At 39.8% G+C, this 46,309-nt stretch carries 44 protein-coding genes and 1 rRNA gene (1 of these 45 running past the window's edge); 25 read left to right on the top strand and 20 right to left on the bottom strand.

Translation table 11 applies throughout. From position 1 onward, the window contains the following. A 16S ribosomal RNA gene (locus ACE1B6_RS05840) occupies positions 1–339 on the bottom strand; the annotation flags it as partial. Positions 340–1,604: 1,265 nt separating this feature from the next. Here ACE1B6_RS05840 and ACE1B6_RS05835 point away from each other — a divergent pair. Then, the gene (locus tag ACE1B6_RS05835) at positions 1,605–2,243 is read left to right on the top strand and encodes a PAP/fibrillin family protein (protein ID WP_413256305.1); all 639 of its coding nucleotides are present in this window, start codon (positions 1,605–1,607) and stop codon (positions 2,241–2,243) included. Between the two features lie 74 nt (positions 2,244–2,317). On the opposite strand, the gene ACE1B6_RS05830 is transcribed toward ACE1B6_RS05835, so the two are convergent. Beyond that, on the bottom strand, positions 2,318–3,154 hold the full coding sequence (locus ACE1B6_RS05830; RefSeq protein WP_413256304.1) for a TIGR01548 family HAD-type hydrolase: 837 nt from the start codon (positions 3,152–3,154) through the stop codon (positions 2,318–2,320). A gap of 87 nt (positions 3,155–3,241) precedes the next feature. Here ACE1B6_RS05830 and ACE1B6_RS05825 point away from each other — a divergent pair, with 87 nt between their 5' ends. After that, positions 3,242–3,556 carry a 30S ribosomal protein PSRP-3 gene (locus ACE1B6_RS05825; protein WP_413256309.1) on the top strand — a complete coding sequence of 105 codons (315 nt, stop codon included), beginning with the start codon at positions 3,242–3,244 and terminating at the stop codon, positions 3,554–3,556. 145 nt (positions 3,557–3,701) lie between these two features. On the opposite strand, the gene ACE1B6_RS05820 is transcribed toward ACE1B6_RS05825, so the two are convergent. Next, positions 3,702–4,118: a hypothetical protein gene (locus ACE1B6_RS05820; RefSeq protein WP_413256303.1), complete on the bottom strand. Its 417-nt coding sequence runs from the start codon at positions 4,116–4,118 to the stop codon at positions 3,702–3,704. A 182-nt stretch (positions 4,119–4,300) separates the two neighbouring features. On the opposite strand from ACE1B6_RS05820, the gene ACE1B6_RS05815 reads away from it, so the two are divergent. From ACE1B6_RS05815 to ACE1B6_RS05805, 3 genes are all read left to right on the top strand, one after another. Then, the gene (locus tag ACE1B6_RS05815) at positions 4,301–4,909 is read left to right on the top strand and encodes a molecular chaperone GrpE (RefSeq protein WP_413256302.1); all 609 of its coding nucleotides are present in this window, start codon (positions 4,301–4,303) and stop codon (positions 4,907–4,909) included. A 21-nt stretch (positions 4,910–4,930) separates the two neighbouring features. Then, positions 4,931–5,695 (top strand): HAD family hydrolase, encoded by a 765-nt coding sequence (locus ACE1B6_RS05810; RefSeq protein ID WP_413256301.1) that lies wholly within the window; start codon positions 4,931–4,933, stop codon positions 5,693–5,695. Positions 5,696–6,497: 802 nt separating this feature from the next. Next, positions 6,498–8,072: a YncE family protein gene (locus tag ACE1B6_RS05805; RefSeq protein ID WP_413256300.1), complete on the top strand. Its 1,575-nt coding sequence runs from the start codon at positions 6,498–6,500 to the stop codon at positions 8,070–8,072. Positions 8,073–8,653: 581 nt separating this feature from the next. Here the strand turns inward: ACE1B6_RS05805 and ACE1B6_RS05800 are convergent. After that, complete coding sequence (locus tag ACE1B6_RS05800) at positions 8,654–11,077, bottom strand: PhoD-like phosphatase (protein WP_413256299.1); 2,424 nt, start codon at positions 11,075–11,077, stop codon at positions 8,654–8,656. Between the two features lie 191 nt (positions 11,078–11,268). Between ACE1B6_RS05800 and ACE1B6_RS05795 the strand changes: the two genes are divergently transcribed. The 3 genes from ACE1B6_RS05795 (at position 11,269) to ACE1B6_RS05785 (ending at position 13,499) form a co-directional block, all read left to right on the top strand. After that, positions 11,269–11,472 (top strand): ChaB family protein, encoded by a 204-nt coding sequence (locus ACE1B6_RS05795; RefSeq protein WP_413256298.1) that lies wholly within the window; start codon positions 11,269–11,271, stop codon positions 11,470–11,472. A gap of 42 nt (positions 11,473–11,514) precedes the next feature. Next, the gene (locus ACE1B6_RS05790) at positions 11,515–12,834 is read left to right on the top strand and encodes an aromatic ring-hydroxylating dioxygenase subunit alpha (RefSeq protein ID WP_413256297.1); all 1,320 of its coding nucleotides are present in this window, start codon (positions 11,515–11,517) and stop codon (positions 12,832–12,834) included. A gap of 74 nt (positions 12,835–12,908) precedes the next feature. Then, positions 12,909–13,499, top strand: a complete 591-nt coding sequence (locus ACE1B6_RS05785) for a Uma2 family endonuclease (protein WP_413256296.1) — start codon at positions 12,909–12,911, stop codon at positions 13,497–13,499. On the opposite strand, the gene ACE1B6_RS05780 is transcribed toward ACE1B6_RS05785, so the two are convergent. Together ACE1B6_RS05780 and ACE1B6_RS05775 are read right to left on the bottom strand one after the other, a co-directional pair. Further along, on the bottom strand, positions 13,500–14,987 hold the full coding sequence (locus ACE1B6_RS05780) for a sensor histidine kinase (RefSeq protein WP_413256295.1): 1,488 nt from the start codon (positions 14,985–14,987) through the stop codon (positions 13,500–13,502). After that, positions 14,984–15,667, bottom strand: a complete 684-nt coding sequence (locus ACE1B6_RS05775; RefSeq protein WP_413256294.1) for a response regulator transcription factor — start codon at positions 15,665–15,667, stop codon at positions 14,984–14,986. Before ACE1B6_RS05775 ends, ACE1B6_RS05780 begins: the two co-directional genes overlap by 4 nt. Positions 15,668–15,799: 132 nt before the next feature. Here ACE1B6_RS05775 and ACE1B6_RS05770 point away from each other — a divergent pair, with 132 nt between their 5' ends. The 12 genes from ACE1B6_RS05770 to proC all read left to right on the top strand — a co-directional run bounded on the left by ACE1B6_RS05770 (position 15,800) and on the right by proC (position 28,404). Further along, positions 15,800–16,249: a Spy/CpxP family protein refolding chaperone gene (locus ACE1B6_RS05770; protein WP_413256293.1), complete on the top strand. Its 450-nt coding sequence runs from the start codon at positions 15,800–15,802 to the stop codon at positions 16,247–16,249. A 96-nt stretch (positions 16,250–16,345) separates the two neighbouring features. Continuing rightward, complete coding sequence (locus ACE1B6_RS05765; protein ID WP_413256292.1) at positions 16,346–16,591, top strand: PqqD family protein; 246 nt, start codon at positions 16,346–16,348, stop codon at positions 16,589–16,591. Continuing rightward, positions 16,591–17,628: an ATP-grasp domain-containing protein gene (locus ACE1B6_RS05760; protein WP_413256291.1), complete on the top strand. Its 1,038-nt coding sequence runs from the start codon at positions 16,591–16,593 to the stop codon at positions 17,626–17,628. The genes ACE1B6_RS05765 and ACE1B6_RS05760 overlap by 1 nt, the downstream gene beginning before the upstream one ends. Position 17,629: 1 nt before the next feature. Then, the gene (locus ACE1B6_RS05755) at positions 17,630–19,165 is read left to right on the top strand and encodes an alanine racemase (protein ID WP_413256290.1); all 1,536 of its coding nucleotides are present in this window, start codon (positions 17,630–17,632) and stop codon (positions 19,163–19,165) included. 191 nt (positions 19,166–19,356) lie between these two features. Further along, positions 19,357–21,507, top strand: a complete 2,151-nt coding sequence (locus ACE1B6_RS05750; RefSeq protein WP_413256289.1) for an urea transporter — start codon at positions 19,357–19,359, stop codon at positions 21,505–21,507. Between the two features lie 197 nt (positions 21,508–21,704). Then, positions 21,705–22,397, top strand: a complete 693-nt coding sequence (locus ACE1B6_RS05745) for a hypothetical protein (protein WP_413256288.1) — start codon at positions 21,705–21,707, stop codon at positions 22,395–22,397. 159 nt (positions 22,398–22,556) lie between these two features. Continuing rightward, on the top strand, positions 22,557–23,918 hold the full coding sequence (gene der / locus ACE1B6_RS05740) for a ribosome biogenesis GTPase Der (protein WP_413256287.1): 1,362 nt from the start codon (positions 22,557–22,559) through the stop codon (positions 23,916–23,918). Between the two features lie 331 nt (positions 23,919–24,249). After that, positions 24,250–25,194, top strand: a complete 945-nt coding sequence (locus ACE1B6_RS05735; protein WP_413256286.1) for an energy-coupling factor transporter transmembrane component T family protein — start codon at positions 24,250–24,252, stop codon at positions 25,192–25,194. A 303-nt stretch (positions 25,195–25,497) separates the two neighbouring features. Further along, a complete protein-coding gene (gene pipX / locus ACE1B6_RS05730) occupies positions 25,498–25,767 on the top strand; it encodes a transcriptional coactivator PipX (RefSeq protein WP_413256285.1) in 270 nt (89 codons plus the stop codon). Continuing rightward, the gene (locus tag ACE1B6_RS05725) at positions 25,764–26,447 is read left to right on the top strand and encodes a YggS family pyridoxal phosphate-dependent enzyme (protein WP_413256284.1); all 684 of its coding nucleotides are present in this window, start codon (positions 25,764–25,766) and stop codon (positions 26,445–26,447) included. Before pipX ends, ACE1B6_RS05725 begins: the two co-directional genes overlap by 4 nt. Positions 26,448–26,856: 409 nt before the next feature. Further along, positions 26,857–27,486, top strand: coding sequence for a cell division protein SepF (locus ACE1B6_RS05720; RefSeq protein ID WP_413256283.1), 630 nt, complete (start codon positions 26,857–26,859; stop codon positions 27,484–27,486). 117 nt (positions 27,487–27,603) lie between these two features. After that, the gene (proC, locus tag ACE1B6_RS05715) at positions 27,604–28,404 is read left to right on the top strand and encodes a pyrroline-5-carboxylate reductase (RefSeq protein ID WP_413256282.1); all 801 of its coding nucleotides are present in this window, start codon (positions 27,604–27,606) and stop codon (positions 28,402–28,404) included. Positions 28,405–28,474: 70 nt separating this feature from the next. Here proC and plsY read toward each other — a convergent pair whose 3' ends face one another. The 4 genes from plsY to ACE1B6_RS05695 all read right to left on the bottom strand — a co-directional run bounded on the left by plsY (position 28,475) and on the right by ACE1B6_RS05695 (position 31,774). Beyond that, the gene (gene plsY, locus ACE1B6_RS05710; RefSeq protein WP_413256281.1) at positions 28,475–29,131 is read right to left on the bottom strand and encodes a glycerol-3-phosphate 1-O-acyltransferase PlsY; all 657 of its coding nucleotides are present in this window, start codon (positions 29,129–29,131) and stop codon (positions 28,475–28,477) included. A gap of 106 nt (positions 29,132–29,237) precedes the next feature. Beyond that, entirely contained in the window at positions 29,238–30,383 is a 1,146-nt protein-coding gene (locus ACE1B6_RS05705; RefSeq protein ID WP_413256280.1) for a DUF3086 domain-containing protein, read from the bottom strand. Positions 30,384–30,405: 22 nt separating this feature from the next. Beyond that, a complete protein-coding gene (locus tag ACE1B6_RS05700) occupies positions 30,406–30,792 on the bottom strand; it encodes a DUF3119 family protein (RefSeq protein ID WP_413256279.1) in 387 nt (128 codons plus the stop codon). Between the two features lie 184 nt (positions 30,793–30,976). Continuing rightward, on the bottom strand, positions 30,977–31,774 hold the full coding sequence (locus ACE1B6_RS05695) for an MlaE family lipid ABC transporter permease subunit (RefSeq protein ID WP_413256278.1): 798 nt from the start codon (positions 31,772–31,774) through the stop codon (positions 30,977–30,979). 213 nt (positions 31,775–31,987) lie between these two features. Between ACE1B6_RS05695 and ACE1B6_RS05690 the strand changes: the two genes are divergently transcribed. Then, a complete protein-coding gene (locus tag ACE1B6_RS05690) occupies positions 31,988–32,278 on the top strand; it encodes a hypothetical protein (protein WP_413256277.1) in 291 nt (96 codons plus the stop codon). 135 nt (positions 32,279–32,413) lie between these two features. On the opposite strand, the gene ACE1B6_RS05685 is transcribed toward ACE1B6_RS05690, so the two are convergent. Further along, complete coding sequence (locus ACE1B6_RS05685) at positions 32,414–33,202, bottom strand: Rpn family recombination-promoting nuclease/putative transposase (RefSeq protein ID WP_413256276.1); 789 nt, start codon at positions 33,200–33,202, stop codon at positions 32,414–32,416. 92 nt (positions 33,203–33,294) lie between these two features. After that, positions 33,295–34,950, bottom strand: coding sequence for a Ppx/GppA phosphatase family protein (locus ACE1B6_RS05680; RefSeq protein ID WP_413256275.1), 1,656 nt, complete (start codon positions 34,948–34,950; stop codon positions 33,295–33,297). A 224-nt stretch (positions 34,951–35,174) separates the two neighbouring features. On the opposite strand from ACE1B6_RS05680, the gene ACE1B6_RS05675 reads away from it, so the two are divergent. Then, positions 35,175–36,056, top strand: coding sequence for a 4-hydroxybenzoate solanesyltransferase (locus ACE1B6_RS05675; RefSeq protein ID WP_413256274.1), 882 nt, complete (start codon positions 35,175–35,177; stop codon positions 36,054–36,056). Positions 36,057–36,071: 15 nt separating this feature from the next. On the opposite strand, the gene ACE1B6_RS05670 is transcribed toward ACE1B6_RS05675, so the two are convergent. Both ACE1B6_RS05670 and ACE1B6_RS05665 read right to left on the bottom strand, forming a co-directional pair. Beyond that, a complete protein-coding gene (locus tag ACE1B6_RS05670; protein WP_413256273.1) occupies positions 36,072–36,755 on the bottom strand; it encodes a hypothetical protein in 684 nt (227 codons plus the stop codon). Positions 36,756–37,155: 400 nt separating this feature from the next. Beyond that, positions 37,156–38,124, bottom strand: a complete 969-nt coding sequence (locus tag ACE1B6_RS05665) for a DUF389 domain-containing protein (protein WP_413256272.1) — start codon at positions 38,122–38,124, stop codon at positions 37,156–37,158. Positions 38,125–38,144: 20 nt separating this feature from the next. Between ACE1B6_RS05665 and ACE1B6_RS05660 the strand changes: the two genes are divergently transcribed. Further along, a complete protein-coding gene (locus tag ACE1B6_RS05660; protein ID WP_413256271.1) occupies positions 38,145–38,642 on the top strand; it encodes a TIGR00725 family protein in 498 nt (165 codons plus the stop codon). A 47-nt stretch (positions 38,643–38,689) separates the two neighbouring features. Here the strand turns inward: ACE1B6_RS05660 and ACE1B6_RS05655 are convergent, their stop codons facing one another. After that, positions 38,690–39,583 carry a hypothetical protein gene (locus tag ACE1B6_RS05655; RefSeq protein WP_413256270.1) on the bottom strand — a complete coding sequence of 298 codons (894 nt, stop codon included), beginning with the start codon at positions 39,581–39,583 and terminating at the stop codon, positions 38,690–38,692. A gap of 258 nt (positions 39,584–39,841) precedes the next feature. On the opposite strand from ACE1B6_RS05655, the gene ACE1B6_RS05650 reads away from it, so the two are divergent. Next, the gene (locus ACE1B6_RS05650) at positions 39,842–40,600 is read left to right on the top strand and encodes an OmpA family protein (protein WP_413256269.1); all 759 of its coding nucleotides are present in this window, start codon (positions 39,842–39,844) and stop codon (positions 40,598–40,600) included. A 63-nt stretch (positions 40,601–40,663) separates the two neighbouring features. Further along, positions 40,664–41,668 carry a methionyl-tRNA formyltransferase gene (fmt, locus tag ACE1B6_RS05645; protein WP_413256268.1) on the top strand — a complete coding sequence of 335 codons (1,005 nt, stop codon included), beginning with the start codon at positions 40,664–40,666 and terminating at the stop codon, positions 41,666–41,668. A 7-nt stretch (positions 41,669–41,675) separates the two neighbouring features. Here the strand turns inward: fmt and ACE1B6_RS05640 are convergent, their stop codons facing one another. The 5 genes from ACE1B6_RS05640 to ald form a co-directional block, all read right to left on the bottom strand. Then, positions 41,676–42,038 carry a DUF6464 family protein gene (locus ACE1B6_RS05640; protein ID WP_413256267.1) on the bottom strand — a complete coding sequence of 121 codons (363 nt, stop codon included), beginning with the start codon at positions 42,036–42,038 and terminating at the stop codon, positions 41,676–41,678. Positions 42,039–42,170: 132 nt separating this feature from the next. Then, positions 42,171–44,177 carry a sensor domain-containing diguanylate cyclase gene (locus tag ACE1B6_RS05635; RefSeq protein ID WP_413256266.1) on the bottom strand — a complete coding sequence of 669 codons (2,007 nt, stop codon included), beginning with the start codon at positions 44,175–44,177 and terminating at the stop codon, positions 42,171–42,173. Continuing rightward, positions 44,174–44,785 carry a chemotaxis protein CheC gene (locus tag ACE1B6_RS05630; protein ID WP_413256265.1) on the bottom strand — a complete coding sequence of 204 codons (612 nt, stop codon included), beginning with the start codon at positions 44,783–44,785 and terminating at the stop codon, positions 44,174–44,176. Before ACE1B6_RS05630 ends, ACE1B6_RS05635 begins: the two co-directional genes overlap by 4 nt. After that, positions 44,769–45,167 (bottom strand): response regulator, encoded by a 399-nt coding sequence (locus tag ACE1B6_RS05625; protein WP_413256264.1) that lies wholly within the window; start codon positions 45,165–45,167, stop codon positions 44,769–44,771. Before ACE1B6_RS05625 ends, ACE1B6_RS05630 begins: the two co-directional genes overlap by 17 nt. Before the next feature lie 208 nt (positions 45,168–45,375). Beyond that, on the bottom strand, positions 45,376–46,309 hold the 3' portion of the coding sequence (ald, locus tag ACE1B6_RS05620) for an alanine dehydrogenase (protein WP_413256263.1). The gene runs 152 nt beyond the window's last position; only the last 934 of its 1,086 coding nucleotides appear in the window; the start codon falls outside the window, past its right edge; the stop codon is at positions 45,376–45,378.

Below are 46,309 nucleotides of genomic sequence, written 5' to 3'. Positions count from 1 at the left end.
GGAAAATTCCCCACTGCTGCCTCCCGTAGGAGTCTGGGCCGTGTCTCAGTCCCAGTGTGGCTGGTCATCCTCTCAGACCAGCTACCGATCGTCGCCTTGGTAGGCTCTTACTCTACCAACTAGCTAATCGGACGCGAGCTCATCAAAAGGCGGGTTGCCCCTTTCACGTTGCGGCATATCTGGTATTAGCAGCAGTTTCCCGCTGTTGTCCCAGTCCTTTCGGTAGATTCTCACGTATTACTCACCCGTCCGCCACTAACTCCGAAGAGTTCGTTCGACTTGCATGTGTTAAGCAGACCGCCAGCGTTCATCCTGAGCCAGGATCAAACTCTCCATTTTGAAGATATTTGTTGGCTCCGAAAACTAACTCGAAAATATCTGATTAGTCTCGGATTCCTCGGCTTTTTCTGGGTCAATTAATGACCCAATTTTTAATAATTTGTTTGACGAGGATTGAATGCTTGTTTAGGCTTTCAAACTTTTGATTTTTCCAGGTTCGGTTGTGAATGCTGTTGCCTTCACACTTTTATAACTATAACAGCTTTGTCTGAGTTATGCAAGTAAATTCCGAACTTTTTTTGGGGAATCTTGCCGAACTTTTTTTGTCTGACTTTCCCCACTTGTGGCAATCAATCGCTCAAAAGCTTTGTTATTTTAGGCTTTCAAACTATTTTTTTGTTTTCCAGGTTCTGTCGGTTAAAGGTTTTTTGCCTCTCGCCTCTTTAAGTATAACAAAAAAACTTCTCTTTGGGAAACTTTATTCCTAATCCAGGGAAGTATTTTTACTACTTGATTCTGGAGATAATCTCCTTTAGACAAAGGGTTGCTCTCAGAATCAGAGGTTAAAGGTTATTCCTTAACTCTTTTCTAAGATAACAGATTTTGGCGCTAAAGGTGTAAAAGTTAAAAAAATATTTTTTTAACTTTTTTCGACCTTGGTGACAATATATATGTCAATTCTAGGCTTTTCTGTTGACGGAAAAGCCTAGTTTTTAGCATTTCTCAGCAAAGTATAGCTAAGAGAGTTTTATCTCCCAAAAGCTCATGAGTATTCTTAATCTAAAAAATTGAGTTCTACTCAAAAAGTAGATGCTGCAAACTTTTAGAGTTCTTGAAAGCTCTTTAGATGAGTAAATGCTATTTATTTAAATCCCACTTTCGCCCTATGTGTGTAGGTAGAACTAGTTCAGCTTTTTGCTCACTTTTCTCTCCGGTTTGGAGGGGTGTTTACCAAGCTGAATGGTGAGGATTTTTTTGGCGCTTTACTAGGGTAGCAAACTTTTTCAATTTTGGGGATAGCAATTTTTAGTTCGATCGCTACGGAAGTAAATCAAGGTGTCAGGACTTACGTAACTGGTATCATTTGGTGCGTCAGACACTCAAACCCTGATATGATCGATCGGATTTACTATCTGACACACCCTACAACTACTGAGTCAAGGTGTCATTTGCTGCGTCAGACACTCAAACCCTGATATGATCGATCGGATTTACTATCTGACACACCCTACACCTTATATACATAGATATAGTTAACTCCCGTTCCTCACCCAGAACGGTCAGAATGATAAAGATTGTAGGTTTCAACAGGTAGGTGTTAACTCTTGAATAATCAACTCTCTTTAAAGGAAAAATTACTTGCGGCGCTTGATTTGATTCCATCTCACAAAAATGGTTCTCCTGTAACCAATTTGCAAATAGACAAAAATATTGCCGCAGAAATTGAAGATTTGACTACTCAATTAGAAAGTTGCAACCCAAATCCTCATCCTTTGGTAAATGCTATTTCTTTATTAGAGGGAAGTTGGCAATTGCATTACTCGACTGCTAGAGAAATCCGTTCTTTAGTTTCCCTACCTTTGGGATTAAAGCTGGGTAAAGTGTATCAAGTAATTAATGTGAGCAACAAACAGTTTTTTAATCAGGCTTTTGTGAAACATTTTTTGGGTGTATTATCGGGATATGTGAAAGTGACAGCTAGTTTTGAACCTGCGATCGAAGATTCATCCCGATCACCGGATAAACGGATTAATGTTTATTTTGATAAACGTTACCTCTCGATCGAGAAAATTCTGGGAATTAACACTCCTCAATTCGACCCTTTTAAGGTGGTAGCAGCTAATAATCCTACTAATCGAGTTGCTACTCTTGATATTACTTACTTAGATGAAGATTTCCGCATTGGACGTGGGGGAGATGGTAGTTTGTTTGTTCTCAAAAAGTCCATTGAGGTAGTTGAGTAAAGGCGATCGCCTCTTGATATAAAATAAAATTTTCAGCAAGTCCTAAAGTAGGACTGCTGTAGTACTTTCGCGTTTTAAGCTGGGTTTTCTCCGGCAATTAATTCCTGAATTTTTGCAGCAGTTAAATCTTGGACATTTGGCAAAATTATCTTAGCACCAGCTTGTTTTAAATTCGCCGTATAAGCTTCTAGTTGTTGCGAGGTTTCTTGTAAAACATGAGGGGGTAAAATTCCTACTCCGATCCATAAACGATTCGGTTGTAACAACTTAGCTTTTTCTACAGTGTACATATCAGCAACGGTGTCTCCTACATAAATAACTGCTGTAGTTTCTGGGGCGGAAAATTGCTGTTCTAATAATTGCACAGTTGCCAAAAGTCCGGTAGGATCGGGTTTACCTGGGGCATCTTCCATTGCGATTAAAACAGGACTTTTTAAACCTAAACGTTTACATAAAACGTATTCTGCGGAACCTCTGGTTGCACCACTGAAAAAACCCCAAGGTATTCCTGCTAAAGTCAAAGTTTCTAAATAGTTTGAGGCTAAAAGTAATGGTTCTGTGCAAATGTAACCTGTCCAATTTTTGGGGTTAGGGCCACGATAACGAGATTGAAAGAAGGCGACTAGGTTCTGGTAATCTAAGGCAATTTCTGTGCGGTTTTTTCCCTGTTTTTCAAAGTAGCGATAAACTAATTCTTGGGATGCTTCCCAGTCATTATTCCAAACGCCTTCGGATTTTAGAGTATCAATGTCTACTTGGGAGGGACGATAAGCGCCGTTTGTGTATTGTTCTACGGTGTCAGCAAGTGCGCGACGATACGATCCGCCCACATCGCGCACGACCCCATCAATATCGAAAACTACGATCGCCAATGCCCGATTTGCACTCTTGTCTAGGTTAGATGCTGTCAATTTGATTTACCTCGAAAATTTAAGGAACAAAGGTTAGACAATTAGGTTATTATAGAAAGGTTGTAAAGTCGCGAAAAGTCTGGGTCGATCCCGGAGGTGGGTTTGTCGAAGTTTATTTTAAAGGTTCTCTGGTTAGAGAAGGATGTAGCGATCGCAGTTGATCAGGTGGTGGGCAAAGGTACCAGTCCTTTGACGAAATACTTTTTTTGGCCGCGCAATAATGCTTGGGAAGAGTTACAAAAAGAGCTAGAATCCAAGCATTGGATTTCTGAAATCGACCGAGTTGAGCTTCTCAATAAGGCTACAGAAGTGATTAACTACTGGCAAGAGGAAGGCAAGCGCCGTCCGATGTCAGAAGCGCAAGGTAAATTCCCGGAAGTTGCCTTTACTGGTAGCGCCTGATTGTTTCGAGTCGCCACAGGTTAATGTTGTAATCATTGCTTGAGTTAGTAATGATTTTTAAGCTTGCATTGAATGGCAACTAAGTAATTGAATTCTAAATTTTTCAGGAGGGTGGCAACTTTTTTATGCTTACCCTCCAAATTTTTTAACCATCCATGAGGAAGGAATAAACTAGTCGCAATAATTCTAATTCTACAGGTGGTAAGCTACGACCCTCGGTAATGGCAATAAATTTCCCTTCTAAATCTGCGATTTCTTGATGTGGGGCATCGGTAGTTGTAAATTGTGCTAGATAAACGTTAATTGGAGTTTCTGGTGAATCTACTTTTGCCCAAAATTCGGTTTCGATTTTCAGGCTACCAGTAGCCAAATTTAATTTTTGTTCAGCGTGAGCGATCGCCTCATCCAACCCTGTAACCACTTCACCTTCCAGGGAACTTTCCACAACTTGCGAGCTTTCAGGTAAGCCATCAAATTGGCAAACTGTACCATTGAGGCGTAAAAACAAAACTCGCGCACTAGTGGCTTGCTTATGATACAGGATGAAGCGGGTGTTTGGCATGGTGTTTTGGCAAATAGCGATAATTATTTGGTTTTTAATTATACAAACAACTGTGCTGCAAATATTGTTAACCAGGAACAGCCTTCGACCTTCTCTAAATTTAAGTTAAAAAGAATTTCTGTTGCTCCCTTCTAGCAATACAATCATTTAAAGCGGTTAAATCAAGGCTGGAGTGATTGGAAATGAGCCAAGATCCTAATTTATTTTGGTTTGGGTGCATTCTTTGGTTAGTTAGCGTTTTAGTTATTTTCAACTTAGTTTACTCTCATCCCCCAGCCAAGGCTAAAGTTACTCAGAAACGAGTAGATCCGATTAAATATGCTTATGTAGTGAATACAGACGAGGAAAAAGAAATCGCTCAATTGCGCCGAGAATGTACGCGACTTCGGCAGAAGTTGCAGCAACAATCACAAAAAATCAGGGAAGATTTTCAACATAATACTTTTTATCAGTTAGAAAGTTTATTAACTAATTATCCTACTGTTTGCAAAGTTGTTCAAGAGCACCCAGATTTACCTGCGAAAAATATCTTACCTTTGTTCAAACCTTTGGATAAAGTTTTAGCTCATTGGGGTTATGAAGCGATCGGATCGCCTTTAGCACAAGTTCCCTACAATCCGCAATTACATCAACCGGACGATCGAGATATTACCGTTGGTGAAATGGTTTATATTTGGTTTGTCGGATATCAGGATCGGAAGTTAGAATATATTATTTCTCCTGCTGTAGTTAGCCGCAATTTACCACAGATTCCTAAGTCAACTAAAAGTTATGCAGTAAACTTTTCTTAATTGATTGATTGATTTAAATCAATGAAACTTAGTTTTATTGCCAGTGTATTGGCGGCTATCCATACTGACCTTCTTGTTGGTTTTTCTGAGGGGAAAGACTTTAAAAAAATGCGATATCAAGCTTTAGCGACTGATTATGATGGAACTTTAGCAACTGATGGTAAGGTGGATGAAACAACCTTAGCTGCACTTTCTCGACTGCGGGATTCTGGTCGCAAATTAATCTTAGTTACAGGTAGACATTTAGAGGATTTATTACAAACTTTCCCACGAATTGAGTTGTTCGATCGCGCAATTTTAGAAAATGGTGCTTTGTTATATCGACCTGCAACTGGAGAAGAAAAAGCATTGGGCGATCGACCTCCAAAAAAATTCATTCAACTATTACAAGAAAGAGGCGTTGCACCCGCAGTGGGAAGAGTGATTGTCGCCACTTGGCATCCCCACGAAAACACAGTTTTACAAACAATTCGAGAATTAGGATTAGAACTGCAAATCATATTTAATAAAGGTGCGGTAATGATCTTACCTTCCGGGATTAATAAAGCTAGCGGATTGAATGCAGCTTTGTCAGAATTGGAAATAAAAACTAGTCAAACTGTAGCAGTTGGCGATGCTGAAAATGACCATGCTTTTATGGATGTTTGCGGGTGTGCAGTCGCCGTTGCGAATGCTTTACCAATGGTAAAAGAACGTGCAAATTTGGTAACTAAAAGTGCTCGTGGTGCGGGTGTAGTGGAATTAATTGACCAAATGATCGATAATGATTTATCAGAAATAGGATAAATGTGGGATACAAAAATGTAGAGACGTTGTATACAACGTCTCTACATTTTGATCTTCTGTAGGGGCGAAGCATTCGGGTCAAAATTTATGGCAAAAACCCTAAGTTTTTTGCCCGAATGCTTCGCCCCTACCTTGAACTGTTCCCTGTTCTCTAAAACAAAAAACAATAAGGTGGGTAAATCCCACCTTACTGTTTTTAAATCTTTCGGTATAGCGTTGGTTATAGGGGGCGATCGACTTGGCGATTCAAACAAAGCAGTCAATCAAATAATCACATCCTTTGGGTTGCCAACTGGGAGAAAGAAGCGTTTGTTTGCTGTTCTCTGCCCCAGTGCTTTGCTTCTGTATATTTATTCAACCTAGCCAACTGGGTTTCCTGAAAATTCCGAATCAATTTAATTAAGATTTCGGCTCTCTTGTACTTATAGTTATAAATAAACCTGATTAATTACTTAAATGTTCAATATATTACAAACCTCAGCGCCTCAAACTAGGATTTTCCATTACAGTACAAGAGACATTTTTTTGTGTTTTTTATTACAACCATTATTACGGATAAAAATATCTTATGCCAAATTTGAGGTGAGTGAATATGTAACTTTGAGTTTGGGAGTTTCTATTATAATTCCTAGTCACAATCTAGCACAAAAAAAATTGATTGCTACTGTGGCTAGAATCCGATACTTGCTATGAGTTACACAGATCCTCGACTTCTTGGAGAAGTCGAGGATCTCGTTGGAAATTGTAAAAAATGCCGCATTATAGAGATAATTATTTTTAAGGTAATGTGAGGTAGTGAATTGTGATCCAGCAAGTAGTAAGTCTGCAAGACATTTTATCTCAAGCACAACAAGGCGATAACCAAGCTATTGCTACCCTGATTAATCAAGCTTTATCCAGCGAACCAATCACAGCAATAGTCAATTCTGAAAATACTTGTCTAAGAATAACATTACTATCTCAGAAATCATTAGAGCAAAATTTATGGGTTGGTTTTATTAAAGAGGGAATGAACCGACTGGAATGTAAAACTTTTAAATCTGTGCGAGTAATTGGACAAGAAATTCATAAAGTTCTGCCGAACTGGATTCAGGAATTTGAATTATCTGCTACTCAAGCTCAAATAGTAACTTACCCAGAAAAACAATTTAAAATTCCTTTGCTGTGGTTAGTGAGTGGGGTTATTGGAATTCTGTTAATTGTTAGCGGATTTTTCCTCAAAAATCAACTAGACAGTCTCCAATTAACACCAGCAGAAAAGCCCACTCCTCAAGCGCAACCTACACCAATTGTCAGTGCTAAACCTACACCAAAAGCTAGCCCTAAACCAGTTGTTAAAGTAGTAAAAAAACCTGTCAAAAAAGCGCCACCAGCTAAACCACGCACTGCGCCAATGTATTTGAAAAGAACAATTACAGGTCGTATTACTCCGAAATCAATTGTACATTCGGGAAATGGGTTATTTTTTGCCCAAAATATGATGTATAGTCACACAATCACGGTTTATAACCGCGAGCATAAGTTAGTAAAAACTATTCCCGATCGCGTCAATTTAGCTAAGTTTGGTTATAGTAATTTTAAAGGCGATTACAATGGCGCACCTGTAGAAGCTAGTTTTTCTCATGATGGAAAATATGCTTGGGTTTCTAATTATCAGATGTATGGTGCGGGGTTTAATAATCCGGGAAGCGATCGCTGTCATCCCTCCCAAAGAACAGACAATAGTTTTTTATATCGCATTAATACGGAAACTTTGCAAATAGAAAAAGTGATACAAGTTGGTTCAGTTCCTAAGTTCGTCGCCACTTCTCCTGATAACCGTTTCGTATTAGTTAGTAATTGGTGTAGCTGGGATGTCAGTATTATTGATACGGAAAAAAATCAGGAAATTAAACGAGTAAAAATTGGTGCTTATCCTAGAGGAATTGTTGTCGATCGCCGATCTCAAAGAGCTTACGTTGCTGTGATGGGTTCCTCTGATGTTGCTCAAATAGACTTACAAGAATATTGGGTTAATTGGTTGCGAAATATTGGGCGATCGCCACGGCATTTAAATCTCGATCGAACAGGAAGATATCTCTACGTTTCTTTAAATAGTGAAGGTAGAATTGCCAAAATTGACTTAGCAAAACCCAGAGTGCTTTCTAAAGTTTACACAGGTGCAGCACCTCGCAGTATGGTTTTATCAGATGATGGGCAAATGCTTTATGTGGTTAATTACAACAACAATACTGTGAGTAAAGTTCGCACTCAAGATATGAAAGTTTTACAAACAGTACGAGTAGGCGCTAGTCCAATTGGTATTACTTACGACCCAAAAAACCGAGAAGTTTGGGTAGCTTGTTATTCAGGTCAAATCATGGTTTTTCAAGATTAGCTGACAATTATTGCTTGATTGTACCATTTAATACAAAAAGCGAAAAATGAAGAAAAGTTTGACAAAGTTTTTAACTTATTTTAATTTATTTTAACTAAATTCTTATTTTCGCCAGACTGCCCTAATAACTAGTACTTTCGGTTTTTCCTACCTAAGAATTAGTGAAAAGCCACCTTTATGGGTGATGTTATTTAGGTGTATTGCTTCTACAGTAGAAGTGTAATTCCTAAAGTATGAAGTAGTAAAAGGAGTATTGTTATGCTAGAGGTCGCTGCTTTATTGATTGGTTATGTCATAATTAGTGGAATTTTTATCTCTGTTGTCGAATAAGTCCAATGAGACAGTCTCAACAGAAAAAGATTACTGCTAATCAAATACAAGTTATAAGCTTCCTCTATTTGCCATGAGGAAGCTTATATTATATAAATTTTTCCATAATTTGTGACAATTGTTACATCTTTTTTAGCCTCCAGTAGCGGCTGCGGAAATGATGAAAGGTTAAGCATTTTTTACCTTAAACTCCAGTAGCTAAGAGCAAGCCAGATCCCCGACTTCTTGAAGAAGTCGGGGATCTGTGTATCTCACAATTTAGGAAGTACGTTTACTGGTAGAGGCAAGGTTTTTAGTTTTAAGGGAACGAAATATCTGCTATAAACTACGCTCTGATTGTTCCAATTTGGTCGCCAATAGATATCTTGAATTACAGCTTTAGCATCGTCATTTCCGGTTGACCAATTGAAAGAAACTAACCCAAAATTAGCTAATCCGACAACTTCTTCTCCTTCTTGAAACCAACGATTTTGCCAAAGCCAAGATCCAGAATTTGATGAGGTTTTTGGTGAAGATCTTTTGGCTTTTTCCCAAGCCGCTAGTTGGGCTTTTTGTCGTTTGATCCATTCGGTGCGGTACCACCAATCTGGGAGGAATTGGGGGTGTTTAACGGCGATCGCCCAAGAAACATCATGATTTTGCCAACTCCCTGACTTTATTTCCCGCAATAAGGGAAACTCCGGGGCATTTTTTAGCTGAGAAACTTTGATTTGTTCTTGAATTCTTTGTACTTCAAACAGTTGTGGTTGCTGATTCCAACCAGCCCAAACTTCAGGTTGTTGCAGTGCTAAAGAAGAAAGTTTTGTATGTACTAAACTTGTACTAAACTCTACATTTTTAAAGGCGCTAGCAGTTAACTGTGCAATAACTTTAGCAGAGGTTTGCGCGGAATTTCGCGCACAATAATTGAGTAACACTGCACCAGCATAATGAATGTCGCCTGTTAAAATTATGACGCGATCGCGCCGTTCCAACAAATAAGAAATTAACTTACCAAAACCCACTTTGTTAAAATTCCAAGAATCTCCCACATCGCTATTAAATATACGATCCATATCATCAACCTGATGGCGTTCCCAATCCCAATTTTGGAAACTATCCACAAATGACAAACTGACTAAATTGGTAGGAATCACCACTAAAGTAGCTTCAATTTGGGAATTATCTGTTTCTTGAAGTGGTTGTTGAATTTGCTTTTTAAATGCAGTTGGACTTAACAACATTGGCGGATCGGTTGTTTTACTTTCACCTTTGATATAACCGCGCCAAGTGCGTGTATCAAGGACAATTACTTCATGTTTAAAACTTCTGATAGTATAATACCAAATTAAAGTTGATTTACCATCAGGATGTTGACGATTTAAAATTAGGGTATTTTCATCTTCTTGGTAACGGGAATTTGGCGAAATATCGATAGGCATCCCTAAATGTTCAGCTATATTTTCCCAGGCAATTTGATTTTTACCTCCTGACATTGACCAGTCTTTGGCTGCTAGTAATAATTTTTCTCCTGGTTGTCCTGATTCAAATTGTTCAGGAGTATTTCCCCAAGCTTGAAATATGGCATAAGCTAACATGGCATTTTGAACAACGCGCTTGCCAAGGGGTTTACTTAAAACGCGATCGCACCATTCCCGATTTAAAAACCAATCATCGGTGACATCATGATCGTCACAAATCATGTAGGCGGAGATGTTGGCAAGCGATCGTCTAACTTTCCAAATATCATTAGCAAATTCTAAAACAACTGCCGCTTCCTCATCCCAAACTTTCGCTTTTTTTCGGTCTTTTTTCATTCTTTCACCTGTGGGAAAACGATTAGGCCAAACTACAGGCGACCAAGCAAACAAATACATCGCAAAGTATTCACCTAAACCAAAAAGATGACTCTTCGCCTTGTCTGGTTTATTCACCAACATAGCAGTAAAACCGCCGTAATCTCTAGCAATATCACTACGTTTTCCTGGTAAGAATTCACTGAGATTTACATATTCGATTTCTCCATTTTCTAATTTTTGGAAAGGTAGCTTTTCTGACCAACCTAACAGGGTATTACCCGCTTCTGTGATTGCCCAAAGTAAGGGATCTGCTACATCATCACCGTAAATTTGATCGCCTGTTAGAAATAGTTGTTGGGGACGATTTAAAGGTTGATTAGCAGAGTGACTAATTAAATCATCTAATATTGTTAAAGCATCTCGTCCCCCACCATGAGGTTTGCGACAAGAACCATGCACAATTTGTAAATCATTTAAATCATTAGGAGGCATGGCGAAAGTCGGTAATTGATGGGAGAAATAACTAATTGTTACTTCAGGAAAACCGCTTTCAAAATTTAAAGCCTCAACTAAATTGGTATTACCAAATTCTAAATCATAAGCATAAATTTCCCCTGGTTGAAGTTGATTTTCTGCAACTACGCTAGATTTAGCAGTAACAGCAACTACATGAAGAAATTGACCCAATGGCATAGTGTAACTTCTACCAACTAACAATAATCGATCGATAACTTCACCTTTACCATTAGCTGTAGAGTAAACTTTCAGCGTTACATTGCGAGGTTCTTTTAAAGCTACCCAAACAGTGACAGCATTTGGTTCTGTACGCCGCAAAATTGGGCCTGCGAGAATTAGGGGTAGGCGATCGATGCGATCGCACAAAGGTGTCCATGACATAATCTATCTCCCAACTTAATCGCCAAGCTACCTAATTTCTAAACCAACTTTAATATATTTACCTCTAGATCCCCGTTTTAACAGTATATTTTTATAAAGCAAATTAGTTTAGCTACAAAAATCAATCTTAAGACTCATGAACTTTCGCCGATCTCACGGCAATCTGAGATAAAGATTTTTGGTATAATTTTATGCCCTACCAACAAATTAATGATTTACCAGACTCAGTAAAACATCATTTACCTAAACAAGCCCAAGAGATTTTTTTAGCCGCATTTAATAGTGCTACCGAAGAATACGACGAAGAAGAAACCGCTTTTAAAGTTGCTTGGAGTGCCGTGAAACATAAGTATGAAAAAGGCGAAGATGGTAATTGGCATAAAAAATCGGAATAGTCAGGTTATACTGAAAAAACCGGGTTTATAGTTAGTTGCCAAATGACATCAGAATTCAACTTTTTTCAACACTGGTATCCGCTTTCACCAATTGAAGACCTCGACCCAACTCAACCAAAATCGGTAACTATTTTAGGATTACGTTTGGTAATTTGGAAACCTAAATTATCAGATAGTTACCGTGTCTTTTTAGACCAATGTCCCCATCGTTTAGCCCCATTAAGTGAGGGGAAAATAGACGAAAAAACAGGTAATTTAATGTGCAGTTATCACGGTTGGCAATTTGATTATAGCGGAATTTGTACCCGGATTCCTCAAGCAGAAAATCCTAATTTATTAACTGAAAAAGCCAAAAATCTCTGTGCAGTAGCCCTACCAACTCGACAGGAACAGGATTTATTATGGGTATGGCCTGATGTAAATTCGGCTGCATTAGCTGCATCAGTTCCCTTACCTTTATCGCCGCAAGTAGATGCAAGTAAAGGATTTTTTTGGTCTTCATTTGTACGGGATTTGGAGTATGATTGGCAGACACTAGTTGAGAATGTTTGCGACCCCAGTCACGTTCCTTTTGCCCATCATGGAATACAGGGAAATCGCGAGAAAGCTAGACCGATGCCGATTACAATTGGCGAGTCAACTCCTAACTTAATTACTGCTATAACTAGCATGGGTTCGATTACTTTTGAACCACCTTGTAGGTTAGAGTATGCACTTAAATTTGGTGAAACAAAGCAAGTTGGTTTAGTTACTTATTGTATCCCGACCACTCCTGGTAAATCGAGAATAGTTGCTCAGTTTCCCCGGAATTTTGCTAAAACTTTTTTTAAATTAACGCCTCGGTGGTGGGATCATATTAAAAACCGCAATGCTGTATTAGATGGAGATATGATTTTACTCCAACAGCAAGAGTATTTTTTGCAACAAAAACAACAAAAAGAAGCTTGGCAAACTGCTTATAAAATGCCGACAAGTGCCGATCGCTTAGTAATCGAATTTCGCAGATGGTTTGATAAGTATGCCGCAGGAAAATTACCTTGGGATGAAGTAGGAATTGCTGTTAAAGAAACATCGGAAATTTTTGGCGATCGGCAATTTGTGCTCGATCGATATAAACAGCATACACAGCATTGTCAAAGCTGTCGAACCGCACTTGCAAAAGTGAAACTTATGCAAAGTTTACTATTAGGATATGTAGCGGTTAGCGTTCCTGTAGTAGCGGTATTACCAGATGCAGTTAGAATCAAGTTTGGGTTGCCTTTGATAGTGCTAGTTTTATTGAGTTTAGGGATTTATAGTTGGCTAAAATTTTGGTTAGAACCGAAATTTTACTTTGTTGATTATGTACACGCAAAAAGGTAATGATGATTAATCAAATGGTATAATTGATGATATAAAATCAGATCGACTATACCAAAAATATAAGGAGGTTGACTATGGTAGCTACTCCTGAACCTAAATACATGACTCCCCAAGAATATTTAGATTGGGAAGAACAACAACCAATTAAATACGAATACATCAACGGCGAAGTGTATGCCATGACTGGGGGTACACTTGCTCATGCTACGATTGCCGCTAATCTATTTTACCAGTTGAAAAATCATCTGCGAGGAGGTTCTTGCCGTCCCTTCGTCTTTGAAGCCAAACTTGGTGTATCGGAAAATGGCCCTTTTCACTATCCTGATGTGATAGTAACTTGCGACGAAAGAGACAAAAATGCGAAGAAAGTTATCTATCATCCTTCGATAATTGTTGAAGTTCTTTCTCCGAGTACGGAAAGTTTTGACCGAGGTAAAAAATTCCAACAATATCGCCGCATTTCCACATTCAAAGAATACGTTTTAATCAGTGCAGAACAGATAACTGTGGAAGTTTTTCGCTTAAACGATCGAGGAATTTGGGAACTTTATACTTATGTGGAAGGAGAAGAGATTTATTTAAGTAGCGTTGATTTTCGTTGTGCGATCGAACTTTTGTATGAAGATGTTTTGTTAGAAACTGAGGAAGAAGAAACAGGTAAGTAGTTATTCAGCAAATGGCAAGGAAAATGATATTGTAGGTAAGATTAAGGTAAAGGCAGTTTGACCACTGAGAGTAGGATCTAATTTTAAATTACCTCGGTGAGCTAAAGCAATTTCTCGTGCTAAACTTAGTCCTAATCCTACTCCTTCAATTTTGCGATTATGAGTTAGATTACCGCGATGGAATCGGTTAAAAATTTGCTCTCGTTCCTTCTGAGAAATATCCTGGGAACTATTAGTAACGGTGACAAATAAATTATTAGCTTTGTATCCAGCTTCGAGTTTGATCCAACCAGATGGTAAATTGTATTTAATCGCATTACTAATGAGGTTTTGTAAGACTTGAATTAGTAAATCTCGATCGCCTTTTGTCCGCAAATCTGGCAGAATCTTTGTTTCTACTTGCAAATGCGGTGCTAGCATTTCGATATCTTCGGCTAAATCTGCTAATATTGGCGATAAATTCACTTCTACTAAATGCAAACGCATTTGTCCGGTATCAGCAAGGGAGAGTAACAAAAGTTTGCGGACGATCGCACTTAAATGATGAACTTCGGCAATTAAATTACTCAAAGTTTGTTGCATTTCCGAACCAGAATCTGCTTTTTGCAATGCTAATTCTAACTCTCCTTGCAAAATTGCTAATGGGGTTTTTAATTCGTGAGCAGCATCAGCACTAAAGCGGGATGCTTGATAGAAACTGCGTTCTAAACGTTCCATCATTTGATTAAAAACTTGTAGCATTTCGACAAATTCAACATCTACTTCTGCAACTGAAATCCGCCGATCTAAACCTTTAGCAGTAACACCACAAATAGTAGCAGTAACTTGGCGAATTGGTAATAAGGCGCTACCCGATAACCACCAAGCTGCTAATGCTACAAATATGAGTAATAATGGCACAGCAATTAAGAAAATATTCCGAATTGAATTCATTTCTCGATCGATTTCGTTAAAACTAACTGCGATCGCAACTCGGTGATAGGGTGCTGTGACCATTCCAACTCGCCACGCTCCTCGATCGGTGCTTTTGGTCTGAATTGGCGAAATTTTTAGCGGAGGGCGATTAAAACCGCTTTCCGGTGGCGGTGGAGGAGGAAAATCAGGGGGAAGGGGATATTCCAATGGTCTTGGTGGTGGGAATGGCGGAGAATTGATTGGTTGAATTTCGGGTAAGCGCAACTGTTTGATATTGAGTTTATTGGGCCAATTTTCAGATTGATATAAACTTTTTCCTTGGCGATCGAGAATTAAAACGGCACTGTTAGTTGAAAAAGTAATGTTTTGGGGATATTCGCGAGATTCCCGATTTCTAATTCTGGGGGGTTTAGCTGCTTCTTGTAATAATCGACTTTTAATTTCCGTATCTAAGCGATCGACTTTAGTTTTGTAAATTAGCAACCAAGAAGCAATTCCAAAACCAATCAATGTGCTACCTGCTAATAATGCAGATACCGCAGCAATGCGAAGGCGAAAAGAGCGCAATTTCACGATTCTGACTCCGATTTCCGAAAACAATAACCAACTCCTCGCACGCTTTCAATCCAATCAGCACCACCGACACGCTCAATCTTTTTTCGTAATCTTTGAATACAGACATCAACTAAGTTAGTATTCGGGTTGAAATCATAACCCCAAACGTGCTCTAAAATTTGGGTGCGGGTAAATACTCTACCAGGAGATCGCATCAAATATTCGAGTAAATTAAATTCGCGAGTGGTTAATTCTACTAATTGGCGATCGCAAGTTACTTGTCTGGTAATCCGATCGAGTTTTAACGACCCAACACTTAATATATTTTGCCGTTCGCCAGACACGCGACGAATTACAGCATGAATCCGAGCAATCAATTCTTCGACAAAAAATGGCTTGGTAATATAATCATCTGCACCCAAATTTAAACCTTCTAAGCGATCGTCTAATTCATTACGAGCAGTTAATAAAATAACTGGAATATTCCGACCTGCTTTTCGCAAACTTTTTAATATTGCCAATCCATCTTTACCGGGTAACATAATATCTAAAATCAGTACATCGTACTCATTTTCCATTGCTCGCAGATAACCATCATTGCCATTATCGCAATAATCCACCACAAAACCTTGTTCCTTCAATCCAGCACAAACAAAGTTAGCAATTTTAGCTTCATCTTCCACAAATAAAACGTGCATAATTCGATCTATCAACTAATTTTACTACCAACACAGCACAACAAAAATTACAAAACTGTAATTCTCCTGTACGTTACTTTGTAATTTTCAGTTTGCTTAATAGAAACATGAGTGATTTCCAGGGTTAAGCAGATGAAGTTATTTCTCCTAAGTACAACTTTAATATTATTACCAATCACAACTAGCATTGCTTTGAGTAAACCTCCGTTGGCATCGATCGCTCAAGTGCCACCAAATCCAGTTTCAGCGCCTCCTGCACCCCCTTGGACTCAGGCAGTCAATCTCAGCGCCGAGCAAAAAGAGCGAATCGCGGCGATTCACAAACAAGCGAAACAAGAGGTTGACAAATTGCACCAAGAACTTTTCGCCGCAGATAATCAAATGCGATCGCTTTTAGAAAGCAATGCTTCGATCGAACAGTTGCGCCAACAGTATCAACAAATCCAACAGTTGCGCCAACAGCTTGCTAACACACATTTTGAAGCGATGTTAGCAGAACGCCAAGTGTTAACAAATGAGCAACTGACGCAAGTTTTGCGAATTTTACGCCAACAGCGATCGACCAACAATTCTCAAAAATAAATTACAAAATTGTAATCCAAGATGTAGCCAAATTGTAATTTTTGTTGAAGTTAATCGAATCATAGACACTGTAGAAACAATTATGAGGAGCAATAAATGGCAACATTTCAATCGCTAACTATTAATAAAGATGGATTTGTTTTTAACGCTAATACTGGTGAAAGTTACACTTTGAATTCTTGTGGACGGCTAGTATTACAACTATTAAAGCAAGGTCAAAACCGCGAAGAAATTGCCTTATTTATTTCCAAAGAATTCGGAATTACCATCAGTCAAGCAGAACGAGATATGGCAGACTTTTTCGCACAATTAAATGCACTTGGATTGACAGGGGGTAAGTGATGAAATCAGCGATAATTGGTGTTACTGGTATCAATGCGATCGATAATCCTGGCCCCGGTACTGGCGTGGCGCGTAGCTTGCGAGAAGATAATTTTCCCATGCAAATTGCAGGTTTAGCTTATGATGCTTTGGAACCTGGATTATATATGGATTGGTTGTTCGATCGCCGCTACATTATGCCTTATCCTTCAGCAGAACCAGAGGTTTTAATTGAGCGATTATCCCAGATTAAAGAACAGTTTGGATTAGATTGTATCATTCCTAATTTTGATGTGGAATTACCGCTTTATATCCGCTGTTCTAAAACTCTAGAAAATTTGGGAATCCGCACTTATTTACCGACAAAAGCGCAATTTGCTTTAAGAAATAAAGCCAATCTTGTAGAAGCAGCTAAGAATTGGGGAGTGAGTACACCGCAGACAATTACTGTTACTTCATTATCAGAATTATCAGATGCGATCGCAGAAATTGGCTTACCTTTAATGATTAAAGGGCCATACTACAAAGCTTACCGAGTCTCAACTCGTAATGAAGCGATCCAACGTTTTCATCAGTTAGCAGCTGAATGGGGATATCCAATTATTTTGCAAAAAATTGTTAGCGGTATCGAGTTAAATTTAGTCGGAGTTGGTAACGGTAAAGGTAATCATTTAGGTATGGTAGCGATTAAAAAAATGAGTGTTACCGACTTGGGAAAAATTTGGAGTGGTGTCACTATTTACCATCCCAATTTAATTAAAGCAGCGGAAGCATTTTTGCGCCATACCCAATGGAAAGGAGCTTTTGAATTAGAATGTATTGCTGCTGATGATGGCAGGATTTATCTAATAGAAATTAATCCGCGTTTTCCCGCTTGGACTTACTTTGCAACTGGTGTAGGAATTAACTTACCTTCGCGTTTAGTAAAAGCAGCATTGGGATTAAATTTACCACCTTTAAAAACCTATGCCGCAGGTAAATTATTCATGCGCTACACCTACGAAATTGTCACCGATGCAACTCCTTTGCAAGCTTTAGTAACTGTAGGAGAAAGATAAAATGCTACTCGAAAATTTTGATAATTCACAAGTGACAAATACAGGCCAAAATTCTCAGTCAAAACCAGGGAAAAGTTCCTCGAAAAATGTCTACCAATCGGGTAAAAAAATGAACTTAACAGCAACTAATACAAAAACTTCTGATGTATCGTCACCAAATATCCCTAGTCGTTATGAAAAACCTGCTATCTATAAATTGCACAGTGGATTAATGAATAAATTTGCGGGTGCGACTCCGCCTCAGCGACGAGTTAAAACCGAAATTGATGGGGTAGAAATAGCAGATTTAGTTGATAAATTCGGTTCGCCATTATTTGTATATTCAGAACGATCGCTACGGCGCAAATTTCGCACTATTCGCAATGTATTTACTACTCGCTATCCCGATGTAGTATTTGGTTGGTCTTACAAAACCAATTATTTAAAAGCGATTTGTGCGATTTTACATCAAGAAGGTGCGATCGCAGAATTAGTTTCCCAAATGGAATATGAAAAAGCAAAAGCGTTAGGTATTCCCGGACGTAAAATGATTTTCAATGGCCCGCATAAACCCTTAGCGACATTAGAAGCAGCGGTAAAAGATGGAGTCACAATTAACATCGATCATTGGGATGAAATTGAGGATTTAGAAGCGATCGCAACTCGTTTAAATAAAACAATTTCCGTAGGATTGCGACTAAATTTAGATGTAGGAATTCAACCTCGTTGGTCGCGTTTTGGCTTTAATTTAGAATCCGGTCAAGCGATAGAAGCCGTCCGCAGAATTAAGCAAGGAGGTAAGTTGCGCCTGACAGGATTACACAGTCACATTGGCACATTTATTATGGACCCAAATGCCTACAGTCGCCAAGTAGAAAAAATGGTGAAATTCGGCTATGAAATCGAAGATAAATACGGTTGGCGAATGGATTATATTGACATCGGTGGCGGTTTTCCTTCACGCAGTCAATTGAAAGGAACTTATCACTCAGTCGAAGTAATGTTACCCTCAATTGATGAATATGCCGACGCGATTTGTGATGCTTTATGGCATAACTTAAAACCGGGACATCAACCAACATTAATTATCGAATCTGGTCGCGCCGTAGTTGACGAAGCCGGAACATTAATTTCCACAATTTGGGCCAGTAAACGCTTACCAGATGGAACACCCGCTTATGTTGCAGATGCCGGAATAAATCTCTTATTTACTAACTTTTGGTATCGCTTCAATATTGCACTCGATCGCCAAATTTCAGGAATTTCTCAACCCTCAGTAATTTACGGCCCATTGTGCATGAATATTGACGTAATAGATGAAGCAATTTCCTTACCACCTTTATCGCGTGGCGATCGTCTAATTATCTCCCCAGTTGGTGCTTACAATAACACCCAATGGTTGCAATTCATCGAATACCGACCCAACATAGTTTTAATAACAGAAAAAGGCAACATCGAACTAATCCGTGAAGCCGAAGATCTAAGTGATTTAGAACGTCGAGAACACCTACCATCTTGGCTAGAGACTGGGGACTGGGGACTGGGGACTGGGGACTAGGAAAAGAGTTTGTTTTCGCCTTTCTGTTAAGAATCTAGCGTTCTAAATCAACTCTAAAAACCTTCTCTTCTCTTCTTCCTAATCTTCGTGTCCTTCGTGTCTTACGTGCTACGCACACGCTACGCGAACGTGGTTCAAAAAAAGATAAACCTAATTCACACAATAATATGTTGGAATTTAATTACAAATCAATGCTAATTCGACCGAAGCAAAATAAACCAAACTTGCTCACTAAAAATAACCAATTTCACACCCAAGTCGCCATTCAACAACATCCAATAAAGTGGCAATTTATTCGCTACCTCTTAAAAGCAATACCTGCCGCAACTGCCGAAATCTTATTTTTACGAGGAGTGACTATTGGCACAATTCTCCTAGCAGCAATGCTACTGCAACCTGGTGTTTTACTAATGGGATTAATCGGAGTTTTAGCAGCAGTAATTTTTGCTAAAATCGCCCAACTAGGACACACTTACCTCGACCAATCAGCCTTTTTATTTAATCCTTTACTCGCAGGTTTAAGCGTTGGCTATTTATTTCAACCTGCATTACCAGCAATGTTTTTATCTGGAATGGCTGGAATTTTAGCTTTTATTTTAACTTGGTCGATCGCACATATTTGGCGAACCTTTTTCTACTTACCAGTATTAAGTTTACCCTTCATTGCCGTTAGCTGGATTGTCCATTTAGCAGCTTATCGCTATGCAGGATTGCAACAGGCGATCGTTCCAGCTTATGTTTATGCGATCGGTTTACCAATCCCGATCGAAGGTTTCCTAAGAACATTAGGTTTAATCTTTTTTCTGCCGAATATTTGGGTGGGAATAGTAGTAGCAATATTAGTATTTTATAACTCACGAATTCAATTCTTACTAGCGATATCCAGCTATTTTTTAGGTACTTCTATTCGCGGCATATTGACCGGAACATTTGCTTATGTATATTACGATCCTTCGGCATTGAATTTTATTTTAGTAGCATTAGCGATCGGCGGATTTTATTTAATACCTTCGCCGCGAAGTTATACCTTAGCTGCTTTAGGAGTGAGTCTCACAGCAATTTTAAGTGAAGCGATTAGCGTTTTTTGGGCAGCAGTAGCCTTGCCAGTACACGCTTTACCTTATAATTTAGTAACCATGCTATTTTTGTATGTATTAGGATTAGCTGGAAATCGTTGGTTAGCCAGAAACCCCCAAGCTTCGCCAGAAAAAACTTTAGACTTAGAATTAACCGCTAAATTGCGTTATCAAAGTATTGGCAGAACGATCGCATTACCCTTTACTGGTGTTTGGAAAGTTTGGCAAGGAATTGATGGACAATGGACACATCAAGGAATTTGGCGTTATGCTTATGACTTTTTAATTGTAGACGATCGCGGACAAAGTTTTAGCAACAGCGGCTTACATTTAACTGATTATTATACATTTCAAAAACCCGTTTTATCTCCCGTTCGAGGTTGGGTAGTTCAAGTAGTCCGAGATTTACCAGATGGCGAAATTGGTGTTGTAGAGACAAATAATAATTGGGGAAACTATGTAATGTTATATGACGATCGCGGTTTTTACGTGGAAATTTCCCATTTTGCCCAAAATAGTATTGTAGTCGATCGAGGCGATCGAATTGAGCGAGGTAGTTTATTAGGACGTTGTGGTAATTCCGGTTATTCACCGCAACCACATATTCACATTCAAGCACAATTAACTCCTGAAATTGGTGCAGCTACAGTTCCGTTTAGTTTTGCGAATTTAATCGTAGATGGTGAATTTCATCCTGAGTTTACACCTGCTACCGATAGTATTTTAGAACCTGTGAGTATCGATCGCAATTTATCCCAAGCTTTTACTTTTCCTCTTGATACTCAACTCCACTTTAATTACCTGCAAAAAAGTCGAATTTGTAGCGAGTTATCCGCAACTGTAAAAATGGCTGCTAGCGGATCGTTTTATTTAGATTCTGGTAAAGCTAAATTATTTTTTAGCCGCCATGATGACGGATTTATATTTCATTATTTAGAAGGAGAAGATCCCCGATTAGCATTACTATTTTTAGCCATTCCCAAATTACCTTTAGCCCGTCGTCAAAGCGGACAACAATGGCAAGATTATCTACCAATTGGAATGGTAACAACAGGATGGCATCGAGTATTTTATCAGTTTGCTAGTTCGTTTAATTCCCAATTGGCATCAGCACATTATCTTGGTGAATGGAAATCGCCCGAAATGCTAACTGGTGTTATTACAATACCAGGAATTACCACTAAAATTTTGACTTCAGCTACTTTTACAGAAGATGGGCAAATTGTTGGGGTTGTTGTGGGCGATCGATCTTTAATCCGACAATAAAAATTCAGATCTCCGACTTCTTCAAGAAGTCGGAGATCTGTGTAGAGACAATAATTTTTGTGAATTTTTTACTGATTTTCAGCAAACTAAGTATTTATCTCTATGTTTCTAGGTTAAAAAAGTATTGTGCTACAAAGATCGTCACCTACACTACGTAATGCCCAAACTGATTTTTTAGGCTGAAAATAGGAGAAAATATGTTAATTCGCCAAAAATTATTAATTGCTACTGCCACATTAACACTATTGGGAACAGTAGCCATCACACCTGCACAAGCTTTCACCTTAAGCTTTCAATCAACCGATGGAAAAGTTACAGGTAATATAATTAGTCCAGATAGCGGGATTTCTATGTCTACTATCGGGATTTCTATGTCTACTATGTCAATCTTAGGACAAGGGTGGAGTTCTTTCGGTGGCTTTTATTCGTTTCCAAAGGTTCAAGTGGGAAACCAATGGCTTTTTAAATCACTAGATGGAGGGGGGTGGGGAAATGTAAAACTACTAACAACAAACTTCCCTGACTTATCTCTTCCTAGTGTAGAACCTGTGAATAATATGCCATCCGATCTTCCTCGTATTTCTCCTATTTTAGAGCGTAGTAACACAAACCCAATTGTAAGCTTTTTATGTCACTCTGATTCTAATTGTTTAGGTGATTTCGGTAGTATAACGCTAAATATGTCTTTCTTTGATTCGGGAAGGCAGCGTTTGTACTCTTGGGTTGGATATAGTGGGGAGATTCAAGTAACTGCATGGAACCCCACGGGCACTTCGATTCCGATCGCACCTACTCTGCCAACAAATTCAGTTCCCGAACCTTCATCAGCATTGACGATGTTACTATTAGGTTGCGGTTGGTTACTAAGGCAAAAGTTAGCAGTTGATTAATAATTTTTGGCGCACAAGCGCAACTATGTATTAACAAATTCAGATATTTTTGATTTTTTAATGTTTTTGGCGCACCAGCGCAACTACATAGTGTTAAATAGTGGCTAGAATAGTAAGGTTGAGGCTTCAACACTTTTACTGCCTTTTTGCTTTTTAATCATGCCATTGCCTGTAGTCGCTATTATCGGTCGCCCAAATGTGGGCAAATCAACCATTGTCAATCGTTTGGCAGGGGGAAAAGATGCTATTGTTCACGATCAACCAGGAGTAACACGCGATCGCACTTATCGACGTGCTTACTGGTGCGATCGCGAATTTACGGTTGTTGATACTGGTGGTTTAGTTTTTGACGACGACACCGAATTTTTACCTTTGATCCGCGAACAAGCAATGGCAGCATTAGCAGAAGCAAGCGCAGCTATATTTGTAGTAGATGGACAAACAGGGCCAACCGCAGGAGATGAAGAAATTGCGGAATGGTTACGCACCCAAAAAGTACCAATTTTGTTAGCAGTTAATAAATGCGAATCTCCCGATCAAGGTATTACTCAAGCTGTGCAATTTTGGGAATTAGGATTAGGAGAACCTTACCCAGTTTCCGGGATTCATGGTAACGGTACTGGGGAATTACTCGATCGATTAATTACCTACTTGCCACCAATTGACGAAGTAGACGAAACTGAAGAAATAAAAGTAGCAATTGTTGGTCGTCCCAATGTAGGAAAATCGAGTTTATTAAACGCCTTTGTGGGGGAAAGTCGGGCAATTGTCAGCCCAATTTCGGGAACTACTAGAGATGCGATCGACACCGTTATTCAACACAAAGACAAACAATTTCGGTTAATTGACACCGCCGGAATTCGCAAAAAGAAAAACGTCGAATATGGCCCCGAATTCTTCGGTATTAACCGGGCTTTCAAAGCTATCCGTCGCGCCGATGTTGTCCTATTAGTAATTGATGCTTTAGATGGCGTTACCGAACAAGACCAAAAATTAGCCGGACGTATTGAAGAAGAAGGTCGTGCCTGTGTAATTGTTGTCAATAAATGGGATGCTGTAGAAAAAGATTCCTACACCATTTACGATCATCAAGAAGACCTAAAATCGCGGTTGAATTTTATCGATTGGGCAGAGGGAATTTTTGTTAGTGCTCAAACCGGACAAAGAGTAGAAAAAATCCTCGATTTAGTAGAAGTCGCCGCCGCCGAACATAAACGTAGAGTATCCACTGCGGTAATTAATGAAGTAATCGAAGAAGCCTTAAGATGGCATAGTCCACCTGTTAGCCGTCAAGGTAAACAAGGCAAACTTTATTATGGTACACAAGTTGCCAGCGAACCGCCAACAATTGTCCTTTTCGTCAATTCTCCTGAGCGTTTTAATGATAACTATCGCCGCTATATTCAAAGCCAATTCCGCAAACAATTAGGCTTTAAAGGTACACCATTGCGGTTACTTTGGCGCGGTAAGAAATCACGAGAAATCGAAAGCGGAAGTAAAAATCGCGCAACCAGGGTTTAAATTTGTTCATGACTCTTGGTAAATAGTATTATATCTATTTACCAAACCGCAGAGACGCAGAGGACACAGAGAAGGAGGAGTTAACAATTCAAACATCTGTATTCATCTCTAGTAAAAAAGAGAACTCCCGCAAAAACAGATAACCTCAATATACCATCTGCGTTTATCTGCGTTCATCTGCTTTCATCTGCGTACTAAAAAAAGACTCTAGCAAAAACAGATAACCTCAATATAGCATCTGTGTTTATCTGTGTTCATCTGTGGATATCTGTGGTAAAAAAAGATTTAGGGCTTTTGCAAGAACTCTATTAACCAATAACCAAAGACAAACATGGATTTATTGAAAACACTACCGTTAGGACTCTATTTAGAACAGCCAGTTACTTGGTTACATAAACTCGATCCGAGAGTGAAACTTGCTTGGTTAATGAGTTTTTTGTTTACCCCAATTTTGGCAAATTCTCTGTTGCGAATTGGGTTGGTTTTACTATTAATTTTAATTACATTAACAGCCAGAATTCCTTTGCGGGTGTGGAAACAACAAATGGGTTGGTTGCTAATTTTAAGTACTTTGGTTTTTATTTTAAGTGCGATCGCCCCCGACGGACTAACAGTTAACCATCAACCCAGACTCCCTGACAATAGCTTAACTCCTATTACTCCCACCACTCCCCAACCAACAAACACAAACAATCAAACACCGCAAATTACCCAAGCTTGGGATTTTTCCGAATATAATTATATCCTCTTCAAAAGTGGGCCTTTTACCGTTAGTCGCAGGTCTTTAGAGTTAGCAATTCGCGTTAGTACTTTACTGTTTACCTTAATATATAGTACCAATCTGTTCTTGTTAACAACTGCACCGGAAGAAATTACCACCGGAATTGAAAGTTTAATGCAACCGTTGCGAAGATTTAATTGGCCTGTCACCGAAATTGCGCTAACATTAACTTTATCTTTGCGGTTTATTCCTTTGGTGTTAGAAGAGATTCAAAACTTAGTGCGATCGATCTGGACAAGAGCAATAAACTGGAAAAAGCTCGGTATTCGCAAAAGCATTAAAGTTTGGTTGATGGTAGCGGAAACATTATTACAAAACCTCTTATTACGCGCCGAACAAATTTCTAGCGCCATGAAAGTGCGCGGTTTTACTAGCCCAAATCAACATCAAGTGAAATGGCACCAGTTACGCTTTTTAAGAGTTGATTGGTTAGCAATGGCAGCTTTAGCGGTATTCTGGGGAATGCGAGTAATTTGGGGTAACGGCACAATGTAACCAATAAGTTGTAGCAAAGGACACAAAAAAATTAACTTCCCTAATTCTGGAAAAACAGCAATCAATTACTGTCATCATCAGACCATAATTGCTATAGAGTAATTAATAGGTAATAGAAATTACTACTTTGGATAGTCAGGGTAAAGATCCAGATAGTTTGGTGACAGATGTCAGTAAAAAGTTTATACTCCTTGTCAACAAAGGGATTGTTAATTTCTCCAATAGCTGAACTCACCCGGATTATCCTGCTATGTGAATTTTTTTAGCTGAAGCCATTATTAATCATCTCACTTTGAAGAATTGATGAGTACCGAGACTTACCTAAATCATCCGACATTTGGCCTACTTTACCGAGTTTGTGTATTGGAGGAAAATAAAGAGTTGTATACCACACTCTATGCCCAACGCCTATTTTTTTTAGTAACTACTTCTCCATCAGGACTTTCTTGCGAACCAATTAGCCGTTCTGACTCGCGGTTATTGGTAGAAAATCGCCTTAGAATGTTAAGGCGTGCAGGTCAAACTGAAGAATACGATAAGCTGATTTTGATTCACCAGCGCACTTTTCAATGACATCCTCTCACTTGTCTAATAATATTACCGATCGCATTGCTACCATTCGCCAACAACTACCAGAAACCGTTCGCTTAATTGCTGTTAGCAAACAGGTATCAGCAGAAGCAATTCGGGAAGCATACACAGCTGGCATTCGTGACTTTGGTGAAAGTCGCGTGCAAGAAGCCGCAGCCAAACAATCTCAACTGCAAGATTTACCGGATATCACTTGGCACTTAATTGGGCATTTACAAACTAACAAGGCAAAAAAAGCCTTGGAACATTTTCCCTGGATTCACTCTTTAGACAGTTTGAAGTTAGCTCAAGCATTAAATCGTTTGGCAACCTCTTTGTCAACAAATCCTCAAGTTTTGCTCCAAGTAAAATTGCTACCCGACCCCAATAAGTATGGTTGGACAGTGGAGGAACTTTCCACCGATTTGCCAGCACTTAATGAGTGCCAAAACTTACAAATTAAAGGGTTAATGACGATCGCCCCCTTAGATTTAGGATCGGAAGAAATTTTGACGCTGTTTCAAAATACACGCTCCCTAGCGGCAAAAATTCAGCAGCAAAATTGGTCAAATATTACAATGGAACACTTGTCAATGGGAATGTCAGACGATTATCATTTAGCAGTCCAAGCAGGTGCAACAATGGTACGCTTAGGACGCACACTATTTGGCGAAAGGTCTTGAAGTTTTGCTGCCGGGGAAAGGGACAAAAATCCGGGGAACAAACACCAAATTGCTGTAAATGAAAGGAAAATTTTATTTTGGCAAATTCAGCATTGATTCTTCCCTTCCACCTGTAGAATTAAACCAAGCATTCGCTAATATATTTGCAGCGTCAAGACGTGATAAATAAAATAGGGTGCTTTTTCGGTTCAGTACCTTAGTTTAAATCGTCGAAGCGAACCTCAGCTAAATTGTCGGGTAGCCTTGACTAGCGCAGGTATACTCCCACCAGTGGAGTTGGGCGTAGCTTCACTATAAAACTCTTGCTCTCGAAGACAAATCTTCTCGAAGAGCAGTCAGCCTGAAATTGTGTAACAGTTGAAGTCTGGCATACGTCACTGAACTCTAGTTTCAATGGAGTAAAAAAACCGTGAATATCTTTGGCAAACTTAAGGATTTCGTAGGTCTGAATGAACCAGCAACTTACGAGTATGAAGAGTACGATGAGGTAGACGAAAGAGGTAATTACCAAAATACCTACCAAGAACAGAATGCTCAACCAACTACGGAGGAAGACCGTCGTCAACGTCGTCGGTTACGCGATCGCATGAGTGTAGTACCAGAAACCACAACCACAACCACAAACACAACTACAAATATTAGCTCAACAATGAATAACGTGATTGGAATGCCTGGAGTTACTAACGGTTTTTCCGAAGTATTAGTGATGGAACCTCGCACTTTTGAAGAAATGCCTCAAGCAATTCAAGCTTTGCGGGAACGGAAGTCAGTAGTATTAAACTTGACCATGATGGACCCCGACCAAGCACAAAGGGCGGTAGACTTTATTGCTGGCGGTACTTACGCGATCGATGGTCATCAAGAAAGAATTGGCGAAAGCATCTTCTTGTTTACTCCTAGCTGCGTCCAAGTTAGCACCCAATCTGGTGTAATTCATGAAGTACCATCTCAAAACCCACAAGCACGTTCTCCGCGGACAGGTACTCCTACACCAACTTGGACAAACACTACTGAACAACGTTTCATCCAGTCTCTTTAAGTAGATCGTAGGTAGTTAGTAGTGAGAAAGTTACCTTTTTGAGTTTCTTAAGGGAAAAATTAAAACTTGAACTCACTACTTACTACTTAATTGCAAATCATAGTTGACAAATAATAAATGACGATTAAATTTGGTGTAATTGGCGGCGGGGTAATGGGAGAAGCTCTCTTATCCCGCTTAATTAATCTGGGCATCTATCAAGGATCGCAGGTTTTGGTTAGCGATCCTTTACCTTCTCGGCGCAGTTTTTTAGCCGAAAAATACGGCGTTGGGGTAACAGGAGAAAACCGGGAAGTGGCAACTGCGGCTGAGGTTTTATTCTTGGCAATTAAACCCCAGGTGTTTGCAGAGGTGGCGATCGAATTATCCGATGTTTCTGCATCTTCTTTAGTAATTTCGATTTTAGCGGGAGTACCTTTAAGTAAGTTGGAAAAGGCGTTTCCTCAACATCCGGTAATTCGGGCTATGCCCAATACTCCAGCAACGGTAGGGGCGGGGATGAGTGCGATCGCATCCGGTAAACTAGTAAAACCAGAACACCTGGAACAAGCAAAACGCATCTTTCAAGCGGTGGGCGAAGTGGTGGAAGTTCCCGAAACTATGCTAGATGCGGTAACGGGACTTTCGGGTTCTGGGCCCGGTTATGTGGCAATCTTAATTGAAGCTCTCAGTGATGGTGGGGTAGCTGCGGGTTTACCAAGAGCGATCGCATTTCAATTAGCATTACAAACTGTCTTTGGTACAGCCCAACTTTTAAAAGAATCAGGAATGCACCCAGCTGATTTAAAAGATAGAGTAACTAGTCCTGGTGGTACGACAATTGCGGGAATTGCGGAGTTGGAAAAAGCAGGTTTTCGATCGGCAATTATTGAAGCAGTCAAAGCCGCTTATCGCCGATCTAAAGAATTAGGAAGTTAGCAAGGGCGCAGGGGGACACAGGTGAAGGAACGAGAAAAATAACCTGTTTTTCGTTTTTGATTTTTGATGTTTAACTACCTTCTAAACTTGGCTCGGTTTCTGTTACTAATTTTTGCCCAATTTTCGGTTCTGTTCCGGCAATTATTCGTTGAATATTGCTGCGATGTCGCCAAATTACATACACACCTGCGGCAATAGCAAATATTAAATAGGGTAGGGGTTGTTTAAACAAAATCATGAACAGGGAAACTGCGATTGCACCCGCGATCGAACTAATCGAAACAATTCGGGTAATTGCCACAACAACCGCAAAGACACCCAAAGTTGCTAACCCAACTTGCCAAGACATTGCTAACAGAATGCCCAAACTTGTCGCCACAGATTTTCCCCCTTTGAAATTCAACCAAACGGGTAAACTGTGACCAATAACAGCAAATAATCCGGCTAAAGTAACTAACCAAGGTAAAGGTAAACTTTCATTGTTAGTAAAAGGATAAATCCAATTGGCGAGAGCGATCGCCAAAGCACCCTTCAAAGCATCAACTAACAAAACCAAAATTGCTGGCCCTTTTCCCAAAGTTCGCAGTACATTTGTTGCCCCGATCGAACCAGAACCTTCATCACGAATATCAATACCTTTCAACAATTTAGCAGCTAAAAAACCAGTAGGAAAAGAACCAAACAAATAAGCCACTAACAACAGCCCAATACTAACAGTTATCCCCATCACAATCACCTTTTTTGTAATGAAAAATTTTCATAATTATTGGGTAAAGGTAACTTGATTCCCTTACCCAATCCCCAATCCCTAATCCCTAGTACCCAATCCCTAACTAATACCGATCGTAAGAATAACTAGGAGATTGCGGATCGGGAGCAAAAGCTAACCACAGGGGAAATTGCAACACAGAAAGACTGATTTGATCTTCTGTTTCATCAATAATAATAAACGGCAAATCCCCTTCTTTAACTATCCTTTCTGCTTTGGCTGCCAAGGCTTCAGGCGCTTCAAATAAAGCCAAACCTTGGTCGGGGCCAAAATCACCGCGAGAGATGCCTAAACAGTCTTGTAAACCGCGTCGCCATTCGCCCAAACGTTCGGGACTATTTGCCAAAATTAAAGTGCGAAGGCGATCGTCATACAACTCAGTTAAAACCGAGATAATTGAGGAAGCTACCAAGATATTTTGTAAGCGAGTTCCTAGCGATCGCAACGCCCCCTTTCCACCTTGCGTAAAAAACCATTGCGAAGCTCTTTCCGCATGAACTGGTTCAAAAGTGCGCCGCAATTGCCAAGGCGGGCCATAATAATCTGGGCGAGTGCGATATTGATCTAATAATTGGCGAATTATCTTAGCTTGTTCCTCAAAACCTTGTTCCGCAAATTGAGGAGTTCCAGAAGTATTTTTTGCAGGTTTCGCCTCTTTTACTTCCACCATTTCCGACTCTTCAACTTGGGGAATTAAATCTAATTGTTCCGCCGCTGTTGCTAAATCTTGTAAACTCCCAACTAAATAATCTTTAAAACCTTGAACGCGAATAGCCAAATCTTGAGAAACACCCGCAAAAGTCGTTTTCATTTCCTGGCGAATGCGTTCTTGGCGACGTTCTAATTGTTCGACTGCTAATTGTAAAGTTTGTCGCCGTTGTTCTAAATCTCGCAAACTTTCTTGCACTACCCGACTCATCGCAGTTTGCATATCTGCTATTTGTCGAGTATAGTCACCTTGTAAAGTAGCAATTTGTTGTTTAAGTGCTCGTTCTTGCTCCTGCAATTGAGCTACTCTTTCTTCCCACTTAGTTACTTCATTTTCCGCTGATGAATTGTTCAATATTGGCACAGGATTAACATCAGAAATTGAGGGTTCTGATAGTGCTTGAGTTTGCCCCAAAGTGACAGTTTCCGGCTCGGAATCTGCCCAAGGATCGACATTAGGTTCTGAGTCTGATTTTTGTAGAGGGGTTGAGTCTGAATTCATTTAAACTAATAACAGATAACAACTAGTTTCGGGGACAACGCTGTTCTAAACAGGTTTGTAGCATTTTGGGGTCGAAAATAATCGGCACAAAATGAATGCTTTTAACTTCTTTAAAGTAGAACAAAATTGGCACAGGAAGCCAAAATATCCGCCAATTTTGCCATTCGGAGTAAGGAAAGTTACGAATCAATTTTTCACTGCGATAAACTTCCAAAGCTGTTGGGGTAAATTTTAGCCGAATGGTGACAGTTTGGAACAACAGAAACAAACCAAAAGCGGCAATTATTAAACTTAGCCAAGGTAACACCAATAATAATGGTATTGCCCCCAAAACTAAAACTAAAGGTATGGTGTAGCTGGGAGCTAATTCAACAGTTTGTTGTGATTCGATCGGAGTAGCCGTAGTCACCGTCTTTCCTTCCTAACTTTAAGAACACCAAACAATACTATTTTAAAGGTTTAGTATCTCACAAACCTTGGTAGGACTGTAAAACTTATAGGACGAATGGTGCGTTACGATAGCACTAACGCACCCTACTAATTTAACTTTCCCAGTCCCCAGTCCCCAGTACCTAGTCCCCAGTACCCCCATCTCACAATCCTTGTAACACTGCACTGCCTGTTCCCTGGAACATTAACCAACTCAAAAAGAAGTTACTAATAAAGATCGCTAGCAAGGCAGTTACTACAGCAGTTGTAGTTGATTGTCCCACACCTTTGGCTCCCCCGGAAGTAGTTAAACCCCAACTACAACCGATAATCGCAATTAAAGCGCCAAAGCAAAAAGCTTTAATCTCGCCGCTACAAATATCCCAAACTGAGAGGAAGCTACGCACAGACTCTAAAAATACTGTCTGGGAGATCCCGTACATACTACTAGAGATGATTAATCCACCAAATAAGCCAGTTAGTAAACTCATCAGGGTTAAAATTGGCAGCATTAGGCAACAGGCGATCGCACGCGGAATCACCAAATAATCGATCGGATCTGTTTTCAACATATACAGAGCATCAATTTGTTCTGTGACTCTCATTGTGCCAATTTCCGCCGCAAAAGCTGAACCGATCCTTCCCGCTAATACTACCGCAGTCAAAATCGGCGCGAGTTCGCGGGCTAATGCTAAGGCTAAAACTCCCCCGACAGTGCTACCTGCACCTAAGCTAATAAACTCTCGCGCCACCTGCACTGTAAACACCATCCCCACAAAAGCAGCTGTGATTAAGGCAATTAACAATGATTCTGGCCCAACCGTTGCCATTTGCTCTAAGGTGTTGCGCCGATGAATTTTGCCCTTGAGTAAATGGACTATCACTTGTCCACCCAGGAAAACCGCCGCTACTAAGCGCCGCCCCCATTTCTCTAAATCAGAATTAGAACTTGTTTGACTCACTGCGGGAAAGTTTGTATTGCATCTGTTTCATTAAAGCCGATCCTGCTCCTTGTCTCTATTACAAACTTAGGACTTACTCTACGTTTTCTTAAGGAAGATTTAAGATTTTTAAACTTTGGCTCCGAATCTGGGGATTGCGCTTATTGTATTAGTGGTGAAGTTGATCGATCAACTTGCCGTGACCAAGTTCAGTCGCACTATATATTTGAGAGCATGAGTATTCTACCGAAGTTCTTTCGTTTGCTGCTAACCACTGCTTTCAGCTTCGTTGCTCCAGTAGTTCTGATTGGTGTAATCTTAGTTGGTCTATGTTTGGTGGGCTTTGTTCCCGGTTTAGAATTTCTTTGTCAGTCAGGGATTGAAGGATTGGCGAATTTTTTGGAAACGTTTGGTGATGGTTCCCCGATCGAAGGTATTTTAGCGATCGGGTTAACCTTTGCTGTAGTCGGAGCAATTTTTGATACTTATGCTTCCTACAGGTATCAAACACTACGGGGAAATTAATCACTGCTCAGTTTTACCCGAAAAAACTAAAGATTAGGTGATTTTTGGTGAAATCAACAGATCTGGAATTTGACGCGGAATTTTTGTATAACCATCAAAACTTAGCTAACACTAATTCCCCAGTCCCCAAAATAGCTATTCCAAACTCGTTGCTTGACTAGCTAATTCTTTCGCTGCTTCTTTCACAGCTTCCAGATCCAATTGTAATTCTTGAGCAATTCTCTCTACAGTCAATCCTAATTCTAATAACAGAGGTACGGTTTCTAATTTACCCTCTGTCTTCGCTTCTTGATAAAGTTTGCTTTGTTTTAAATCGTTTAATTCAAACATTTTTGTTAACTCCTTAATCCCCGATTCTGGGAATTTATAGGCTAAAATTGTGGTCAATAACTCCGCTAACTTTGGTTGTTCGTTGGTAGGGGTTAGTTGCTGAATTTGATGAATTAAATACTCGGCTCGTTGTTGGGCTTTAGGTTCATCTTCTACTAACAACTTTAACATTCCTAAACCCAGTGATTGATTAGCAATTAGTCCTAATTCATCTAAGTAAAAACGCTTAATATGGTCGCTTTCTACTAACCATTGATAAGGTCTAGGAATAACTGGTTCAATAATGCGACGGGGATAAATCGCCACAGCAAACCAATCTCTGTTAGACTTATTGTTACCTAAATAAAGGAAAATTTCGGTAAAAAATCGATAGTAAAAATCTTCATCAAATTGAGCTTGCACCTCAACAAAATAAATTGGTTGACGGGTGCGTTTAGCCGGAATAAATACACCATCAAGACGTTGATTTGTATCTTTAATTTCTACCGACTGAAACTCATAACCATTAGTTTCTGTTGGCGGGTGTCCAATAAGTTCAAAGAAGATACTGGGGAAATTTTGAAATAAGTGATAAAACAGGCTGTTTGTTTTCATGAATTTTCATTTTCGCAGATCGAGGAAGGATTCCCGAAGGGATCGCTTCGCGAATCGCGCAACCTAAATTCTGGTAAGTTAGTTGTACCTACCTATCTTAAACTAACATTAACAGCATTAGGCTCCAACTGAGCAACCAATTTCAAGTTATACTCAGCCTCAAAAGCATCTTTCTTATAATTCAAACTCCAAAGTTCTAAGGCGCAATCATCATCAGGGAAACTAGGAAAAAGTTTTAAGTGAAATTCTCCTACTTCAGAAAGATACTCACACTCCAAGCGATTAATAGCACCAATTTGTCGGCGATCTAATGCTACAGCTATTCGCAGGAAAGCACTCAAATGACAGACCATTTGGCGATATTCTTTGGTCGGCAAATTCCGATAGTTTTCATGTTTTTTCTTAGGGGTACTTTTTCGGTGATATCGAGCTAAATTAGCAATTAGTTCAATTTCACTTTCCGTGTAACCAAGTAATTCGCTATAGCGAATTAAATAGTAAGAATGTTTATGGTGTGCGGAATGACTAACATAATGTCCGCTATTGTGTAAAATCGCTCCAGCCCAAAGTAATTCTCTTTCTAAATCTCTCCAATTATGTAATTTACCTTGGGTTTGATCGAAGATACTAACCGCAAATTCTGCGACTCTTTGACTATGGGCTAAATCAACTCGATATTTTTGAGCAGTTTTGAAAACGCTACGTTCTCTAACTGAACCTTGATAACGCAACCGATCTTCAATTAAGCCATGAGTTAGCATCCAATCAACTATGACACCTTCTCGCAAGCTTCGCTCACAAATGGTAATAGTTTCTGTTCCTAATAAAGTCATTGCTTCTTGTAAAATTAAAGCACCTGCTAAAATAATTTCCGATCGCCGATCGGACATTCCCGGTATCGTAGCACGTTCCGAGTTATCCATTTTACGGAAACGATTTACCATTTCTCGTAAATCTTTTAAACTAAATTGATAGCCATTTAAAGGGTTAGGAATCATCCCCAATTTTTCCCTGGCGTTAATCATGGCTAAAGTTTCAATTGTTCCCGCAGTTCCGACTAAACGGGGAAATTCCCCAGGTTTTAAGTTAGCTTTTAACTCATCAACTGCTCTTTCTAACATTACCCGAATGTAAGCTTGCAGGTAATAAAATTCCGAGTTACTAATCGGATCGGTAGTGATAAATTCCGCACTAAGTCGAACTGCGCCAACTTTGGTGCTACTGAGCGATCGCGGTTCGTGACTATCTCCTAAAATTAACTCAGTAGAACCGCCCCCAATATCAATAATAATGTGGGGCTGGTTATTAAATTCCATCCCCGATAAAACGCCTAAATAAATCCTTCTCGCTTCCTCTTGTCCCGAAATTAAATCAACAACTACCCCAGTTTCCGCTTCAATTCTTTTGAGAAAATCTCGCCCATTTGGTGCTTCCCGTACTGCACTAGTCGCCACCGCAATAATTTGTTCTGCATTCAAAGTTTTGGCAACTTCTCGACAACGATGTAAAGTCGAAATTGCCCTTTCCATTGCTTCCGGTTTTAAGTTGTGGGTATCGGGATCGCGATCGCCTAACCTAACTGTATCTTTTTCCCGTTCAATAATTATAAAAGCTGGTAGTTCCGGCATAATTTGCACAACTACCATGTGAATCGAATTTGTCCCAATATCAACAGCAGCAATAATACGATTCTTCGACCCCGCAGCACTAGGAATATTTACCGCATTTTCCACAAGAGCATTTTCCATAAGAATTGTGTTGACGATAACAGCTTTTACCCCCTCCTTTCAGGAATAATATCAGTTTTTCCCCTTCTTTCCCGTTAAACTAATAGAGACTTATTATCATTCAGCAGTCTGTAAGGACGGTATTTTCTGCCAAATCTGGGCAAAAAGGAATTTTTTTGGCAAACAAAACCAAATAATGTAACGATATTTTTAGTCAAGGATGAAGATTGATATCGTACTCAACTATGCTCACTCAAGACACACAGCAAACCTTTCCCGGTGCTACCATCATTCGACTGCTGAGATGGGATAAACCAGCAGGACGTTTAATTTTAATGATACCCGCACTTTGGGCAGTGTTTTTAGCCGCTAGGGGTACTCCACCAGCGCCACTTGTCGGAGTAATTGTGTTGGGGAGTTTAGCTACAAGTGCTGCTGGTTGTGTGGTGAATGATTTGTGGGATCGAGATATCGATCCACAAGTGGAAAGAACCAAAGAACGTCCTTTAGCTTCTCGTGCTTTATCAATTCGTACTGGAATTGCGATCGCTTTTATCGCTTTATGTTGTGCGGGTGTATTAGCACTTTATCTCAATCCTTTAAGCTTTTTGTTATGCGTCGCCGCAATTCCGGTAATTATTTTTTACCCCTCAGCTAAACGAGTCTTTCCTATCCCCCAATTAGTATTATCAATTGCTTGGGGTTTCGCCGTATTAATTAGTTGGAGTGCAGCTGTAGGAAATTTAGAATTCGATACTTGGTTGCTTTGGGGTGCAACATTATTTTGGACGCTGGGATTTGATACCGTTTATGCCATGAGTGACAAAGAAGACGATCGACGAATTGGAATTAATTCTAGTGCCATATTTTTTGGTCAATTTGCACCGGAAGCAGTAGGAATTTTTTGGTTCGGAACAGCGGTTTTGTTAGCTTGGTTAGGTATAGATATGCAGCTACATTTCGGCTTTTGGCTAACTTTCGCCCTTGCCATCCTTAGCTGGGTTTGGCATTATTCCCAATTACGCAAAGCCGATTTACCAAACCCTGTTTATGGACAAATCTTCCGCCAAAATGTCTGGATTGGATTTGGATTACTTGGGGGAATGATTTGTGGATCGATCTTTTAAGTAGCCGAATCAACTTTAATTGTTGTACTGAAAAATATTGAAGGTTGTACTCACAGATCTGTTTTTATTGAATAGAAACAAATTGCTGGGGAGAGTTGGTTGCTCTAATTGAGTGACTATACTCAACCCGTTAATTGTAAAACCATAACCACCATTTTCCGGTACATATAAGGTAATTCTGCTAATATTAGCAGTCTCGCTCACTACGCCAATAAATGGTGTTGAGCTATTGCTCTTACCAGAAACAGAGAATTTGCCTAAGCTTTTACCACTGCGATCGAAGGCTTCGATTATTCCTGTAAAAGCACCAAAAAATGCTCTTTGAATTTGAGTCCCGATACCAAATATAGGAGTAGCAAAATCAATTGTAATAGCACTGTCAGCAAATTCTAAAAACAGTAATTCATCTCCTGATGTAAAGTTTCCTTTAATGCCGCTACCTTCAGTCAGGCGCAGAAAAGTTCCTAAAGAGCTTAATTTTAGTGACAATCCATTGGTAGATTTAACCGATAAAGGAGTAGGAAGAAAATCAAATTCTTTACCGCAATTTCCCCAATCTACTATATCATTCGCTCTGAGTTCGGCAGGGTTTGTAACTAAATTTATTCTAGGGTTTTTGCTTTGTAGTTGGCTATAATCATTTTTTTGATTATTCCAATTATTTTCTGATAAATTTTTTATGATATGAGTGATGGACATTGTATCTATACCCCTTTAGCTGTTTGATTGAATCAGTAGATGTTGTCAGAGTCAGATCGCTAACAGTTCCGATCGTGAAGAGCCAATCAGACGATTTGTAACTCGAACCGATCGGAGCGAACTGCGGTAACTACGTAAACAATCCGCTTTTATATCGTTGCTCATTTACTAACTTAAGTAAGTTTACCAGTAAACATCAAGCTTTTTTAGGTAATTTCACAGAAACTTCATAACTGTATAGTATTGTGTTTTTCACTTCTTTTCAGCCAAATACCTGAATTAACAGGGTTTTTCGGCAAAAGCGATCGCTCCAGAGGCTGTTTACAATTTATATAAATATACTAACCTCTACTTAAGGGTATACATAAAAAAGCACAGTAATAGTCACTAGATAAAAAAATTATTGTTTGGGTGATTCTGTGTAATCTTCTGCTGTAACTTCCTGAATTTGTTCCACTTGAAACAATAAAGTAAAAGGTCTACCGACTTCTTTAGCAATAAACTCCTCTACCAGGCGAACTTGCTTAGGAGTAATCTGATTGCTCGATCGGACTCTTAAGTAAACTGTAGGTGGATTGGTTGACCAGTTAACTTCGGTGTGCCTGAGTTCCACCATCTGACCCACCGTAATAGTACGGTTAAGGAGAATTGTCTTAATCGTGTGGTGAATTTGAGCTTGTCTGAGGAGTTGAAAAAAACTGATTCCTAAAGGGATCACTAAAATGCTAGCTAAACCTAAAGTCCAACTCAAAGCGTGGCTGTATTTAGCGTAACCAGCACTGACAAACACCAACATACAGGCGAGGATAATACCTAACAAATTGGTAATGTAAAGTAAGAAAGCGCCCCAACTGTAATTCCACAGTCCTTGGGATAAACTTAAGCCAACCACGCAAATGGGAGGCATTAAGGCAACGGCGATCGCAGTTCCCGCCAAAGCATCACTAATTTTTGGTCTAACCTTAGCAAAACCACTAATTCCACCAGCGACGACAGCAATTCCCAAATCAAGTAAAGTTGGTTGAGTCCGAGACAGAACTTCCGATCCAAATTCAGGTAAACCAATTAAACGTCCAATCGACCAGGAAGCTAGGATAGCGAGAGGAGTAGCAATAGCGATCGCTTTCAACGCATCTCGGAATAACTCTGGATCTCCTTCCAAAGCCCCAAAAGCTAATCCCCGCAACGGTAACATTAATGGTGCAACAATCATCGCCCCAATAATTACAGCTGCACTATTACTAACTAAACCAAAGGTAGCAATTAAACAAGAACCCACTGTCAGAATCAGAAAGTTAATAGTTAACCGCGAATCTTCCAGCAAGTCCTCCCGCATTTGTTCCACAATATCTACAGAGATTTTTGTCATATAAAAAGTTAGAGTTGGTGATGAAAAAAATTATCGTTGGTGTCATGGGTCCAGGCGCTAACGCCACAGACCTTGATGTAGAAAATGCTTATCAGCTAGGAAAATTAATTGCCCAAGCTGGATGGGTATTACTAACAGGTGGAAGAAATGAAGGTGTGATGGATGCTGCCAGTAAAGGTGCAAAATCCGCCAATGGTTTAACCGTCGGTATTCTTCCCTCATCTGATACTACCACCGCTTCGGATGCTGTAGATATTGCTATTGTTACCGATTTGGGAAATGCCCGAAATAATATTAATGTGCTTTCCAGCGATATAATTATTGCTTGTGGTATGGGTACAGGAACCGCTGCCGAAATTGCTTTAGCTTTAAAAGTAAATAAAAAAGTAATTTTATTGAATAATAATCAGCCAAGTAAAGCTTTTTTTCACAGTTTAGCCAAACAGCAAATTTTAATTGCCGAAAATCCGATCGCAGCTATTGAGTTAGCTAATCAACTGTTGGCAAACCTAAATTGAGAAACCCGGTTTCTTCAAGAAACCGGGTTTCTGTAATAGTTTAGTAATTACCAACCAGTTTGAGGGCCTGCCCAAGCTTGTTTAATGGTTCTGCCAAAAACGATCGGCTGATCGTTTTCTTTAGCGGCGATCGTTTTCCCCTGCAAATTAACCGCCCATAATTGACGTTTTTCCTCGCCTAATTCCCCAGCTTGGAAAATCACTTCTTTGGGGTTAACTTTACTCCAACCTAACAAAATAGCTTGACCGTATTCGGCAGCATTACTAGGAATAATTGTATTACTGCGACCATTGCTCCGATCCCAAACTACTGCATAGTCAGAAGCGTCTGAGGCGCTGAGACTACCTTCAAATTGACGCGCTAAAAGTCGATCGCCATTTGCCGACCAAGAAACCGGGATTAAAATAGTTACAATCCCCGGCTGATCCCCAGGTTCTTTGGCTCTATTGGGATTATTTGCTAAAGGAGAACTAGCCGTCACCACTCGCAACTGCTTAGTTTGCAAATTCTCCACAAACATTACACTACTTACATGACTGTGATAAAGTTCTGGCTTAACTTGTAATTGCACCCTACTATAAGCAGCATATTTACCATCTGGCGAAATCACAGAAGGAGTGCGGTAGAAGCGAACTCCTGAACCTTTTGTCGAACTAACTTGTTCGTGAGTTGACATTACCCAAGTCCAAGGTACAGGATAGGGACTTTCCAAGGGATCGACTTGCTGAGTAGGTTCTATTGCTGTGGGAGTAGTACGAATTGCCGGAACCGTTTTTTGGTTACGTAGCTGTTGTGTTACAGGCTTTGTCCGTACTACCCTTTTCGCAGAGGCAGACAAATTTCCCGCTACTAAAGCGGAACTTATCAGTAGCACAGTTGCGATCGCTAACTGGCGAGGTTTAATTAGATACCGAATGATATGCAGAGGATGTTTCAACATTGATCCTTCTCTTGAGAGTGCTTCTAGTGTAAGGAGGAACAGCCAAAGGAACGGTTGAGCTTATTTTATACATATCTGAACAAATTGCTAGTGTTAGTTGTAAATTTATTTGTAGTTGTTGGGAATATTTTGGGGAAGAGTTTATCTAATTCAATCAAAATCCGTCTTCTAGGTGCTTGACAGAAACAGCCAAACAAGAGTAAGTTTTTTTGGCTCCCGATCGACTTATTTCTGTTTCTTCCTATTCAAATAATCAACATGGGGCGATTTTTCTTAGTTTTTCTGTTTAGGTTTTTATTGTTGCTGGTAGGAGGTGGTTTTGCTGCCCTTTTAGGTGTGGCATTAGCTACTATTTATCCGGCAACAACACCGCAAAAACCTTTGGTAGCTAGAGTACCGGAATTACTTCCAGGTATGAGTACAGATGAGAGTAGTGATAATGCTAACGTTGCTGTTCAACCGGAGGCTAAGGCGCAATTAACACAGGCGCAAAGGAAGCAACTGGAAACAGAGTTACAACGTTTGGAAAGGCAGTTAAAGACGGCAAGCGATCGCGCTAAACTAGAAGCCAGAATTAAAGCAATTCGCCAACAATTGCGGGTAAACTTGGCTAAACTCCCAACAGCTAGTCAATTGGCTTTATCTACTCAACCCTTGATTAATCCTGATACTCTCAGCGGAAAAATTCCTTCAGATGTTTTGTTTGAAGATAACCAAAGTTTTCTATTAACTGAGGGAAAACCAGTTTTGGATAAATTGGTTGATGAGTTACAAAATTACCCAGGCGCAAGCGTGGTAATTGGGGTACATACTGATAGTGTGGGTGAACCAAGTAACAATCGTGCTTTATCCTTTCGTCAAGCAGATGCGATCGCGCAATATCTCTCTACTACCTTGGGGAAATCATATACCTGGATACCTGTAGGTTACGGAGAAATTAGTCCATTAGTTAATGATGAAAATCAAACCAACCTCCAATTTAACCGCCGGATAGAAATTAAAGTAAACCCCAAATAAACTTGCGATTTTTTCCTTTCTCTTTCCCTGGAAACCTTACCCTTTACTCTTACTTGTTTGTTAATGAAAATCGTATTTTTTGGCACACCACAATTTGCAGTTCCCACTTTGGAAAAACTGTTAAATCATCCAGAAATTGAAGTTTTGGCTGTAGTTACTCAACCGGATAAACGTCGTGGTAGAGGTAATCAATTAATACCTTCTCCGGTGAAAGAGTTAGCTTTAACTAATCAATTACCAGTTTGGCAACCAACCAGAATTAAAAAAGATCCAGAAACTCTGAATTTGCTGCAAGCAACAGCAGCAGATGTGTTTGTGGTAGTCGCTTATGGGCAAATACTTTCGCAAGAAATTTTAGATATGCCGAAAATTGGCTGTGTAAATGTTCATGGTTCAATTTTGCCGAAATATCGAGGTGCAGCGCCGATTCAATGGTGTTTGTATCACGGGGAAAAAGAAACGGGTATTACTACCATGCTGATGGATGCAGGGATGGATACTGGTGCAATGTTGTTAAAAGCGGAAACACCGATCGCCCTATTAGATAATTCCCTAGATTTGGCTAAAGTTTTATCGCAATTAGGCGCAGATTTGTTAATCGAAACTCTATTAAAATTGCAGCGTCAAGAAATTGAAGCAACTCCCCAAGATGACTCAATAGCTACTTATGCTTCCCTGATTAAAAAGCCTGATTATTTGATAGATTGGTCGCGGGAGGCGATCGCATTACACAACCAAATTCGCGGATTTTATCCTGATTGTGTGGCAACTTTACGAGGAAAACCGCTAAAAATTACTGCTACTGCCCCCCTTGGTACGGAATATTGGGCAGATTTACCTTCATCCTTCAGCGAGTTAGAAAAAGAGGGGAATAATTTATCTTCGCACACTGGTAAACCTGGGGAAGTGGTAAGCCTTGCCAAGGGAATGGGTCCCATCATTCAAACCGGACAGGGACTTTTGCTACTGCGAGAAATTCAAATGGCTGGCAAACGTCCCCAGTCGGGATGGGATTTCGTTAACGGAACTCGTTTAACAGTCGGAGAAATGTTAGAAAATGGTCAGTGATGGAAGCTTATCCAGCAGCGGATGATTCATAATGACGACAGCGATCGCATGGTCCCTCTGGATTAACCGCACAGCGCATAATTTCCGAGTGTGCGTTAAATCGACAACTAGCGTCTCCTACTACCCAGCGTCCTTGATATAAACTGCGATCGGCAGTATTTGGCGCTGATTGGACATAAAGGGCGATTTTATGGAGTTCATAGCCACCTAGCTTGTATTGGTAGCGGTGACTGCGTTCTAAAACAGCGTAAGTTTGACCCTCTAAATTAAGATAGTTTCCGGGTTGAGGTGTCCAGTCGAGGTTGATTTTACCCAGAGAACGACGCGGATACGTCAGAATCACCTCTGTTGGTAATGAATCTGTTTCCATAACTGACTTCTGATGTGTTTTGTACTACATTTGTGATGTTATCGCATATTTTTAGCAAAGAAAGGCAGGGAAGATGAGGAAATAGGGGAAAGTTGAACCTTCCTTCCCTTCTCTCTTCTGCCTTCTGCCTTGTTAAACAATAGTTGATTCTAAACACATTCCGATCGCACAATTTCTCCCGGCTTTTTTTGCTTGATAAAGGGCTTTGTCTGCTGCTTCAATTAGTTTTGCAGGCCAAAAGCGATAATGGGGAACTACGCAAGTAATTCCGATGCTGATGGTAACATATTGGCTAACATCGGAACCTGAGTGAGATATCTTCAATCCCATGACGTTTTTTCTCATAGTTTCTGCTACATGATATGCGCCATCAATGGGAGTACGAGGTAAGATGATGGCAAATTCTTCGCCTCCGTAACGGGCGACTAAATCCGCTGGTCTTTTCACGGCTTTACTAATGGCGATCGCTACTTCTTGTAAACAAAAATCTCCGGCTTGATGCCCATAAGTATCATTAAATGTTTTGAAAAAATCTACATCACATATAATCAAAGATAAAGGTGCTTTTTCTCTTTCTAATCTGCGCCATTCTTTCGTTAAATATTCATCGAAACGCCGCCGATTTGCCAATTGAGTTAAGCTATCTGATGAGGCTAATCGGGCTAATTCTTGATTCGCTGTTTGTAGTCTTTGGTAAAGTTCGGCTTGTTGAATGGCGATCGTTAATTGATTAGCTAATTCTTTGATTAAATCTACTTCTAATGATTGCCATTTTCTAGTTGATTGGCAATGATGCACCATCAGAATTCCCCATAATTTCTTACCTTGGCGAATCGGCACTTCTAAGCTAGATTTTACTTGCCATTTCCTGAGTAATCCTTGATGGGAACAATGGCAATTATCATTACATACTTCGTCTATTTTACTGATGCCACTTTCTTTATATGAACAGTAGTAATTCTGAGTTAAAGAAGAGCGTGGGATTCTTAATCCTAAGATTGTTTGGCAATCTTCCGATCTTGATTCTACGGTAATGATTCCTGATTGCAAGTTTTCATTTTCCCAATCACCATGATGCTGAAAGCGACAAACGATCGCGCGATCGGCTTGCAAAAAATGCCGCACTTCTGTTACCGCAGTATGGAGAACTTCATTTAAGTTTAAGGAACGGCGAATCTGTTGAGTAATTCCCGCCATTAACCTCTCTTTTTCTATTTGCAATTGTAAAGCTGTTTCGGCTTTTTTCCGTTCGCTAATATCCTGCGCTGTTCCTAAAATTCTTTGCGGTAAACCTTCTTCTGTTCGGGTAAAAATTACTTCTCGACAATGAAACCAGAGCCATTCTCCTGAGCTATGAAGTACCCGGTACTCAATTTCAATTATATCCCCGTCTTGGGCACGATCGAATTTGGCAAAATGTGCCGGAAGTTGAGCTAAATCTTCTGGATGAATCAACTTAGCAAAGGTATTTGCATCCATCGCTTGAATTTCTGCACAACTATATCCCAGTAATATACTGACTTGTTCATTAAAATATTTACTTTGTTTATCGATTAAATCATATATATATAGAAGGTACGGAGCCGTATCAGCTACTTTTTGAATAAAGTGCTGACTTTTTCTTAATTCTGCTTCTACCTTTTTACGCTCATTAATTTCTTCCAAAGCTTGATCGCGCATGGTGCGATAATCTTGGATACGTTGTGTTAAATCAGTGACATCTTCGATAAGAAATAACGCATAAAATGGATCTTTATTTAGCAAGCGATCGCCAATACTTTTACTCTCTTCCACTTGGGAATTTATTGCTGGTACAGGTGTTACTGTTGTATGCTGAATTCGCCATCTTCCATTTGGTAACTCACAAGGAATAATTGATTTATGTAATTGCGAAGAAAAGATCGTCGGCGGGCCACCAGAAAAAATCTGTTGCAGGCGAAAAATGTATTTTGGTTGATGTAAATGGGGAAAATAAGTGGCAATATTTTTTCCCAAAATCTCGCCACGAGAAATTCCCGTCCAATTTTCTAAACAGCGGTTCCAAAACATAACGCTAAAATCTTCTCGGATCACGAAAACCCCTTCGAGAACGCGATCGAGAATGCCAAATTCTTTTTGAGCCGATTCTAGATCGTTCATAATGCTTCACCAAAAGCTAGATCGATCGCCTTGAGGAGAGCATCTAACGAGCCAATTGTGAACATTAAAATAATGTCTCCAGAAATATGTAATTGTTCAATTATAAAACAGGTATGAGCTAAAAGAATTCTGGTATTCTCATCAATGCCCGCAAAAATCGGAAAGTTACTGACCTTACTTTCACTATAAGCAGGTAAAGAATAATCTAAATGCTCAATTAAGGCATTACTTAAAGAACCCATAATGCCATTTAAAACAATATTTCCTACCTCCAGCAAAGCGCCAATTTTCACCACATCTAAATCAGGGGTTCCCGGTTCCTCTCCCGTCAAAACTGATACTAAATTAGCCGCACTTTCTGTGGGGAAAACGAGTTCAGCCGTACCACTAAAAGAGCCAGTAAAACTTAACTGTACCGTAGCCAATAAACCGTCATTAAATTGAGTTTTCAATTCTCGTTTTAACTCTTCAGGAGTTAAGAGTCTCACCTCTGGAATATGTAGCTGAATAGGGGAAGCCAGCATATCATTTAATACGCCAGCTGCTCGACCTACACCAATATTAACTAATTCTTGTAAAGCGTCTATATGACTAAGTGTTAGTTTCATAACTTTCTTCTTGGGGTAAATTTTTTAATGCTTTTTTAATCCAATGGCGTAGTTCGTCCGGTTTAACTAACTTGTGAATAACTGTCATTGCTCCTAGTTCCAAGCATTCCACTCGCGTCGTCTCTTGAATATCCGCAGTAATCACAATTGTGGGAATTTTAATTTCTTGCTGACGTATCGCTTTGAGAAATTCCACTCCTCCCATTTCTGGCATTAAAATATCTACTAAAATGCAATCAGGTCGCTGTTGTTGTTTAACAAGTAATTCCAATCCTTCCAATCCATTTTTAGCCTCCCAAATTGTGTAACCTTCAGGCTGTAAAATTCTCCGCAGTAATTGACGGCTGAGTGCTGCATCATCGATAATTAGTATTGTTGCCACTCGGAATTCTCCCCGCTCACCTTTTCTAATTTAAATTTTACTTTTTATTAGCCTCAGTAACTAAATTTTTAGTTAAGCTTAAAAAATAATAGAACAATTAATTTTTATTGAGTTACTTACGTTATTGTTACAAGCGACTCGATTCTAACTAGAGTATTGTCGTAGATGGTGCGTTACGTTAGCAATAACGCACCCTGTTAAATAAGTACTAGGTTAAATTAGGAAACACTTCTTTAACTGCTGGATGTACCAATTGACGATCGTGTACGTTCAAACCTTTAGCCAAAAAAGGATCGATTTCCAAAGCTTTTAAGCCGTGATTAGCTAGTTTAAGAACGTAAGGTAAAGTACTATTGTTGAGGGCTTGGGTAGCAGTCCAAGGAACGGCTCCAGGCATATTGGGTACGCCGTAATGGACTACGCCTTCTTCTAAGTAGGTTGGTTGGGTGTGGGAAGTGGGATGTAAGGTTTCGACGCAACCGCCTTGATCTACTGCGACATCGACAATCACAGAGCCGTGACGCATTTGTTTTACGAAGTCACGGGAAACTAGAATGGGGGCACGTTTTCCGGTGACTAAAACTGCACCAATTAGCAATTCAGCATCGATGACGTTTTTCTCGATCATACTAGGGCTACTGTAAATATATTCGACTCTAGAGCCAAACAAAGTTTCTAAATAAGCTAAACGTTCTACATTTACGTCAAAAATTTGCACTCTGGCTCCCATTCCCACGGCGATGCGTGTGGCTTCTGTACCGACTACGCCACCGCCTAAAATCATCACTTTTCCAGGTCTAACGCCGGGAACGCCACCTAAAAGAACGCCTCGTCCTCCTTGTTGGCGTTCTAAGTATCTGGCTCCGAATTGTACTGCTAAACGTCCGGCGATGATGCTCATCGGTGTGAGCAGGGGAAGTTTACCATTGGGTAATTCTACGGTTTCGTAAGCGATCGCACTCACACCACTATTAATTAATGATTCGGTTAAAGTGCGATCGGCTGCTAAATGTAAATAAGTAAACAGTAGTTGTTCTTTTTGCAAAAATTGATATTCTGCTAAAAGCGGTTCTTTAACTTTCACTACCAGTTTCCGATCCCAGGCTTCTTTCGCTGTTTCAACAATTTTTGCCCCAGCTTGA

The organism is Floridaenema fluviatile BLCC-F154 (assembly GCF_041929135.1).
Taxonomy (GTDB): Bacteria; Cyanobacteriota; Cyanobacteriia; order Cyanobacteriales; family Aerosakkonemataceae; genus Floridanema; species Floridanema fluviatile.
Note: the sequence above shows the minus strand (reverse complement) of the source record. Positions and strands in the feature narration are given on the sequence as shown.

What these genes read in the sequence shown, in the direction of transcription:
- ACE1B6_RS05820 (WP_413256303.1), bottom strand. Translation starts at nt 4,118, where the DNA reads ATGCCAAACACCCGCTTCATCCTGTATCATAAGCAAGCCACTAGTGCG.
- ACE1B6_RS05815 (WP_413256302.1), top strand. Translation starts at nt 4,301, where the DNA reads ATGAGCCAAGATCCTAATTTATTTTGGTTTGGGTGCATTCTTTGGTTA.
- ACE1B6_RS05810 (WP_413256301.1), top strand. Translation starts at nt 4,931, where the DNA reads ATGAAACTTAGTTTTATTGCCAGTGTATTGGCGGCTATCCATACTGAC.
- ACE1B6_RS05800 (WP_413256299.1), bottom strand. Translation starts at nt 11,077, where the DNA reads ATGTCATGGACACCTTTGTGCGATCGCATCGATCGCCTACCCCTAATT.
- ACE1B6_RS05795 (WP_413256298.1), top strand. Translation starts at nt 11,269, where the DNA reads ATGCCCTACCAACAAATTAATGATTTACCAGACTCAGTAAAACATCAT.
- ACE1B6_RS05790 (WP_413256297.1), top strand. Translation starts at nt 11,515, where the DNA reads ATGACATCAGAATTCAACTTTTTTCAACACTGGTATCCGCTTTCACCA.
- ACE1B6_RS05785 (WP_413256296.1), top strand. Translation starts at nt 12,909, where the DNA reads ATGGTAGCTACTCCTGAACCTAAATACATGACTCCCCAAGAATATTTA.
- ACE1B6_RS05775 (WP_413256294.1), bottom strand. Translation starts at nt 15,667, where the DNA reads ATGCACGTTTTATTTGTGGAAGATGAAGCTAAAATTGCTAACTTTGTT.
- ACE1B6_RS05770 (WP_413256293.1), top strand. Translation starts at nt 15,800, where the DNA reads ATGAAGTTATTTCTCCTAAGTACAACTTTAATATTATTACCAATCACA.
- ACE1B6_RS05765 (WP_413256292.1), top strand. Translation starts at nt 16,346, where the DNA reads ATGGCAACATTTCAATCGCTAACTATTAATAAAGATGGATTTGTTTTT.
- ACE1B6_RS05760 (WP_413256291.1), top strand. Translation starts at nt 16,591, where the DNA reads ATGAAATCAGCGATAATTGGTGTTACTGGTATCAATGCGATCGATAAT.
- ACE1B6_RS05755 (WP_413256290.1), top strand. Translation starts at nt 17,630, where the DNA reads ATGCTACTCGAAAATTTTGATAATTCACAAGTGACAAATACAGGCCAA.
- ACE1B6_RS05750 (WP_413256289.1), top strand. Translation starts at nt 19,357, where the DNA reads ATGCTAATTCGACCGAAGCAAAATAAACCAAACTTGCTCACTAAAAAT.
- ACE1B6_RS05745 (WP_413256288.1), top strand. Translation starts at nt 21,705, where the DNA reads ATGTTAATTCGCCAAAAATTATTAATTGCTACTGCCACATTAACACTA.
- der (WP_413256287.1), top strand. Translation starts at nt 22,557, where the DNA reads ATGCCATTGCCTGTAGTCGCTATTATCGGTCGCCCAAATGTGGGCAAA.
- ACE1B6_RS05735 (WP_413256286.1), top strand. Translation starts at nt 24,250, where the DNA reads ATGGATTTATTGAAAACACTACCGTTAGGACTCTATTTAGAACAGCCA.
- pipX (WP_413256285.1), top strand. Translation starts at nt 25,498, where the DNA reads ATGAGTACCGAGACTTACCTAAATCATCCGACATTTGGCCTACTTTAC.
- ACE1B6_RS05725 (WP_413256284.1), top strand. Translation starts at nt 25,764, where the DNA reads ATGACATCCTCTCACTTGTCTAATAATATTACCGATCGCATTGCTACC.
- proC (WP_413256282.1), top strand. Translation starts at nt 27,604, where the DNA reads ATGACGATTAAATTTGGTGTAATTGGCGGCGGGGTAATGGGAGAAGCT.
- plsY (WP_413256281.1), bottom strand. Translation starts at nt 29,131, where the DNA reads ATGGGGATAACTGTTAGTATTGGGCTGTTGTTAGTGGCTTATTTGTTT.
- ACE1B6_RS05705 (WP_413256280.1), bottom strand. Translation starts at nt 30,383, where the DNA reads ATGAATTCAGACTCAACCCCTCTACAAAAATCAGACTCAGAACCTAAT.
- ACE1B6_RS05690 (WP_413256277.1), top strand. Translation starts at nt 31,988, where the DNA reads ATGAGTATTCTACCGAAGTTCTTTCGTTTGCTGCTAACCACTGCTTTC.
- ACE1B6_RS05685 (WP_413256276.1), bottom strand. Translation starts at nt 33,202, where the DNA reads ATGAAAACAAACAGCCTGTTTTATCACTTATTTCAAAATTTCCCCAGT.
- ACE1B6_RS05680 (WP_413256275.1), bottom strand. Translation starts at nt 34,950, where the DNA reads ATGGAAAATGCTCTTGTGGAAAATGCGGTAAATATTCCTAGTGCTGCG.
- ACE1B6_RS05675 (WP_413256274.1), top strand. Translation starts at nt 35,175, where the DNA reads ATGCTCACTCAAGACACACAGCAAACCTTTCCCGGTGCTACCATCATT.
- ACE1B6_RS05670 (WP_413256273.1), bottom strand. Translation starts at nt 36,755, where the DNA reads ATGTCCATCACTCATATCATAAAAAATTTATCAGAAAATAATTGGAAT.
- ACE1B6_RS05665 (WP_413256272.1), bottom strand. Translation starts at nt 38,124, where the DNA reads ATGACAAAAATCTCTGTAGATATTGTGGAACAAATGCGGGAGGACTTG.
- ACE1B6_RS05660 (WP_413256271.1), top strand. Translation starts at nt 38,145, where the DNA reads ATGAAAAAAATTATCGTTGGTGTCATGGGTCCAGGCGCTAACGCCACA.
- ACE1B6_RS05655 (WP_413256270.1), bottom strand. Translation starts at nt 39,583, where the DNA reads ATGTTGAAACATCCTCTGCATATCATTCGGTATCTAATTAAACCTCGC.
- ACE1B6_RS05650 (WP_413256269.1), top strand. Translation starts at nt 39,842, where the DNA reads ATGGGGCGATTTTTCTTAGTTTTTCTGTTTAGGTTTTTATTGTTGCTG.
- fmt (WP_413256268.1), top strand. Translation starts at nt 40,664, where the DNA reads ATGAAAATCGTATTTTTTGGCACACCACAATTTGCAGTTCCCACTTTG.
- ACE1B6_RS05640 (WP_413256267.1), bottom strand. Translation starts at nt 42,038, where the DNA reads ATGGAAACAGATTCATTACCAACAGAGGTGATTCTGACGTATCCGCGT.
- ACE1B6_RS05635 (WP_413256266.1), bottom strand. Translation starts at nt 44,177, where the DNA reads ATGAACGATCTAGAATCGGCTCAAAAAGAATTTGGCATTCTCGATCGC.
- ACE1B6_RS05630 (WP_413256265.1), bottom strand. Translation starts at nt 44,785, where the DNA reads ATGAAACTAACACTTAGTCATATAGACGCTTTACAAGAATTAGTTAAT.